Source organism: Bryobacter aggregatus MPL3 (assembly GCF_000702445.1).
GTDB classification, from domain to species: domain Bacteria; phylum Acidobacteriota; class Terriglobia; order Bryobacterales; family Bryobacteraceae; genus Bryobacter; species Bryobacter aggregatus.
In genome coordinates this window covers 4,199,033-4,256,703 of sequence record NZ_JNIF01000003.1, presented here as the reverse complement: position 1 = coordinate 4,256,703, position 57,671 = coordinate 4,199,033, and the positions used below count along the sequence as shown (strand labels likewise).

The window sequence follows — 57,671 nt, the reverse complement described above, 5'->3', positions numbered from 1 at the left end:
GACTCCGGAGTATCTGTTCGCACCGCATGGAGGAGCCCCGGGAATTCACACGGAGTGATATAGAATCTGCATATATCGATGTCCTACAGCTATGACGAGCCATCTCTTGAGCTCCTTAAAGGTACGCTGGATCTCCTAATCTTGCGGACACTGGAACTGCACCCGATGCACGGCTCCGCCATCGCGGAGCGTATTGCTCAGGTTACGCACGGCGCCTTTCAGGTCAAGCTGGATCGTTGTTCCCCGCACTTCATCGCCTCGAACAGGAGGGGTCTATCACGGGCAGGTTGGCAAGAGTCTGCGTTGGGTCGCCGGGGTCCGGACGTATACCCTGACCCCGACGGCATCAAGCAGTTGTCGCAGAACAGAAGACCTGGACACGGATTGTTCAGGCAATGACCGCACTCCTGGAGTCAACCTGACATGCGAATCGCCAGAGGGTTGAACCGGCTATTTGCGACCTGTGTTTCGCAGACAGGATGCCGATAATTCACTTGACGCCGAAATCAGGGACTATGTGGAGGAACAAACAAACGGCTTGTTGATTCTGGCATGCCCGCCGACAAAGCGCGACGTCGGTATGGGTGGAAACAGGAGGGATTGATTCCATCAAGGAAGGTGTCCGGGACGTGTGGATTGGACGAGGAATTAGGACAACGGCTGATGGACGTTCGCTTTGCGTGCCGCTGTCTGATGCGAGCACGCGGGTTTGCGACGATTGTGATCGCGGACCATGGCGCTCGGAATGGGCGCGACCCTGACGATGTTTAGCCTGATGCGCGGGGTAATGTGGCGCCCGTTGCCTTATCCAGAACCCGACGAGTGGCACGATCCAAGTTGATGCAAGGAGCGTTGCCGAAGCGGGTGGGCGCACTTGGCGAAAGTGCTCGACTTGAAGGAAACGTAGCCATTCTCTCGAACAGGTTTCGATGCTTGACACGGGCACGGCGACGCTCACGTACAGAGCGAGTCCGAGCGCGTGACGCCATGCGGTGTTTCCGATAATTCTTCTTCCATGCTGGGCGCACGACCGACCCTCGGAAGGCTTCTTGATTCGCGACTCGACAACCCTAAGTCGGCGCCGTCCGCCATTCTCATCAGCGGCGAACTTTGGCGGCGCCGCTTCTCCTCAGATCCCGCGTCATCGGAGAACCGTACGGTTGGATGATCAGGACGTGCAAATTGCCGGGGTCCTTGCGGCAGATTTCCGCCTCTTCCTGCCACGGCCGCCAGCGCCGCGAGAGAAATCGACGTCTGGTTTCCTTTGCTATGAAGTCGACCCGGCAGTACCGAGGGATCCCCATCCTCGCGCGGCTCAGGACCGGCGCTACTCTCAGTGAAGCGAACGCTGAGTTGCAAGACGATCGCGTCTCAGTTTCAAGCAGGAACATCCGCTGTATTATGCGGCGCTACAGGATGGCAAGCAGCTCAACTCGACGCGAATTGAGTACAGACTCCGGTTACAGCGGTGCCGCTCCAGGGGCAGTCACACGCGATGCCCGGCCAAAGTTGATCTGTTTAGCGAGCGTCGTTGGATTTGTGCTTTTGTTGGCGTGCGCGAATGTCGCTAACCTTTATGTGCCAGAGGCACGGTTCGACAGCGGGAATTTGAGATCCGCTCCGCGCTGGTGTGCGGGTAGCGTCAGGATTTCCCGGCAACTGCTCACCGAAATCTCCTGCTCGCGTTCGTATCTTCATGCGTTGGTCTGATTCTGCGCGCTTGCACTCCAAGTCATCGCAGCGCTAGCGCTTCTCAGGTTTCCCTTGCACTCAAGGATCGCACCGATACAGAGGTGGCAATCTTCGCTGTTGCCTTGGCCGTGGTTACGAGCCTTCTTTTCGGACGCTGCCTGCGTGGCGCTCCTCATCAGTCCACTCGCTCGCGGCAAACCGTGCCACAGACCAGAAGACCAGTTCGCGGAATCTGCAGCGTACCGTTGTCGTGATCGAAGTCGCCCTGTCGATCGTGCCCCTGGCTTGCGGGCCTCATCTACGGTCATTTCTGAACTCCTGGACGCGCCTCTCGGATGTTGACCCTACCCACGTCGTCACCACCAGGTACCCTTCAGCTGCGTCTCTACCCGAAAGCCGAGCAGCAGTGGACGGTCATTGCGCGAAGTGATTGATGGAGTAACGAGCTATTCCTGGTGTTCAAGCAGTGAGCGCTGCTGGACCTTTGCCCCTCTCTCCCAACCAACAGAAGCGCCGGTCGGGCGTGTCGACCGACCGGACGATCCGCCGTCCTGGCAACCCAACAGGGAGCCATGCCTGGATATCTTGGAGTGGTTGGAACGCCTTTGCTTGCAGGTCGTGACTTTACGGATGACGATGTCACTCGTCGCTCCGTAAAGGTCACGACTGCAAGCAAAGGCGTCCAACCACTCCAAGATATCCAGGCATGGCTCCCTGTTGGGTTGCCAGGATCGGCGGATCGTCCGCTCGGTCGACACGCCCGACCGGCGGCTTCTGTTGGTTGGGAGAGAGGGCAAGGTCCAGCAGCGCTCACTGCTTGACACCAGGATAGCTCGTACTCCATCATCACTTCGCGCTGACACGTCCACTGCTGCTTCGGCTTTCGGGTAGAGACGCAGGCTGAAGGGTACCTGGGTGGGTGACGACGTGGGTAGGGTCAAATCCGGAGCGCGTCCAGGAGGTTCAGAAAGACCGTAGGATGAGGCCACCGCAAGCCAGGGGCACGATCGACAGGGCGCTCGATCACGACAGCGTACGTTGCAGATTCCGCGAACTGGTCTTCGTGTCTGTGCACGGTTTGCCGCGAGGGCGAGTGGACTGATGAGGAGCGCCACGCAGGCAGCGTCCGAAAAGAAGGCTCGTAACCACGGCCAAGGCAACAGCGAAGATTGCCACCTCTGTATCGAGTGCGATCCTTGAGTGCAAGGGAACCTGAGAAGCGCTAGCGCTGGCGATGACTTGGAGTGCAAAGCGCGCCAGAATCAGACCAACGCATGAAGATACGAACCGCGAGCAGGAGACTTTCGGTGAGCAGTTGCCGGGAAATCCTGACGCTACCCGCACCCAGCGCGGAGCGGATCTCAAATTCCCGCTGTCGAACCGTGCCTCTGGCCAATAAAAGGTTAGCGACATTCGCGCACGCCAACAAAAGCACAAATCCAACGACGCTCGCTAACAGAATCAACTTTGGCCGGGCATCGCGTGTGACTGCCTCCTGGAGCGCACCGCTGTAAACCGGAGTCTGTTACTCAATTCGCGATCGAGTTGAGCTGCTTGCCATCCTGTAGCGCCGGCATAATACAGCGGATGTTCCTGTTGAAACTGAGACGCGATCGTTTGCAACTCAGCGTTCGCTTCACTGAGAGTAGCGCCGGTCCTGAGCCGCGCGAGGATGGGGATCCCTCGGTACTGCCGGGTCGGACTCATAGCAAAGGGAAACCAGACGTCGATTTCCTCTGCGGCGCTGGCGGCCGGTGGCAGGAAGAGGCGGAAATCTGCCGCAAGGACCCCGGCAATTTGCACGTCCTGATCATCAACCCGTACGGTTCTTCCGATGACGCGGGGATCTGAGGAGAAGCGGCGCCGCCAAAGTTCGCCGCTGATGAGAATGGCGGACGGCGCCGACTTAGGGTTGTCGAGTCGCGAATCAAGAAGCCTTCCGAGGGTCGGTCGTGCGCCCAGCAATGGAAGAAAATTATCGGAAACACCCGCATGCGTCACGCGCTCGGACTCGCCTCTGTACGTGAGCGTCGCCGTGCCCGTGTCAAGCATCGAAACCTGTTCGAGAGAATGGCTACGTTCCTTCAAGTCGAGCACTTCGCCAAGTGCCGCACCCGCGTTGGCAACGCTCCTTGCATCAACTTGAATCGTGACAATTCGGTCGGGTTCTGGATAAGGCAACGGGCGCCACATTACCCCGCGCATCAGGCTAAACATCGTCAGGGTCGCGCCCATTCCGAGCGCCATGGTCGCGATCACAATCGTCGCAAACCCGCGTGCTCGCATCAGACAGCGGCACGCAAAGCGAACGTCATCAGCCGTTGTCCTAATTCCTCGTCCAATCCACACGTCCCGGACACCTTCCTTGATGGAATCAATCCCTCCTGTTTCCACCAATACCAGACGTCGCGCTTTGTCGGCGGGCATGCCAGAATCAACAAGCCGTTTGGTTTGTTCCTCCACATAGTCCCTGATTTCGGCGTCAAGTGAATTATCGGCATCCTGTCTGCGAAACAGGTTCGCAAATAGCCGGTTCAACCCTCTGGCGATTCGCATGTCAGGTTGACTCCAGGAGTGCGGTCATTGCCTGAACAATCCGTGTCCAGGTCTTCTGTTCTGCGGACAACTGCTTGATGCCGTCGGGGGTCAGGGTATACGTCCGGACCCGGCGACCCAACGCAGACTCTTGCCAACTGCCCGTGATAGACCCCTCCTGTTCGAGGCGATGAAGTGCGGGGAACAACGATCCAGCCTTGACCTGAAAGGCGCCGTGCGTAACCTGAGCAATACGCTCCGCGATGGCGGAGCCGTGCATCGGGTGCAGTTCCAGTGTCCGCAAGATTAGGAGATCCAGCGTACCTTTAAGGAGCTCAAGAGATGGCTCTGTCATAGCTGTAGGACATCGATATAGAGATTCTATATCACTCCGTGTGAATTCGCCGGGGCTCTCCATGCGGTTGCGAACAGATACTCCGGAGTCTCTGTAAAGGAGCCATTTCTCCGCAGTTTCCGTGAATCAATCAACCCATGATCAGCGGAGTAGTGTTTATTGATCTTGCCCCCATCGTCGGCGATCGGTCAATCGACGAATCGTGCGTGATCCGGCCGGCATTGCGCTACACTGCGCGACAAGGGGAGAGCCTACTCTCGCGCCACCGCCAGAAGGCCTGAGTGCATCGAATCAACGACCTCGTCGTTCTCAACATTGCTTAGGATGATTACGGTAATGCCTCGTGCCGGGAGGTAGCTCAGGTACGCTGAGAATCCATCTATACTGCCGTCGTGCCAAACCAGAAGCTCGCCTTGAAAGACAGACAAGGCGAAGCCATAAGCGTAGTCGATTCGTCCCGCTCCTGTCATTTGTCGAAGCGACTCATCAGAGACAACCCGGAGTCCGAAGAGGCCTTGCACCCACCGCAACAGGTCGCCGGTCGTAGAATACATCCCGCCCGCGGCCCAAGCCGCCGAGACCGGGCTTAGACTGGGGCGCAGGGCTCCATTCGTCAGCACATGTCCCTTTGCCCGGCGGGTCAAATCAAGTTGGTCGCCTTCATCCAAGCCTGAGTCAATCATGCGCAAGGGGATCAGGAGTTTTTCTCTCAGCAGGTCTCCAAATCGTCTTCCACTTGCCGTTTCCACCACCCCACCCAGAAGGATGTAATTCGAATTGCTGTATTGAAACTTGCTCCCTGACGGAAACTCGAGCGGTCGTTCGCGGAAGAATGCAATGGTCTCAGCGGGCGTCCTTGTGGTGGACGACCACTGCTCAAATCTCGGATCGTCGGTGAAGTCGGCAATTCCCGACGTGTGGTTTAGAGCCTGATGAATCGTAACGCCCGCCCAAGCAACCGGGCTCCCTTGGATGTATTTCGAGACAGGATCGGTAAGCCGCAGTGTTCCTTCCTCGCGAAGAAGCTCGATTAGTACTGCGGTGAATTGCTTGGTGATGGATCCGATCCGGAACTTTGTGCTGGTCGTGTTTGCCTCTCCCGAGACGGAGTCGGCGAGGCCAAATGACGCATCGAGCAGGGTGCTGTTTCCCTCCGCTACGAGGACCGAACCGGAGAAGTGCTTCAACGCAGCCAACGCTCGTGCCTCCGACTCGAGACGCTCGCGCCGCATTCGCGTTCCCCGTGAGGAGTCGCAAGAGAGAATCGCACTTGATAGCAGAATTCCGCAGAGCACAAATCGGACTCGTGCCATCAGGACCCGTGGGCAAAGCTCATGATTCTAGTGTAGTTCGGCCAGATGAAAATCCAAACTCGCGAAAAACGGCGAAGATTTGATTGAGCAGTAAATCCCTTATCGTCCGGCGATCCGGCAATTGACGAATCGAACGTTCGGGATGAATAGCTCAACACCACGCGATTTGAACGAAGGTCGGCATGACACAACCGCCACGATTCACCGAGGGCACTTCTCGCGGGTGAAATTCCATCCATCAGCCCCGCAGCGCAACAACGCGGTGTCCCAACAAACGCTAGCACCTGCAGCGACCGCTCTGCCTTCCCAGATGCAGCCCGCCGCTTTCGGAGGCGGCTTCTCCGCAACCAGCCTGACTAGGCGCTCTTCGAGTTTCTTGACACTCCAATCCGGCCGTGCCCAGACGTCCTCGTACTTGATGACTCGAAGCCCGCTGAATAATGAAAGCAGTTCGTTGTTTCCGAATGTTCCGGTTGGCCAAACTCGTCTGGTGTCTAGATGCCTGTCTTCCACAACGACAATGCCACCAGGCCGCAACGCCTGGGCTACCCTCGGCGCGATGGCTTTGGTCGGTTCGTACGTCAAGACGATCAGGTCCCACTTTTCCGTGCCGAAATCAAAGGCTTCGAAGGTACTGACTTCTGCAGTGAGTCGGACAGCGAGGCGTGCGGCTTCCAATTTGGCTTGCCGAATTCCCTCGTCGGCGGAATCGAACCCGGTAACGTCCCAACCGTTCCGGGCAAGGAAGAGCGCATTGCGCCCTTGTCCCATTCCGACGTCCAATGCGCGTCCCGGTTTGCGGTTCCGAACCGCTTCAACCAGTAAAGCGTTTGGTTCGCGAGTGAATACATCTGAGCCACTTGAATAAAGGATGTTGTAGTCGCCGGGTTGCGCTGATGCGCACATTGACACCAGCAGGAGCGCTCCAAGGCTTCGCATGACTTTCAGTCTACTCACGGGAAACGGCATAGTTTTTACCAATCCCGTCCAGGATCGTCGGCGATCCGTCGATTGACGGAGAAGCATGAATGTTCACTCCAACAATCCCCGCACACTGGGCACCTTCACCGAAGCCGATGGGTCTGGGAACCCATTCAGCACCAGCCATTCCCTGTGGGCCGGCGGCAACTTTGTATAGGGTACAAAGTGGGGATGCTCCCGGAGAAAGGCCTCAAACGAGGACTCGGCGATTCCTCCCTTGAACCGACGAAGGTAGCCACTCTTCAGCAATCGCTGCACTGTCGTGCGGGAGCGGCCGATATCGTGCGCAACTTGCTTCACTGTTAGCGGCTGATGCTCCAGTTCATCCATTCGCTTCTCAACTCGTTGCTTGTGCTTTCGAAACGCTGCCTGGGTGCGGCCATTTGGGTTCTGCCCGCGCTCAATCGCATCGCGCTCGTGCCGGTTCCATCGTGGCTTCGTCTGCCACGGCCACTGGTCGCGCGGGAGTCTACGCCGAAGGAACTCCTTGATTGCCTCCGGAGTCCGCTCCAGTTCATTCGCCAACGCTTCAATGGGTCGTCGCACGTCTTCCGGTTCCTTGGCCCATGCAACAACCAATCGGGATTCTGATGTCGTCCAATTTCGCATGCCTCTCAACCGGCTCCTCAATGGGGGTCTTGATTGGCATCCTAGGGACGCTTCGCTTTTTCAACAATTGGCAAACGTGACGGCTCGGCAGTTCGTCATCGCGCCGCTCAGGGATACGGTGGCGGCGCTAAACCTCTGCAATGACGGGAGTTGAATGCCTAACGCATTTGCCTGCTGACGCCGGGAACAGCCTTCGCGGCCATGGTCAAAAAATGTCGATCCCTTGTAGTGTCCGTGGGTAATATCGGAATCGATTTTCTCCGAGGGATTGCCGCTTTTTCCCAAAGCCATGCATACTCGATGGGAGTGGGCAAGAACGAATCAGCGCGGTCCAACCGAGGCAGTGATTCCCAGACCGAACTTTCCGAACGAATGCTTCAGCAGTCGCTGAGAGTCTCATGGAGGGGCTTGGCGGCAGAGGTTAATCGCGTTCTGGAATTCCGGGCGTTTTCACTTTGGACACGAGCAATCATTGAGATCGAAGGCTCAATTCCTGACTCAGTGCTTGCCTCCATCGAGGGACGCTGCCCTGGATCTGGGATGCGCAAAAGGGGCAATCACGATCTGGGTTCGCTGTGGACAGACCTTCTTGCGTGGTCCGAGCAGTTCGTGTTCACAGAGTCTAAAGCTGGCGGATGGATCGAGGCGGCCCACTATTACTCCGGCCTGGACCCTCGTTCGGAGCAAATCTGGCTGCATATGGAGCGATCCGTGAGTGAGTGGTCTGAGAAGCGGCCAACCCACTACCCCGAGTTCACCGAATGGTGGAAGACCGCTCCGGCACCGAGCTTTGAGATTCCCCCGGCCACTCTGGACGAAGCCATTGAGGCAATCGCTTTCTCCTATTGGGCAGTTCTGCTTTTGGCAGTCGGTGACCAAGAAAGCTCCCTGCAAGACAAAATCGAATCTCGCTGCCCGAGCTTCCTTACGAATCATCCGATTCCACCGAGCAACGACGCGGATGCTGTGGCAAGGTTCCGCAGTGCAATGGAAGCTTACCTTCTGGCCGGGCACGAAGATTCGCAGCGCGTGAAGGCTGCCGCGATGAACCATCTCCGCACCATCCGCATCAAGGCGTACTTCGACGCCTGCCTGGACCATGTTCAGATCCCGCCCTTTCAGGTCTGGCTGCAGCAGGCTGACGAGTTCGTCGTTAGCCCTTAGCGCCGGCCGCCATCGCTTGTGGCGAACCCTTTGGGTAGCCATGCACCGATACCAGCCAATACTGGGTTTCCGGCGCCAAAACGCCGAAGGGAATTTCCTCAGAATGCTCCTTGCAGAATGCCGAAAAGGACGCCTCTGTGATGCGACCACGCCGCCGCCGCAACCACCCATTCCGCTGCCAGCGACGGACATCGGCTTCCGATACCTCAAGTACGCCCGCCAAGTCTTTGGCCTTGAAGCCACCAAAGAAGTCAGCCGACTTCCCCAGCCGGCGCAACCGCGCCACGATGGATTCCACGGATCGCCCGAGGCGCCTGGCGATGATCTCCTTGGGCTGATGAACCAGCGACAGTAGCACCAGGTCGGTACCGCCATCCCAATCGCGCCGCCGCACTTCATCCGTGCACCGAAGCCCGAGTGCCCGCGCTCTTTTGGCGATCTCGCGCCGGGTTAAGCCTGGATGCCGCGCTTGAATTGCCGAGATGGCAGCAATAGCGGCCTTTTTCCCCAGTGGGTACTGTGAGCGCAACAGATCATCGTCTTCGGCTGTCCAATTGCCCTTCAGCAGATCTTGACTAGCCGGATCACCGGCTGTGGAGACGTAAACTCCGTTTCCGAGTACTTGGCGCAGCGTCACTGTTCGTTCCGGGTGCGCCTGAAGACGCGCGCGGACATCGAGTGTCGGGAAACCAGAGTGCCCGGGGGAAGAAAGGCGCTGGGGGGGAGGTCCCTTCGACATGACTACCACCTGTTCAGTCTTTACATTGTTCAGTTGCCGTTCCTGCGCTCCGACTGCCTCTCAGTCAGGGCGACATCAGCCGTGTGGTGCTCAACGCCGGCAAACTTTGCCAATAAGCTGCCCACAACACTAGAAGTCCTGACTCAGGCGAAAGGTCCGATTCTCATGCGCAACCGGTGTTGGATGGCCAGTGTTACAGTGACAATTCAGTCCGCGGATGACTAGCAAGTAACTGGAAAAAAGTTTTGGGACTTTTTGGGCTGCCCGGATCTTCTATTGAGTAGAGGGGCAGACTCAGTCGGCATTCCTCTAGTACGTCGGCCAAAGGTCGGCAGGGGTTCTCATGGCAGCAAACCACGATAATCGCCCTGATAGCTTCGACTTGGAAGTGATTCCACCCTTCTGGCTTCGCGACGATGAAGAGGGCAAGCAACTGCTGGATGCAAGGGTCGTAAAGGTTGCTAGCGAGAACTGGCATTGGGCATTTCGATTTGCCAGAAATGAATTGCATGATGGTGCCGGCGCTCTTGAGATCGTCGAGTTCGTGGCAATCGAAGTTTCCAAGCGCCTCCGTGCCGAACCAGCAGTTCTGACGAACTTGGCCGCGTACTACAAGACTGCATATGTAAATCGTGTCCGGGCCTTGGCTGAGCGTAATGGCCGGATCCGCTACGAAGGCAGCCCCAACGACCTCGAACTCAACCACCAGCCGATCGCCGCTGACTGGTTCAAGCTCTTCGAGAACCGGATGATTCTGCAAGCCCTGCTCCCGTTCACTGCTGAGCCGATTCGCCGCATTCTCAACTACCGACTCCTGGATTTCTCGTGGAAAGAAATTGCCGGGCAACTCGGGGTTACAGAGAAGCAGGCGAAATCACGGTTCTATTACGGAGTTCAGCAGGCACGGGATGAGCTATCCGCCGCCCAAAAGAAGCGGGCCCGCAAGGAGGCATCCGCACCATGAAAATGATGGATCCAGATCAAAGCTTCACTCCGCGTGAGGAGCGACAGCTGCTGCAAAGTGTCGCCGCGCTGCTTGAGGCAAACCTCTCGCAACTCGACACAACTCAATGCCCGTCCTGCACAGATTTGAGGAATCTGGCAAGACGCCGAATTCGCTTAGCGGATGCTGATTCCCTCGTAGATCACGTCGGCGTTTGTCCGCGGTGCTTCAAGAGCTACTCGGAGTTTCGGGCCCAGCATAAGCGGCGCGTCCGAATCCTTTACAGCGCTGTAGCCATGGCCGCTGGCGTGTTGATTGCGGTTGTACTCTTACAGCCGATGCGTCCACATGTGGCTCGGCCCAATCCTCCAGTGCCGATCATCGCCAAGCTGCCGGAACGGTCAGCTCCCGTGGTGGCCGCCGTCGTGGACCTCACGAAGTTGGGCGTGGCGCGGAGCGATTCTCCGGCAGCGGGAGATCGACCGCAAGTGGGCTCTTTGCCATGCGCCAGAGTCACCCTTTCCGTCCACCTGCCCGTCGGAAGCGAGGACGGTCGCTACGATGTGGCGCTGCTGCGCAAGTCCGGAGAATCCGTGGTGTCATCAAGCGGGAATGCGACGCTGCAGAACTATGTTGAAGTGCTCGGCGTGGAAATTGATTTGTCCTCTGTGGCTCCAGGCAACTACAGTCTCGCGATTCGAAGGGTTGGATCTTCCTGGAGAGAGTATCCGATTGCTTTGGTCCCCAAGGAGGCCCCATGACGACTGACGCTCCCGAATTCTCACGAGCGGTTCGAGAACAACTGCTCGAAGCGATTGCCACCACGGTTCAGGCAAGGTTTTTCGACCCGAAGTTCAATGGCCGCAATTGGCAAACTCTTGTCCAACTGGCCAGAGAAGGCATCTTGCAAGCCACCAACCCGGTTGATTTCGAATCACGTGTCCAAAACTTGCTCGAACAACTCGCAGTCCAGCCGGTTGGATTTTTTCATCGCAGTCGTGCAAAGTTTCCTGTACACCATGTGCTTCGGGCCACGCTTTATCCACATGACGGCGCCTGGGTCTTTGAAGATGTCCAGGAGGACGGGCCAGCTTTTGCCGCACAGATCAAGCCGGGTGACACGCTACTCGCCGTCAACGACAAGCCCGTAGCGCCACCGGAGCCAGTGCGATTTCCTGCAGGCGCTCCGGCGTCGATTCTGATCCGGCGCCGCAACGGCAACGAGGAACGCATCGTGCCGCAAGCGCTCCCGCCAGACGAGGCGCGCCGCAACTCTGTTCGCACGGCCTTGCTCGAAAATGGCGTCGGCTATCTGAAGATCACTCGATTCCCTGGATTGGTCGGGGTAGACATGGCCAGAGACATCGACGCCGCCGTCCAAACACTCGCTGAATGCCGCTCGCTCGTGGTGGATCTTCGTGGGAATCCTGGGGGCGGTTCCGCGAATTTGCGGCTAATGAGCTACTTGACGCCGGACAAGAGGCCGGTCGGCTACAGCTTGACTCGTCCGCGTGCAGAACGTGGCTATCGCCGGGAGGAACTGGCACAGTTCCGTCGCATTCCGACGAATAAGCTCGCCCTCATCGGGCTTGCGGTTCGCTTCAAGTTTGCGGACAAGTCCATCGTCGTCGTCACCGAGGGCTTGAAGCCTCCCAAGTGTCAATGCCGTGTCGTACTGCTGGCGAACGAGCACACCGTAAGCGGCGCCGAGATCGTCGTAGGTTTCGCAAAGGACCACGGGTTGGCACGGTTAGTGGGCACCCGCACAGCTGGCCGGCTCTACGGATGGAGTTCCTTCCCGATCCAGCAGGACTACCGGCTTACCATCCCGGTAAGCAACTACATTACGTGGGAAGGAAGGTGCTTCGAAGGCACCGGCATCGAGCCTGACTTCGAGGTGCCATTCTCTCCCGAAGCCGCTTGGGACGGCAGGGATTTGCAGTTGGAGGAGGGGGCCAAGATCGCCGCCAGTCTTTGACCTGAACAGAGAGTTTTCTCGGAGGAACTACATTTATGGCCGTTCTGAATCCAAGGCGCATGGCTGCCTCAGCTGTTTGTTGTCTCGGGATCTTGGTTTTCGCTGTGTGGCCGCCGATACTCGTCGCACAATCGGATGATCCGAACGCCCTGCTCGCTGAAGCGGAGCGGCTCTACTGGCTGGACAACTGGGCAAAGTCCCGGCCGTTGTACGAAAAGGCGGAAGCTCTGTTCGAAGCGAAGGGCGATCTTCGGAATGCCGCCCTTGCCCGTATCAGCCGCTTGCGCGCCGACGCAGATCGGATTTCCTACCCCGAGGTCAGTCAGCAACTGGCGAAGGAACTCGAAAACCCCATCGTAGTCAGCGATCCTCAAGTCCGCCTCCGCTGCCTGATCGTCAAGGCAACCATCGACCTGAGTATCGACCCACTTCTTTCCGCCGGCACATGGCGAACTGCTCTGGAGTTGGCCAACACTATCGGAGAGACGCGGTGGGTTACGAGAATTCAGGGCGAACTGGGCATCATCTCTTTTCTGGAAGGCAAGAGCACGGAGGCCCGCGGGATCATGACCAAGGTGATTCAGTCTGCGGCGGCCGTGGGCGACCTTGCGGGTCAGATTCGCGCTCTATCGCTCATCGGAGTGGGTCTGTCGGAACTGGGTGAGTATGATCGATCCCTCCGCTTCTTCGACCAAGCCTTGGACCTCTCGCAAAAGAATCCGGACCTGCGCTTCCCGTTGATGGCACACATGGGGAAGGCTTCCGCCCTGAACGCATTAGGACGAACGCGCGAAGCGCAGGACTTCCTGAAGCGGGCAATCCGCTTCGTCGAAGAAACGGAAATGAACGTATATCGTGCGGACATTCTACTCGCGCTCGCTGGAAGCGCGGCCAGAAGCAAGGACTATCCCACAGCCGTGGAGTTGCTCACGGAGGCCGTCCGATCGGCTGAACGATTCGAGATGCCTCGTCCCCGAGCTGCTGCCTTGCTCAGCCTGGGTGCCATTTATCGCGAAATGGGCGATTCAAAGAAGGCGGACGAGGCTGCTTCGGAAGCAGTCGTCGCGGCGAGGAAGCTCGTGGACATGTACGTCTTGCCACGGCACCTCGCTTCGGCGGCAGCGATCAAGGTGAACAGCGGCAAGATATCCGAGGCGGATTCACTTTACGAAGAAGCGGGCGACCTCATCGAAGCCATGCTGGTGAACGTACCGAGCCCAAGACTTCGCAGCACTCTAGTGGCCGCCATGAGCGAAGTCTATGTTGGGCACTTCGCGCTCGCCGTAGAAGGGCTGAAAGACAACCAGCGTGCGTTCGAGATCCTGGAGCGCGCCCGAGGTCGTGCCGCGGCAGACGCCCTTCGATCTTTGCCAACACAGCAGTCCACTCCTCAGGGAACGAAAGCGCCAGCGGAGCGCCAAATCGCCGCTCTGCAAATTCGCCTCCAGCAAGCAGCAACGCCCCGGATTCGAAAAGAGCTTCTCAACCAACTGGCATTGGCCGAAGAGGCGTTGTCACCACTCCACTTCGATCAGCATCGTTTCAACCAATTTCTTCGGGGCGATCCGGTTTCGCTCGATGCCTTACGCAAGACCATGCGCGAGGACGAGTTGATCGTCGAATACGTGCTGGCAGATCCAGCATCGTTTGCCGTCGTCATTTCAAAGGCTGCCATTCGCATTCAGAAGCTGGCGAGCAAAGCCACGATTGATGGGCTGGCCCAACGATTTCACGGTGAGTTGAAGAATAAGGAGTCGTCTGCAGCGCCTTCCGGCGTGACGCTGGCATCCGAACTGCTCAGGCCCATCCCAGAGATCTTGGGCAGTAAGCGGGTGATCTTAGTCCCTGACGGAATGCTTCACCTCACGCCGTTTGATGCCCTCCCATCCGGGCGCACTGGTTACTTGGGAGATCAAAAGGTCATTTCAGTAGCGCCCTCCGCGACCGTCCTCCATCTGATTCGTACTAATCGCCCCATCACGACTCAAACCGCACGCCTGCTTGCAGTTGGTAACGTGGCGTACCCCGCCAGTGGACCTTCTCCAAACACCACGCGGGAAACGCGCGGGATGTTCGATGCCACCGGCAGCGGTATCACGGCCCTACCGTCGACCGCAGATGAGATCGCAGCAATCGCTGCTCTCGCCGGCCCTAAGTCGGTGGTCTTGGATGGACGGGCCGCGACTGAGAAGGCCCTCAAATCCCAGCCGCTCCGGTCATTTTCGATTTTGCATCTGGCCGTTCACGGAGTCGCCGACTCCAAGTTCCCAGATCGTTCCGCCCTCGTGTTCGGTTCTGACGCCGCGGCTCATGAAGACGGATTACTCCAGGTCCGGGAGATTGAATCGCTCCCGCTCAACGCTGACCTTGTGACGTTGTCCGCCTGCGACACCGGTGCCGGTCGCATCCAAGGCCAGGAGGGCGTTGCCAATATCGTTCGCGCCTTCCTGTACGCCGGCTCACGGTCCATCGTCTCGACCCTCTGGGAAGTGGACGACACATTCACTGCGGCTCTGATGAAGCGCTTCTACGCGAACTTGGCCGCCGGACGCGATGTCAGCGACGCCCTGCGCCTAGCCAAGCTCGAAATGCGCCGTCGCCTCGGCCCCAATGCTACGCCATACTTCTGGGGCCCCTTCACTGTCGTCGGTGATGGGCTCACGCGGATCCAGTTTGGACCGCAAGGGCGTGGAGACAAGCCACGAAACTGAACAAAGGCGAACCAATTTGACCGACAAGGCCGGTATAGCCCTTCAATCCTCCGCATTCGTGTCCTTCGAACAAACATCACCTTAGCCACGCTACCGTCCGTTACGACCCCATTCCGGGATTCCTCTTCAAGCATCACGACTGCTCGGCAAGTCGCTTTGTCGTGAAGCATTTTCGGGCTAAAAGAATCCCAGGGCAAGCGGGCCTTCCGCTCCCAACTTTGAGCCTGGATCGACGGAGGTGGACATGTCTGTTTATTTTACGGAAAGAGAAGTGGCCCAGGAATTGAGAGTGAGCCTGGCGTCCTTGCGCCGCTGGCGTGTCGAGAATCGAGGACCCCGATATGTCAAGGTTGGGTCCCTTGTTCGCTACTCGGTACGCGATCTCGAAGAATGGTTGGCTGGGTTACCCAGTGGAGGACTTTCCGGCAAGAAGGAACCGCAAACAGCAAGGCCACGACGCGAGAAGTTCGCGTCCTGAGGTGTAGCGAATGTCCTTGTTCAAACGTGGGAAAGTCTGGTGGTACGAGTTCTGGTTCGCAGGTCGGAGAATTCAGGAATCGACTAAGGCAACCAGCAAGTCCGTGGCGAAACTCGCTGAGGTAAAGCGGCGACGCGAGCTTGAAGAGGGGTTCAACAGCGTCGAGGACGTCCGTCATCTGCAGATCCAAACGCTCCAGCAAGTGGCTGCGGACTACCTGACTAGCTATGGACTCCGGCACAAAAGCGCGACATTCGCGAAATACGCCGTTGGACACGTAGTGCGCCTTCTCGGCGAACGGATGGTAGTGGATATCGACGAACGAGCGGTGACCGAGTACCAAGACACGCGGCTCCTCGAGAAGGCCGCGCCAAAGTCGGTGAACGAGGAAGTCGGCTTTTTGCTCCGACTTCTAGGCGACCGCGGAACGATCATCCGCAACCGTCTCAAGAAAGAAAAGACCCTGAAACTAAAGGTATCCAAGAGCAAAGCAAAGGCATATTCTGCTGAAGAGAAGCGAAAGCTCGTTCAGGCCGCAAATGAGGCTCGGTCCCCGCATATTCGCCTGTGCATTGTGATAGCGCAGAATACCGGTATGCGGGCTGGCGAAATCCGCCACCTTCGTTGGATGGACATCAACTTTGACAACTTGTACCTGACGGTAGGGAGGAGCAAGACGGCGGCAGGCGAGGGACGGACCATCCCAATCAACCCTGATCTCCAAAATGCGCTATTGGAACGCCGAGAATGGTTTGTTGCGCGATTCGGCTCCATTCTTCCGGATTGGTATCTATTTCCCGGGGGCCGCTCGAATAAATTGGACCCGACCCGCCCGGTCACCACCTTGAAAACCGCATGGACGAACCTACGCAAACGCGCCGGCGTTAAGGGGCGACTGCATGACGCGCGCCACACCTTCATCACTGAGCTTGCCGAGAGCGGGGTCGGCGATCAAACGATTATGGACCTTGCAGGCCATGTCAGTCCTCAAATGGTGAAGCACTACAGCCACATCCGCATGCAAACCAAGCGCGATGCTGTGCAACAAATCTGGCTGAAACAGCAGAACGCTAGCACCGAATCCCAAGCCACCGAACAGCCCCAACGGGAGAGCCGAAATAAACCGGAAGCTCGAGCCAAGCAAACGGTCCGGAGACCGCCCGCAAGTCAGGACGACGACAGATGAGTTCCCAATCCGTTCGCCCACATCGGAGCGGGGTGGTGGAACGCATGGCAATTTCAGAGGAAGACGAATGCCGCCACGCAAGTCCGTATCAAACGCAAACGGACCCACCATGTGGATCCGTTGATACTCGTTTTGAAGGAGTGTCCCTACAAAAGTCCCTACAATCGCTGTTTTGGATGGGGAGAAGGGCAGGTAGTTTGGGCTGTAAACCCTTTAGAATCTTTGGCTCCCCGGGTAGGATTCGAACCTACAACCCTTCGGTTAACAGCCGAATGCTCTACCATTGAGCTACCGAGGAACGCGCTGACTTCTTAATTACACCAAAGGATTCCCTTGCCTGTCAACAGTCCCTCTAAAACATTTGGCTCCATTCTTGTTTTATCGATCCTGGATGCCAGCAACCTGATTCCTTGGCATCCGAAAGCACTCATGCCACCTCGTGAGCAGACACGCTCCCGGCCGAAAAGATGCACCCAATCGAAAGAATCCATCTTCCTGGCAGGATTCGACTCCCCATCCGATCCTCCAACAAGTTAAATTAATAGCTAGATTCCCTTTAGCAATGATTACCACCAAGCCAGAGATTCCAGTCGACGCAGCCGGACAAGAAACCTCCGAATGGCTGGAGGCCCTCGACCAGGTCGTTGATGAAGCGGGACAGAAGCGAGCGAGCGAACTGCTCCAACAGCTGATGTCTCGCGCCGCGCAACTTGGCGTGACGGCTCCCATGCGCCAGAACACCCCTTATGTGAACACGATTCCCGTGTCAGAGGAGGTTCCGTATCCAGGCGATCGTGAGATCGAACGCCGGATCAAGTCCTACGTGCGTTGGAATGCGATGGCGATGGTGGTACGCGCCAATAAGTATGACGACGGGATTGGTGGACACATCTCTACCTTTGCCTCACTCGCCTCGATCTCCGAAGTCGGCTTCAACCACTTCTTCCGCGGCTCAATCCAGGCAGCCGACGGCTCGACGCAGCCCGGCGATTTCATTTATTACCAGGGCCACGCCTCTCCCGGTGTCTACTCCCGCGCCTTCCTCGAAGGCCGGCTCAGCGAAGAACACCTCATGAATTTCCGCCACGAGCTGCGTGACAAGCCAGGCCTGTCCAGCTACCCGCATCCATGGCTGATGCCGGACTTCTGGCAGTTCCCCACCGTCTCGATGGGCCTCGGTCCGATCAATTCGATCTACCATGCCCGCTTCCTGCGCTACCTCGAGAATCGCAGTCTGATCCCGGTCACGGATCGCAAAGTCATCATGATCGGTGGAGACGGCGAGACGGACGAGCCGGAAAGCCTCGGCGCGCTCACGCTGGCCTCGCGCGAGAAGCTCGACAATCTCATCTTCATCATCAACTGCAATCTGCAGCGTCTCGATGGCCCGGTGCGCGGCAATGGCTCGATCATCCAGGAACTGGAAGGCGCCTTCCGCGGCGCGGGCTGGAACACGATCAAGTGCCTCTGGGGCTCCAACTGGGATCCGCTCTTTGCCAAAGACAAGACCGGCATCCTCACCAAGCGCATGGCCGAATGCGTCGACGGTGAATATCAGAATTTCAAGGTCCGCGGCCCGGCCTATGCCCGCAGCGAATTCTTTGGAAAGTATCCCGAACTCGCCGAACTCGTAGCCGACCTGAGCGACGACGATATCGCCAATCTCAAGCGTGGCGGCCATGACCCGGTCAAGGTCTACAACGCCCTGCGCCGCGCCTACGCCCACCGCGGCGGCCCGACAGTCATCCTCATGAAGTCGATCAAGGGCTACGGCATGGGAGAAGCGGGCGAAGGCAAGAACGTCGCCCACAACCAGAAGAAGCTCAACGAAACGGAACTGGAGTATGTGCGCAAGCGCTTCAGCATTCCGGTTCCTGCTGAAGCCGCAATGACGGCCAGCTTCTATAAGCCTGACGAAAATTCTCCAGAGGCGCAGTACATCCGAAAGCAGCGCGCCGCGATGGGCGGTCCCGTTCCTTCCCGCAACGAAGGGAACTGGGCGCTCACCGCGCCGAGCATAGACTCCTTTGCCGAATCCCTCGGTGGCTCTGCCGGCCGTCCTGCTTCGACGACGGCAGCCTTTGTCGGTATCCTCAAGAGCATCCTCAAAGAGAAGGCGATCGCAAAGTATATTGTGCCCATCGTCCCCGACGAGGCACGTACCTTCGGCATGGAGTCGCTGTTCCGCCAGGTGGGCATCTACGCCAGCCAAGGCCAGCTCTATAAGCCCGTCGACAGCGATATGTTCCTGTACTACAAGGAATCGCGCGATGGCCAGATTCTGGAAGAAGGCATCACTGAAGCCGGTTCAATGGCCAGCTTCACCGCTGCCGGCACGGCTTACGCGAATCTGAACACGCCGATGATCCCGTTCTACATCTACTATTCGATGTTCGGGTTCCAGCGTGTCGGCGATCAAGTTTGGGCATTTGCCGACGCTCGCGGCAAGGGTTTCATGATCGGCGGCACCGCCGGCCGCTCCACCCTGAACGGCGAAGGCTTGCAGCACCAGGACGGTCACACGCATGTGCTGTTCAGCGTCGTCCCCACCTGCCAGTGCTACGATCCGGCTTACGCCTACGAACTCGCGGTCATCATCCAGGACGGCATCCGGCGGATGTACCAGGATCGCGAAAACATCTTCTACTACATCACGGCCTATAACGAAAACTATCCGCAGCCCGCAATGCCGACGGACATTCCGGACATCGAGAATGGTATCCGTCGCGGCATCTACAAGCTGCGCAAGTCCACCCACGGCGAGGCGAGTGTACAGCTCTGGGGCTCTGGCCCTATGCTGAATGAAGCACTGCGCGCGCAGGAAATTCTTGCCCAGAAGTTCAACATCGCTGCCGATGTCTGGTCGGTAACCAGCTATGTCAACCTGCGCCGCGACGCCATCGAAGTGGAACGCTGGAACCGTCTGCATCCCAACCAAACTCCGCGCCGTCCCCTGGTGCAACAGGTGCTCGACGGATCGCATGGCCCCATCATCGCCTCGAGCGAATACATGAAGGTGCTCGCTGATCAACTCGCGCCTTGGCTCGATGGCCGGCTCACGGCTCTTGGGACCGATGGCTTTGGCCGCTCTGAGAATCGGGCTCACTTGCGCCGCTTCTTTGAAATCGACGCAGAGTCCATTGCCGCCGCAGCCCTCTCTCGCCTCGCGCGAGAAGGTAAGATGGATGCCAATGCGGCTGCCCAAGCGATTCGCGATCTCGGACTCGATCCGGAAGCACCCAACCCGGCTACTCTCTAGTCTTTTTCTTGTCTTTACTGCGTTTGGCGCCGATACCGCGCTCGATCGTTATGTGAAGACTCCCGATCCAAGCTACCAATGGAACGCCGCTGGCACTTCGAGTGTGAGCGGCGTTTCTGTTTCTCTGCTCGAGATGACCAGCCAGACCTGGCGTACGGCACAAGAAGTGGACAAGCCGGTCTGGAAGCACTTTATCCAGATCTACAGGCCCGCCAACGTGAAAAGCAACATTGCCCTGCTCTGGATCGACGGCGGAAACAATCGCGGAAACAAACCCAATCCGAATCCGCTCATGCTGAAGATCGCGCAAGACAACGGCGTGATCGTTGCCGAACTACGCCAGATTCCAAGCGAGCCCCTGAGCTTTCTTGACGAAACAAACCGGCCGCGCAATGAAGACGGCATTATCGCTTACACCTGGGAGAAATACCTGAAGGGAGGAGACGACCAGTGGCCACTCCGCCTGCCGATGACCAAGGCCGGAGTGCGCGCCATGGATACGGTGACGGCCTATTTGAAATCACAGGCAGGCGGCGCGATCGACGTCAATCGCTTCATCGTCGGCGGCGCCTCCAAACGTGGCTGGACCACCTGGACCGTCGCGGCAGTTGATCCGCGCGTCGTAGCCATCGCCCCAATGGTCATCGACCTTCTGAATATAGTGCCCAACTTCATGCACCACTATCGCGTTTACGGGTTCTGGGCGCCCGCGATTCAGGATTATGTCGACAGCCGGATTCCCGATTGGTTTAACACCAAACGCTTCCAGTCGCTCATGAAAATTGAGGAACCCTTCGAGTACCGGGATCGCTTGACGATGCCGAAGTTGCTGATCAATTCTGCGGGCGACGATTTCTTTGTCCCGGATAGCTCGCAGTTCTACTACTCCAAGCTGAAGGGCGAAAACCACATCCGCTATATGCCCAATACTCGTCACAGCCTCGAACCGGCCGGAGTGGCTCAAAGCCTCTCCGCCTTTGTCGATTCCATCGTGAACCAGAAATCGAGACCTCATCTGTCCTGGAAGATCGATCGCAAAAACGGTGCGATCGCAGTCAAAACAGTCGAGCAGCCCAAGGAAGCAAAGCTCTGGAGCATCACCAACCCGAAAGCACGGGACTTCCGCTTAACTACTACCGGTCCGCAATGGAAATCAGAGAAGGTTTCGCTCGTCAAAGGCCGTTACGTCGCCCGTGTCCCCAAGCCAGGCTCCGGGTATACCGCCTTTTTTGTCGAACTGAGCTACGAAAATGGAAGCCCGAATCCTCACACCTTTACTACAGAGGTCAGCATCGTGCCGAATGTCTATCCCTTCCCTACCCCAAAGCCCGGGGACGGTCTGGCGCCTCGAAACTAAGAGAACTCGATCTCCCAACTAGGGTTCTTACGCTATTCCCTATACCTGACGGCATAGTACCCTAAAGGTACTATGCTCATTCCTGTTTTCCTAGGAGTAGTGTCTCTCCATGCACAGTTTGGAGGGACGGGAGCGCTTCCGGATGAAAGTCGCTCTCCCATGGCCATTCGATCTCCCCAGAAAATGCTGTGCAAACTGGACGTTAGCGGCGATATTTGGGTTGGCAAAAGATCGATTCGAGGGGGGAGTATCCGGGTTCGCGACCTGAGTGGGACCGGAATTCTTTCTGCTTCAGGCGTAATTCGCTTTTTCTTCGCAAATGGCCGTTTCCACGACCAACTTTGGCGCGCAGATTCTTATGGCACATCCTTTTCATCCTCCAAGGTTCGACCGGTAGATGAAGTGTTTTCAAGCGGCCTCGAGTTTCCAACCCGAGCTGAAGGCCAGGTTCTCGGAGTATTATTCGCTGACGGTGATACCTGCGGCGAAACGGGAGAAAATCTCAAAGTCCGTCACACGCGATTTCTCGATAGCTTGCGGCAGGATGCGGACGAGGCCGTTGCACTCGCAGAGAGGCTGAGCCCGGCTCAGTTCGAGAAATCGGTTCGCGACGGCTTACTCCCTGTCGGTCCTTACTCCCGGGAGACCACCGCAAATTCAAATGCCACCATCCGAGGGCAATTGATTGCGACGAATGGTGGCTTAGTACTTGAGTATAAACAGTGGCTGAAACAGTGGCGTGATTCGATCAAGCCTGCCAGATCAGCTCACCAGAAACTATCGTCCCGACGGCCCGCCCTCTAAAAACCTTCCCATCGAATGGGGAATTTCGCGACTTCGAGGCGGACTTATTGACGTCATAAGTCCACTTTGATTCCAGATCCAACAGCGTGACATCCGCAGGCAAGCCCGGCGTGAGCGCGCCTCGGTTCAGTTTAAGAATCCCTGCGGGACCCGTCGTGAAGAGTTCAATCATCCGCTCGATTGTGATGTGTCCGGGGTGGACCAGGCATTCCAAAGAAAGACCGATCGCAGTTTCCAGCCCGAGAATCCCGAAGGGGCAACGCTCAAACTCCTGCATCTTGTCCGTAACGCTGTGCGGGGCGTGATCGGTCGCAATGGCGTCAATGTAGCCGGCCTTAATGCCCTCAATCATGGCCGCAACGTCGTGCGAGCAACGGATGGGCGGCTTCATTTTGTAGTTGGAGTCATAGGGCGTGATCTCCAGATCATGAATCGCAAAATGATGAGGCGTCACTTCGCAGGTGACGCGCAGTCCACGGCGCTTTGCTTCCGCCACCATGGCAATTGCGTTGGTCGTGGACAGATGGGCAACGTGAAAGCGAGCCCCGGTAACTTCTGCGAGCAGAATGTCGCGGGCAACCATGACATCCTCGGAACAGGCGGGAATGCCGCGCAAACCATAGCGCAGTGAGGCCAGGCCTTCGTGCATGTCGCCACCGGCCGACAGATTCAGATCCTCACAATGATCGATCACCGGAATGTCGAAGCTGGCTGCAATTTCCATGGCGCGGCGCATCACGCGCGAGTTCATCACGGGGCGGCCGTCATCAGAGATGGCAACAGTACCGGCGGCCTGCATCGCGCCAATCGAAGCTAGTTCTTCGCCTGCGCTGCCTTTTGTAATCGCGCCAATGGGAAAGACATTGACCTTCGCCACTTGCTTGGCTCGCTCAATGATATAGCGCGTCAGATGAGCGGTATCGTTCACCGGACTGGTATTCGGCATGCAGCAGACGCTGGTAAAGCCGCCAGCAGCCGCAGCCTTGGAGCCGGATTCAATCGTCTCGGAACTTTCAAAACCCGGTTCGCGAAGATGCACGTGCATGTCGATAAAACCAGGAGCCACGATCAGGCCCGTTGCATCGAACTCTTCGGCTCCGCGCGACGGGAGATTCTCCCCTACCCCGCGGACGATGCCATTGGCCAGAAGAACGTCGGCAACGCGATCGATACGATTCGCAGGGTCGATCACCCTTCCATTGCGAATGAGAAGCTTTGCCATTTACTGCAATACCCTTTCGAGGACTGCCATGCGGACGGCAATGCCGTTCTCCACCTGGCTCAGGATCACGGAACGCGAGGAGTCAGCGACTTCCGTAGAAATTTCTCGCCCGCGGTTCATCGGGCCCGGATGCATCACGATCGCATCCGGCTTGGCGAGCGCCAGATTCTCGGCACGCAACCCGTAGAATCGCGAATACTCGCCGGCAGGAAAATTCGTTTCGTTCTGCCGCTCGAGCTGCACCCGCAGCATCATGATGATGTCTGTATCACGAAGCGCCTGCTTGATGTCGTGCGTAATCGAGACACCAGGAGCAATGTGCTTCAGATCCTGCGGCACCAGCGGCGCAGGCCCGCAAAGGACAATGTCAACGCCGAACTTCGACAAGAGGTGGATATTTGATCGTGCCACCCGGCTGTGCAGGATGTCTCCAATGATCGCCACACGCAGCCCTTCGAGAGACGCACGGTTGTCAAGAATCGTACGCGCGTCGAGCAATGCCTGTGTTGGATGTTCATGCTGGCCGTCGCCGGCATTGATGATCGGGATCGTGGGCAGGTGGCGGGCGAGGAAGTGAGGCGCTCCTGAGGCCGCGTGGCGCATCACAATCGCATCCGGCTTCATCGCGCTCAAAGTACTCACCGTATCGAGAAGAGTTTCGCCCTTCGACACACTGGAACCCTGCGCGCTAATGGAGATCGCATCTGCACCCAGACGCTTGGCTGCAATCTCAAAACTGATGCGGGTCCGGGTAGACGCTTCAAAGAAGAGATTGACGACAAGGCGGCCGTCGAGCAAATCCAGACGTTTGTCCCGTTGGGTTTGGAGCGGTTGGAAGTCTACGGCACGAGTGAGAAGAGACTCAATCTCCGCGCGGTCCAGGGCCTCGATGTCGAGGAGGCCTTTTGTCATGGTTATACCTTTTCGACGAGCAAAATTTTTTCCATCCCGTCGATCTCATTCAGTTTCACTTCGATGATCTCATTCGAGGTTGTCGGCACATTGCGCCCAACATATCGCGCATCGATCGGCAATTCACGGTGACCGCGGTCAATCAGACACAGCAACTGCACCCGGGCCGGGCGGCCATGATCGAACAGAGCGTCGAGCGCTGAACGCACCGTTCGGCCGGTGTACAGCACGTCGTCGGTCAGAACAATATCGAGACCGTTGATGTCAAAATTGATTTCGGTGGCGTTAATCACCGGTTTTGCCCCGACGGTGGTGAGATCGTCACGATAGAGATTGATATCAAGAATGCCAACCGGCACATCGGTCTTTTCCAGCTCAGAAATCTTCCTGGCCAGACGTTGCGCAATCGGCACGCCGCGGCGGCGGATACCAACAAAGGCGAGTTTGGTGAGATCGTCGGACTTCTCGAGAATTTCGTGTGCGAGGCGGACCAAAGTACGATCCATCTCGGAGGCCGACATGAGTTGGGCTTTTTCGCGAGTCGCGCTCATGATTTTCTCCAAGCTAACATAGGCGGAATGATACGACTGCTTTTCTTTTTCCTGCCTGTGCTAGTGCTGTCGTCGGAACCGGATTCTCCCCGCATTCAGACGCTGGTGGAGCAGGCCCGGGTGGCCTGGAAAGTTCCGGGCGTAGGAATCGCAATCGTGAAGGGAGACCAAACCCTCTATCTCGCCGGACATGGGCTTCGCGAACTGGGAAAGCCAGAACCGCTGACAGAACATTCTCTCTTCCAGATCGCCTCGACCACAAAAGCCTTCACCACAACGGCGATTGCGATGCTGGTCGATGACGGAAAGATGGCCTGGGACGATCCCGTACGGCAGCATCTCGACTTCTTTCGTCTGGCCGATCCACACGCCGACCAACTGGTCACCATTCGCGACCTCTTGACACATCGCACAGGACTGCCCCGCCACGACACGCTTTGGATTCGGACCGGGTTCACCCGTGAAGACCTGATCCGCCGGATGGCCTTTGCCAAGCCGAGTGCGCCCTTTCGCAGTCTGTATCAATACCAGAATCTGATGTTCACAAGCGCCGGCGAAGCACTTGGGAGAGCCAGCGGCCGCAGTTGGGACGCGTTTTTAAAGGAACGGATCTTCACGCCCCTCAAAATGACCGATTCGCTCACCGCCTATGACGAGATCATCCGGAGCAAGGATCGCGCCATGCCGCATTCCAAGGAAAGGACCGGCACCTGGGGCAATTACGACAACATCGGTGGCGCGGGGTGCATCGCATCCAGTGCCAGTGACCTCTCCCATTGGCTGCGCATGCAGCTGGCCGGAGGGGTCTACGAGGGCCAGCGGATCGTCAGCGAGAAGAACCTGAGCGAAACGCATCTGCCCAGCATGGCCAATCGTCTCTCTCCGGCCACCAGGGAACTGCAGCCCGAGTACACCCAGACCAGCTACGGCATGGGTTGGGTGATCAATCACTATCGCGGCGAGATGCTCGTGATGCATGCCGGGAGCCTGAGTGGCTTTCGCGCACTGGTGACGATGGTGCCCCGGCTCAAACTCGGCTTCGTCATTCTGGCGAACGAGAATGACACCAATCTGAATGAAGCCCTCACCAATACGCTGCTCGATGAGTATCTCGACTTGCCGAAAACCCGCGATTGGAATGCACACATGCTCGCCGTCGTAAAACGGAATGAACAGAAAGAGGCGCGTGAAAAGCAAGAGCAATTGGAAGCGCGCAAGAAGGACACAAGGCCAAGTCTCCCCTTAAGCGCCTACGTCGGCCTCTACCGGGAGCCTGCCTATGGCGACGCGAAAGTCGTCTTTCAGGCCGGGAAGCTCGGCCTCGAATGGGCCGGATTCCGAGGCGAAATGGAGCACTGGCACTACGACACCTGGCGCATTAGAAACGGGGACACGCTGACGGATCAGAGGATCACCTTCTCCCTCAATGCGAAGGGCGTTCCCGAAAACCTCAGTCTTCTTGGGCAGGAGTTTTCACGGAAATAAAGAGCTGGTAGAGCACCGGCAGCAGGTAGAGCGTCAGGAGGGTGGCACTGAAAAGCCCCCCCACCACAACAGAGGCCAACGGACGCTGGACCTCTGAGCCGGGCATCGTTGAAAACGCCATCGGCAGGAAGCCAAACGCCGCCACCAGCGCGGTCATCAGCACGGGCCGCAGTCGCTGTACCGCACCCTCTTCGACGTCGCGAAGCTGATTGATCGTCGTCACCATCACGATGCCATTGAGCACTGCAACCCCGAACAGGGCAATGAAGCCGACCGCCGCGGAAAGGTTTAGATTCATCCCCCGCAGCCACAGCATTCCGATCCCACCGATTGCAGAGAAAGGCACCGCACAAAAAATCAGCAGCGACTGCGAAAGGGAACGGAAAGTCGCATATAGCAGGCTCAAGATGAGCAGCACAGACAGCGGCAGCACCAGCGCCAGACGGCGTGTGGCGCGCGCCTGATTCTCAAACTGTCCGCCCCACTCCACCGTGTAGCCGGCTGGGAACTGCACAGCTTGCTTCAACTTTGCTTGTGCATCGGCAACCACACTCCCCAGGTCGCGGCCGCGCACATTGAACTGGGTCACGATGCGCTTCATACCGTTTTCGCGCTGGATGATCTCCGCCCCGCGGCCCTCCTCAATCTTGGCGACATCCCGCAGCCACACCTGTTCCCCTGCGGGGGCTTTCACAAAAATATCTCCGATCTTTCCGATGTCTGCCCGGTAATTTGCCGGATAGCGCAACATGATCGGAAAGCGGCGCTGGCCTTCGACAAACTCCGACACCGGAATGCCGCCGCTGGTGGCATCGACAGCAGACTGCAAGTCTTCAATCGTCAGCCCATAGCGAGCCAGTGCATTGCGATCCGGAGTCACACGCATCTCAGCAACTCCCGTAATCACTTCAGTCTGCAGGTCCGCAATGCCGTTTAAACCTGTCAGCGCCTTCTCGGCCTGCGCCGCCAGCCGCTCCAGGGTCGAGGTATCTTCCCCAAAGATCTTGAGCGCGACATCGGCCTTGACGCCCGAAACGGTTTCCTCCAAACGCATCGCCATGGGCATGGTGAAGTTAAACTCCATCCCTGGCATCTCCTGGAGTGCCTTGTCCATGGCTTCGATCAGTTGCTCACGCTCGTGTGGCTTCAGCCAGCGTTTCTCCGCCTTGAGGTTCACATAGACATCGGCTTCATAGACACCCATTGCCTCAGTCGCAACATCCGGACGCCCCAGCTTCGTCGTCACACTCGCCACCTCAGGAAAACTCAGCAGAATGCGCTCCACCTGCCGGCTGGCGTCCACGGAGAGCGGAACGCTAATGCCCGGCAGTTTCTTGGTCTGGACAACGATCATGCCCTCATCAAGGCGGGGCATGAACTCGCTTCCCAGAAAGGCGATGCTTGTGAACGCACCCGAGAGGACCAGCAGTGCCAGGGCCACAGTGCCCCACCGGAAGCGAATCGCGCCACGCAGAGAACTCCGGTACATCCGTTGGATTGCCAGAAACCACGCTGGCTCTTTTTCTTCCACCTTCTTCCCCAACAGCAGGCTCGCCAACACCGGCACGGCAAAGAGCGCAAGCAGCAAAGAGCCAAAGAGCGCAGACACCACCGAGATCGCCATCGGCCGGAACATGCGGCCTTCCAGATCCTGGAGAAAGAGAATCGGAAGATACACCGCCATGATGATCAGCACGCCAAACAGGATGGGCTTCGCGACTTCCTGTGCGGATTCGCGGATCACCTCGGCCCGGGGTCTGGCGCCATGGTCGAGATGCAGGCGGCGGATGATGTTCTCCATCATCACTACGGCGCCATCGACGATCATTCCAAAGTCGATCGCCCCCAGGCTCATCAGGTTTGCGCTCACCCCCCAGAAAGCCATTCCCATAAAGCCGAACAGCATCGCAAAGGGAATCACCGAGGCGACAATCAACGCCGAGCGCAGATCTCCCAGGAAGAGAAAGAGTATGACGGAGACCAACAGCCCGGCCTCGAGCAAATTGCGTTTGACGGTCTCGATCGTAATCGCGATCACATCGCTCTGGTCGTAGAACGGCACCAGCTTGACACCTGCCGGCAGCGGCAGTGCGGTCAGACGCTTCTTCACTCTTTCGATGACGTCCTGTGAATTCTCGCCGCGCAGCATGATCGCCATGCCACAAACCGTCTCCTGCGTATTGCGCAGCACCGCACCCTGCCGCAAAGCACCTTCGACGCGGATCACAGCCACATCGGAGACCTTCACCGGCGTACCGCCGCGTTCGATCAGGACCACCTTCTCAATGTCCGACGGCGATTGAAAACGTCCCATGCCCAGCACGTTGTACTGCTCCGCCTGATGCTCAATGAAGCCACCGCCAAAATTCGCATTGCTCAAAGAGAGCCGCGACAGAACATCGCGCACGGTTAAGCCATAGCGGGCGAGCGCCTGCGGGTCCACCTCCACCGTGTATTGCTTTGAATAGCCGCCCCAGGAATTCACTTCGTTAATACCAGGCACCGTCCGCAACTGCGGACGAATCACCCAATCCTGAAAGGTCTTGCGATCCAGCAGCGACAGATCGCCGCCCTCAATCGTGTATTGGTAAATTTCACCGAAAGCGGTCGCGACAGGCCCCAGCACCGGCTCGACGCCCTGCGGCAGCCGGGAGCGCACTTCGCGCAAGCGCTCATTCAAGAGCTGCCGCGCAAAGTAACGATCGACGCTGTCATCCATCACAACCGTAATGAGCGACAGACCAAGCTTTGAGATCGAGCGCAGTTCCATCATCTTGGGAACGCCCATCAAGGCGGTCTCAATCGGATAGGTCACCAACTGTTCCACATCGCGCGGCGACATCGGGCCAGCCTCGGTGATGACCGTCACCTGATTATTCGTCAGGTCGGGAAAGGCATCGACTTGCAGGTCCGAGACAACGTAGAGTCCCGCACCCGACACGAGAACCAGCGCGATAAGAACCAGCCAGCGATTGTCGAAACAAGCCCGAATGAGTGCGGAGAGCATCGGCTACTGGATGGCCTCGCGGAGCAGTTGACTCTTCAGGAAGTAGCTGCCGTTTGAGGCAACGCGCTCGCCCTCTTTCAACCCTGTGGCGACAATCGCCTGTCCGTCCTGAATCTGTACTTCGACCACGCGAGGGAGAAACTTGCCCGATGCCGTTTCCACAAAAACGGTCTGCTTCCCCTCCACATTCTGCACGGCGGACTCGGGGATGACGATCGCCGGCACTCCAGCCACCCGCAGCCGGACCATCGTCAACATCTCCGGCTTCAACACGCCCTGGCTCTTGATCTCCGCCCGCACCATCAAGGTACGAGTGTTGGGATCGAGAGTATCGCCCAGCCGCGTGATGCGCGCCGGGAAGTTGCGGCCCGGAAAGGCGCGGACTTCTACCTCGAGATTCATCCCATTCCGCAAACTGCTCAGAGACGATTCCGGAAAATTCGCAATGCACCAGAGCGAGGAGTTGTCGGTAATCGTAAACGTCTCGTCGCCCAGATTCACGACCGCACCGGGGCTGATCTTGCGGCTCACCACCACACCGCTGGCGCTGGCCTTCACCGGAACCAGTTCCTCATCCTCATTGTGTTTGTGATCGTGCTCTTCATCCTCTTTCACGCCCGCCGAGATCTCCAAGGTCTCCTCCAGGTGTTGGATCTCCTTGTCCACGTCCGCATGGGCTTTTAGCAAGGCAGCCTCGGCAAACTTTCGATCGATGGTCGCCTGTTCCAGTTGAGACTGAGAAATGGATTTCAATTCGAGCAGCCGTCGCATGCGATCTTCATTTCGCTTGGCCTGCTCCAGAGCGCTGAAGGCCCTCGCTTTCTCGGCGTTGGCCTGGCGCAAGAGTGCTTTCGTATCGTGGACATCGTGCGTATGCATGCGGGCGAGAACCTGCTGATTTTTCACAGTGTCTCCAACACGGGAATACACATGAACAATCTTGCCCGTCGCAATCGCACCGACAGACACCGTCAAATCCTCGTTCCAGGTGAGTTTGCCCGGAGCCTCAATCACTCGATCCAGTTTGACGAGCCGCGCCGGCACCACTTCTACACTTGCGTTCTTCATCGCTGTAGGAGACAGGTCGACGGAAGAAGAGGGCGCGGCGGCGGCGGGCTTCGGCGCTTCCTTCGAGCAGCCGCAGACAAAGAGCAGAAGCAGGGCGCTAGCGTATTTCACTGTAGAACTCCGGTCACGGATTGTAAGTTCGCCTCGGCCTGACGAAGTGCGATCAAGGCATCGAGATAAAGTTGCTCGGTCTCAAATACCTGCCGTTGTGCATCGAGCAGGCGCAGCAGATCCGCTCCCCCCAACCGGTATGCAGATCGTGCGATCGTTGCCGTCTCGCGAGCCCGCCCCCGCAAGGGCTCCACCATCTGGACCAGCTGCGTCTTGCGCAACTCCAGTTCGCGCAAAGCCCCCTCATACTCTGTTTTAATCAGTGCTTCGGTTGCCACGAGCGCATTGCGCGCCAGCCGGTCTTCTGCCGTCGCACTGGCAATGTTGCCTTCGTTGCGATTGAAAAACGGGAGCGGCACTTGGAACCCCCACAGGATGGTGTCGTAATTCTTCGATCGCTTATAGCCGCCCACGCCATCGAAGTTTGGCTTGGCCAACGCCTGCTCCAGCCCCACTTGCGCGCCGGCCACCTGAATGATCTGTTTGGCGAGCAGAGCTTCTGCACGTTGCTCCAAAGCGGAAAACACAGTCATCTGCTCCACGCCACGGACACCGGTTTCAATCGGCGTATCGAGAGTGATCAAGGAAATCTCACCACGTCCCATTTCCCGCTGCAAACGAATCAGTTGCCGCTGCGTGTCGATCGTCGCTCCGTTTGCCAGAAGAAGAAGCTTCTGCTCTTCCAGTTGCACCCGCAGCAAGTCAGCCTCGGCCATCGCGCCTTCGCGCACCTGGTTCCGGTGGAATTCGGTAATCTCATCAAAGCCCGCAATCGCCGCCTGGTACATCAACTCGCGTTGCCGCGCCCCCACAGCATCCCAGTACGCCGCCCGCACCTTCGTCGCAATCACTTGCTTCTGGAGAGTGAGTTCTGTTTCCGCACGGTGTTGATTGGCAAGCGCAAGATCTTGCCTGCGAGCCCGCTTCGAGGCGGTCTCGAAGGTCTGTTGCAGATAGAAGAAATGATCGGCATCCTGCCAGAAGCGATGCCCTGGCGTGCCCCAGGTGCGAAAGTCTTCGCTCTGGTAGATCAACAGTGGGTTGGGCCGTACTCCGGCCTGCTGCAACTTCCCCATCGCCGACTCAATGCGATTCGATCCCACAGCAAGTAAGGGGTGACTGGCCAGCGCTTCACGAAGCGCTTCCTCAAGCGTGATTGATTTTGCACATGGCGAAAATGCTACTAGAGTAAATACAAAACCAGCGAGAACTTGCTTCAACTACTCCAGCGTATACCATGGACTTGGACTTGAGCAAACAATTCGGACAGCGCCTCCTCGATAGCCGTTGGCTTCTCCTGATTGGCTTCGGAGCCCTGTTATTGTGGCCTCTAATCGCATTCTTGAGTGCGCGATCCCAGTTGACAGCAGCAAACAATCAGAGCCGCACCGTACGGGCCCGTTACCTCCGGCGCAATCAGTTGTTAAATGAGTTGCGCGGCGATGTGGTCAATGGCGGAAGCGACCTGCGAAATTATCTTTTGGAGCCAGATGATAATGCAGCGCTGTTGCATCGCACGAAGGCTCTCGCCACGCGAACCCACGCACTCTCGCTCCTCGCCGCAACAGAGTTGAAAGAGAACGCGACCCTCTATCGGAAATTTGTGGAGGGCTACGAGTCCTATTGGCACACGATGGAGCCGGTTCTGCACTGGAATGCTGCCCACAGAAAAATGGATGGCTTCCGCTTTATTCGCGATGAAGGCTCTGCCAAACGCGGTGAGATCCTCGCCCTCGCCGCCCAGATTGGCGCATGGAATGAAGAGCAACTCGCCAGCAGCGCCGACGAGATCCAACATCTGTTTGAGGGAGTTCGCAGTGACCTGGAGCTCCGCATTGGCTTGTTCCTAATCGCCGGAATTGCCCTTGCCTGCCTCGTCTATTGGCGGATCGTCAGCCTGGAGCGCCAGGCTTCAGAACGCTTCGGTCAGGTGGAGCAAGCCCGGGCTGAATCCCGCGAACTCTCCGGACGTCTGCTGAATGTCCAGGAAGAGGAGCGGCGCCGGATCGCCCGGGAGCTGCATGATGAGGTGGCACAGAATCTTTCCGCCGTCCGCGTTGGCCTGGAACGGACCCTCCGGGTGCTGCCGCCAGGAAGCCGCGAACTCGCTTCTGAAGAAGTGCGCGAACTGGAGCGGCTGACGGAGCGCACCCTCAAGTTCACACGCGAGATGAGCCAGTCCCTGCGGCCCAGCATGCTCGATGATCTGGGACTCGCCCCAGCCCTCCGCTGGCTCGCCAAAGAGTGGCAACGCCGGAGCACCGCCCGGGTGGAAGTAGAAACAGAAGAGGATCTCGAAGACCTGGGTGAGGAAACCCGCATCTGCGTCTTCCGCGTCGTACAGGAAGCTCTCAATAATGCACTCAATCATGGCGCAGCAAGCGAGGTACGCATTCGGGCAAATCGCGATGCCGGCAAATTGCTGGTCAGTATTCAAGACAATGGAAAGAGCTTTGATGTCGATCGTGAGAAGGGGATGGGGATTCTCGGGATGAGTGAGCGGGTAGAAAATCTGGGCGGAAGATTCAGCATCGTCAGCAGCGAAGGCGTTGGCACCGTCGTCATGGCGGAACTACCCTGATGCCGATCCGGATTCTTCTCGCGGACGATCACGCGATTCTGCGCCGCGGCCTGCGCGCATTGCTCGAGCGCGAATCGGACATGGAGGTGCTCGGCGAAGCAGCGGACGGACGGGAAACGGTCGAAGCCGTCGACAGGCTGGCGCCCGATGTCGTCGTACTTGATATTGCGATGCCAAACTTAAATGGCATTGAGGCGACACGGCAAATCGCCGCCAAAACAGCCGTCATCGTTCTCAGCATGCATAGCGACGAAAGCTATGTTTTGCGTGCCTTGCGCGCGGGCGCCAAGGGCTACCTCATCAAGGATACCGTCGAGACCGAACTGATCCGCGCCATCGAAGCAGTGGCGACGGGCAAGGCGTACTTCAGTCCAGAGGTGAGCCGGCTGCTGGTGGAAGACTACGTCAACGGAATGCGCGAGCGCGGCATCGACGACAGCCTCGAATTGCTCACCGCACGGGAGCGCGAAGTGTTGCAGATGCTGGCCGAAGGCAAAACAGTGAAAGACATCGCGCGCAGTCTTGAGCTGAGCGTTTACACGGTCGACACGCACAAGAGCAACCTCATGCAGAAGCTGGGCCTCCACAGCATGGCGGAGCTCATCCTCTATGCCGTGCGCAAGGGCATCATCCGTTGATCGCCCGGCGGGCCCGCAAGTAGAGGATCGCCTCGGACAAGCGCCGGATCACGTCGGGCGCCTCCGCATCCACCACCGGCACATGCCTGGGAAGCGAGGGGCGAAGCGCGGCATCTGGACTGAGAACGGCAATGAAATCCGGGTTCTCCGGCAATTGCGAAACGATGCGAATCTGCAGAGCAAGCGACGCAGCCAGAAGCGCTTCCTGCGCCTGTGGCGCATAGACTACGATCTCGTCCCTGTTCTGCCGAGACCAGAACGGCATCGCTACAAGGTCCCTTCTCCGATCTGATAACGCAGAGCCGACCGCAGAATCTGATACTCATACCGCGCACTGGCGCTGGCGACTTCTGCCGCCGTCTCGCTCAATTGCGCCTGGCTCAATTCCACAATCGAACCCAATCCCAACTCATAGCGCGACTGCGCCAACTCCAGGCTGAGCTTCGCCTGCGCCACCAGTTCGTTGTTCAGCCGCAGACGCTCAAAAGCATTCCGGGCGTTCAGATAGTAAGTCCGCACATCGCGTGCAATGCGATTCGCTTGATCCTCGCGCTGCTTCTCGAGCGCCCTCACGCGCAACACGGCCTCCCGCTGGCGGGCCTCGAACAAGTGCCCATTGAAGATCGGAACCGACACATTGATCCCCGCGGCACCATAGTGGATCGGATAGGCGCCTTGTGACCAAGGCAAAACACCCACCGTACCCAGCAAGGAAACAGTCGGACGATTAAGTACCTTTTCTGAAGCCAGAACCTGACTTGCCGCCTGCACCTCAAGCTTGAACTGCAATAGTTCCGGCCGCTCTTCAATCGCCTTCGCAACCAACACTTCGGCGTCGGGCGGCAACTGCTCATTCAAGGGCCGGTCGTCGATCGTAATCGTCTGCCGCTCCCGAGTTCCCAGCGCAGCCGTCAGGTCCGCAGTCGATGAATCAATCTCATTCTGCGCCCGAGACAACAGAATTTGCGCATCGGACAAATTGACCTTGGCAAAGCTGACATCGAGCTGCGAGCGCAACTGGCTCTGGGCCAGGGCCGACACCTGATCGACAATCAACTGCCGGGCTTTTACCGTCTGCTCCGCAACCTGCGTCAAGGCCCGTGCCCGCAGTAAGGAATAATAGCCCCGATCAACCGCGGCTAGAATCTGGAGCCGTGCCGACTTCACTCCTTCGCGCTGGGCCGTCGCTCGCGTCAAAGCCGCATCGGCTTGCAAGCGGGTGCGCCCAAAGTCACTCAGCAGTTGCGAGAGCTGCACGCCAGCTCCGACACGCGAAATCAGCAACGACGACACCAGACCGCCAATTCCGAGCCGGCTGTTATCGTCCGCGGCAGAAGCAGTCAAGCCCCCCGAAAGCTGCGGCGACAATGCAGAGCGAATCTGCTTGCTGGTCTCTGTCGCCGCTTGTGCCGAAGCATCGAGGGCGGCCAGGGCCGGATGATTCCTCAGCGCCATCTCGCGCGCCTCTTCGAGCGTCAACTGAAGCTCTTGGCCCATACAGAGCTGGACAAGAAACAGGACTGTCAGCCATCTCATGACGCACTCTCCGGCGCAGGATGCGCGAGCAGATAAGCCACCGGCACGACAAAGATTGTAAACACGACAGACACGGCCAGGCCGCCCAGCAAGGCTCGCGCGAGCGGGGCGTAGGCTTCGCTTCCCTGCCCGATCTTCAACGCCATCGGCAACAGTCCGATGATGGTCGCGAGCGAGGTCATCAACACCGGCCGCAAGCGTACTTTCGCTGCTGTCAGAACAGCCTGCCGGACTGGCAACCCTTCGTGAATCAAGTGCCGCGTGAATTCAACAATCAGAATGCTGTTGGACACCGCAATGCCAACCAGCATCACGATTCCCATCAGCGACATGACATTCAGCGTCGTGTTGGTCGCCCATAAAGTCAGCAACACTCCGGAGATTCCAGGTGGTACCGCCAGCAGAATCAGAAGCGGATCGAGGAAGCTCGCGAACTGCGCCACCAGAATGAGATAGAGCAACACAGTCGCCAGAATCAAGCCCAAGGCAAAGCTGCGAAAGCTCTGCCGCATGCCCAGCACCATGCCGCGCAGATCGACGCTCACACCGTCCGGAACTTTCATTTCCGCGACGACTGCATCAATGCGATTCGCCAGTTCTCCCAAGGCCTCCGTCTCCGGCCTGACATAAACATCAATGGCCCGCCGCAACTGGTAGTGACCAACCTCTGTCGGGGTCTGGACGTTGGTGATTTTGCTCACCGCATCGAGGCGCGCCGGGTTGATGCTGTGTGGCCCCCGCAGGGTAATCGCTTTCATATCCTGTAGATTTGCGATCTGCTTCTCCGGATACTGTACGGTGAGTAAGTAGTCCTGTCCGGTTCGCGGATCCACCCAGAAACTTGGTGCAATCATCTGGTTGGAGCTCAACGCGGTGATGACGTTCTGCACCACTTCCTGCTGGGACAGGCCCAGTTCGCTCGCGCGAGTCCGATCGACCTCCATCCGTAACGCCGGATAGTCCAAGTCCTGTGGCAGAAACACATCCGCGACGTTCGGTAAGCGGCGAATCCGATCCGCGAGCGCGAGGGCAACCTCATAGTCGCGGCGCAGATTGGAACCCGACACCTGCACATTGATCGGAGCAGCCATCCCCATATTGAGGACCGCATCCACCAGACCACCCGACTGGAAAAACACACTCAACTCCGGCATCTCCGCATCGAGACGCTTCTTCATCCGGGCCATGTATTCATAACTCCCCACCCGGTGCTCCTGCTTGAGCGCAACTTGAATGAAGCCCGTATGCGGCGCGGCGTTCGGAGAATAGATTGAAGAGATGTCGCCATTAACGCCGATGTTGGCGACGATCAACTCCAGTTCCTCCGGCGGCACCACCTGCCGCACGATCTTATCCACGCGGTCGAACAGCATGTTCGTCAATTCAATACGCGTTCCGGTGGGCGCCTTGATATTCATCACAAACTGTCCGGCGTCCGTACGCGGAAAGAAGCTCACGCCCAACAACGGATAGAGGCCGAGACTCAACACAAACAGAACACCCGCAATTGCCAGCGCCATCCGGGGCGAATCTGCGGCGCGCGAGGCCGCCCGGTCATAGCTTTGCAGCAGCCGGTCAAAGTTCCTGTTGAAGCTGCGGTTGAATCTGGCAAAGAAGCCCTTGGCCCCTTCGTCATGGCCGGCGGACTTGATGAAGCGCGCACAGAACAGCGGAACCACCGTCATCGCGACAAAGTAAGACGCCGCCAGCGACAATACCACCGCCAGTGCCAAGGCCGAGAAAAGGAACTGGCTCACCCCATACAGAAAGGTGACCGGGAAAAACACAACCGCCGTTGTCAAAGTTGCCGATAACACAGGCAAGGCAACTTCCTTTCCGCCAATCTCAGCGGCCTGCACCGGGTCCGTACCCATCTCCAGATGGCGGTAAATGTTTTCGAGCACCACCACCGAGTTGTCGATCAAGCGGGAGAAGGCGAGAGCAAAGCCGCCCAACACCATTGAGTTGATGCTGGCGCCAAAGCCCTTCAACAACAGAAACGCGGCCAGCACCGAAATCGGAATCGAGAAACAGACAGCCACCGTCGCCCGGAAGCTCCCGAGGAAAATCAGAATCATTGCCGAGGTCAGAAACAACCCGATCGCACCTTCATGGATCAGCGTCTCAATCGCCGTTTTCACAAACTCGGACTGATCGAACACCACCTTGTTCTTCAACTGATGAGGTACATCCACAATGTGCTTGATGCCCTGCTTGATCCCGTCCACAACCGCAATCGTGTTGGTATCTCCGCCCTGTTTGAGGATCGGCAGATAGACCGACTTCTGCCCGTTAATCCGAACGACGTTCGTCTGGATCGTGTGCGAATCCTCCGTTGTCGCCACATCGCTCACACGAACGATCGACCCATTCACGGCCTTCACCGGCACGGCATCAATCTCCGTAGTGGTTTCGAGAAGGGAATTCGAAAGGACGTTGTAATCGCGTGGCCCGATCTTCACAGACCCCGCAGGCAGAATCAGATTCGAGGAATTGATTCCACGCACCAGATCCATCAGCGACATCTGATAGCCCTCAAGGCGATTCGGATCGGCGTAGACCATAATCTGGCGGAAGGGCCCGCCAAAAGGCTGCGGAATACTCGCCCCGGGAACGCTGGCAATCTGCGCTCGTACGACATTGTTCGCCAGATCGCGCAGCCGGGTATCGTCCAACCCCTCGCCCTCGAAGGTCACCAGGCACACCGGCAAACTGGAGGCATCGAACTTCAATACAATCGGCGGCAAAGTTCCAACCGGCAGGCGCCGGATATTCGCCATCGCCAGGTTCGAGATCGCGCCCACCGCGGCATCGGCATTCGAGCCGGCTTGGAAGTAGATCTTGATCAGGCTCACTCCGGTGAGCGAGCGGGACTCGATGTGATCGATGTTCGGCGCCAGTGTAAAGAAGCGCTCATAGCGAGCGGTGATCGAAGTCTCAATCTGGTCCGGCGACATGCCGGTGTAGAACGTGGCCACGACCACGACGGGAATGTTCATCGCGGGAAAGAGATCCACCGGCATCCGCACCACCGCGGAGGCACCCAGTACGCAGATCGCCAAACAGATGACAACGATGAAGTAAGGAGTTCGGATCGCAAATCGTGACATTTACTTCACTGCTCCCGTAACTCGAGGCTTCACAACTGTACCCGGCTTCAACTGGGCACGGCCGCTCAAAACAAACAGGTCGCCTTCCTGCACTCCACCGAGGATCTCTGCCACCTCCGAGGTTTCAGGACCGATACGCAACGTCTCGCTCTTCAGTAGGCCCTCTGGCGAGATCCGCATTGCCTGCCGTGTTTCTCCCGTACCATCCAAGGCCAACAGTGGGACTACGATGGCATTGGGCTTCGATTCCAGACGAATCGTCACCTCAGCGAACATCCCCGGCTTGATCAGAAAACTTGGATTCTCCACATCCACCTGCGCCGTCATCGTGCGCGTCGAAAGCTGCAGCTCACTGCTATAGCGCGCAATCTTTGCGTTGATCTCGCGATCCAAAGTCGGCACGGAAATTTGCACCGGAAACCCAACCCGCACCAGCGGCACCACAGACTCTGGAATCGGCAGGTACAACCGCAACACACTGTCCTGCGAGAGACGAACCACCGGCAGAACATTCGTCTGCGATGCCGTCCCGGCCTGCACCATCGAACCGACTTCAGCAAAGCGGCGCGTCACCACACCTGCGAAGGGAGCCGTCACGCGCGTGTAATTCAACAGAGTGGTCACGCGTTGCTCTTCGGCCCGCATCACCTGAACCCCTTGCTCGGCTGCGATCAGCGCAGAACTCGCTCCAGACCATTGCGCAGCCGCCTCCAGCGCACGCGACCTCGCCGCGTCAATCTCCTGCTGCGCCAACAGGCCAGGACGCAACTTTGCCACGTTCGATAATCGATCCGCCTGCAACTGGGCCAGTTCGCGAGCCGTCTCGGCGCGCTTCACTTCTTGGCGGGCGCGCGCCACCTCCGCATCGGAACGTCGAATGGAGGCATTGGCGCGATTGAGATCGTCCGCCATTTCCGGAATCTCCAGCGTCGCAAGCACCTGTCCAACCTGGACCCGGTCCCCCATGTCGACATTGATCTGCTTGACGTAACCTGAGACCTTCGCCATCAGGTCGATTTCACGATAAGGCCGGAACTCTGCGACAAGCTGGAGCGTACGATCAATAGACTGGCGTGTGGCTTGCACCGCAGCCACCACTGGCAGATCGTCCTTCTGCTGTTTGGCCTCTTCGCGGTGGGCGCAGGCAGCGAGCCACACAATCAGAACAAACAGAATCCATTTGCTGGGCATGCATGTTGAGTATGCGCCGCAATAAGAAAAAGCAACATCCCGGAATTCCGGTAGGCCGAAGCGGAAAGTCTGGTAGTTCTAGACGTTCCCCTTCTTCATCTCGGCAGCAAGATGGTCGGTGGCGCGCCAGGCGAGCGCGAGAATCGTCAGCGTTGGATTCTTCTCACTGGCCGTCGTAAAGCTCGACCCGTCCACCACAAACAGATTCTTCACATCGTGCGACTGGTTGTAGGCATTGAGCGCACTGCGCTTTTTGTCCGCGCCCATCCGGCAGGTACCATGCTCATGAATGGCGCTGCCCAGACGATCGATCCAACCGCGCTCATACGGCAGAACCTCCGCCTTGGCGGCGCTTAGGATTTCAAGTGTCGTATCGTACATATCCTGGATCATCGCCCGCTCGTTTTCCTTGATCTTGTAATCGATCACCGGCACAGGAATGCCCCACTTATCCTTGCGCGTGGCGTCCAGCGTAATCCGGTTGTCCGCATAAGGCAGCACCTCGCCATAAGGGTGCATTGCCACCAGCGCCGGGTAATGGCGCTTTACATTTTCCTTAAAGCCTTTGCCGAAGCCCGGCAACGACTTCGCATAGGATACGCCTGTTTGCGCGCCGGTATTCCAGAACTGGCTCCCATAACCACGCAGATACTTACGCGACTTCGATTGTCCGGCCCAGCGCGGCATATAGATATGTTCGCCACCGATGCCATCGTCATTCTGCGCCTTCTTCCCCATCAGTTCGGGCACAAAGCCGTAGATATGAAAACGCACCTGTTCGCAGAGGTAGCGGCCAATCACGTCGCTCGAGTTCCCGATGCCGTTGGGATGGCGATTGGACTTCGAGTTCAATAGAATCCGCGTCGAATCAACACAACTGGCGGCCATCACCACAATGCGCGCCTTCACCTCTTCAGCCTGGCCCGTATTGCGATCAAAGAAATGCACGCCGTCGGCCAGTCCGCGGTCATTCACCGTCACATGGGAGACCACCGCGTTGTCGCGAATCTGCAGCTTGCCGGTCATCGCCGCGGGTTCCAGCAGATAGTCCGTCGAATTGAAGAACGCAGAAACATCGCAACCCTTGCCGCAAGCGCCGCAGTAATGGCAAGGCGCCTTGCCGTGATGTTCCTTGGTCAGGACGGCGCGGCGCGTGCTGCCGATCTCAATTCCGATTCCCTTCGCAGCCTTGCGTAACAACTGTTCGCCACAACGGGGCGCGGGCGCAGGCAACAAGAACTTCGACCCCGGCAGAAATTCCGAATCGTTCCCCTCCCCGCAAACTCCAATCAGATCCTCCACCTTGTCGTAGTAGGGCGCGATGTCAGAGTAATGGATGGGCCAAGGGATCTCGTGTCCATCGCGCGCCGGTTCCTGGAAATTCGCCTCCGAGTAGCGCAGGCTCACCCGCCCCCAAATATTTGTCTTGCCGCCACGGCCCCAGACCCGCCAAAGGTCGAAGTCCTGCTCGTTCGGCGTGAGATAGGGCTGTTCCTCTTTGCTCAACAAAAACTGCGGAGGACGCTGGCCTTTCCGCGACCGCTGACGCGCCTCCCAAGGCCGGACATGCGACCAAAAGCCGCCACGATTGAATTTCTGACCGGCATCGAGCACCAGAACGCTGACGCCCTGCCGGGTGAGATTCCAGGCGGCCATCCCTCCGGCGGCGCCGCTTCCGACAATGACGACGTCATAACGTTTTGCTGGAGTCTGAATCTGCGTCGATTTCGTGGTTTGCATGGCTTGTGAGAGGCTGGAAACTGAAGATGCTTCCAATGCATCGCACTATATCAAAGGTGGTCACTGCTATCAGAACAACTCTCGCAATTCTCGTCATTTGCACGTCGCTTGCCAGCGCGCAGGACTTCACGGCCAACTTCGAGGCCATGATCACCGAAGTCAACCGGAGCCGCTACGACAAGGCCGCATTGCAATTGTTCCCCATCCAAACGGCAATCCGCCTGGAGCTGAACAATCGATTCCCCAAGCTCGACGCTGGGCTGCAGAGCCGGATCAAGGAGATGGCCAGCGGCACCGCGATTCTCAGCACCATTGCACTGCTCCAGACGCAAATGGCGACCAAAAATTATGAAGACGCCAACGCGCAGGCGCTGCTGCTGGGCATCGGCCTCAGTGGTTTATGGGCCGACGTCCCTAGCTACCGCAAGCTCGTTTTCGCACAGCAAGACTACAAGGAGTCTCCTGATGTCAATACTTTACGCGTCCTCGGCTACGCCGCCATCGACAATCAGGAATGGACGCTGGCGCAAAAAGTAGCAACGGACCTGCTCGCCAATCCTCTGAGTTCCCGCCAATCGGCGCTCACCATTCGAGGTCTTGCAGAACTCGGCCAGGGAAACATCGCGGCGGCAGAGAAAACGCTGATTGAATCCTCAAAAGCGCCCATCGGAGGAAACGGACCCAATCTGCGGCTGGCCCGCGCACTGCTCGATCTGGACAAATTGCAGACCGTCGATCAATTCCTCGCCGGTATCGAGCAAAGCACAGCGCCGCAAAGCTCCAAAGCGACCGATTGGCGCAAGGACCTTGCCGCGGGACGCAGACCCGACTTTGGGCTGCTGAATCTGAACAACTAGAGCTGATGTTCGGGATGCGTGCATCCCTCGAATTTCGCCAGAGGCTTTGCACCATCCCACCCAAGTTCAACCATTAAGCCTTCCCGGGTGGAATAGTAATTCTCTACGGTCGCATCCTTCAGCGTGGTGAAGAACTTCGATTTCGCTTCGAGTTCCATCATCACCGCCACGCGATTGGAGTCATCGAGATCGAGATAGGACTTCTTGGAGAGACGCTTCGAGATCGCATCCACCTCCGCCAGTCCCGCGATCCACACAGGTTGTTCCGCCTTGCGTAGCGCCAGATTCTCGTCGATCAGTTCATGCACCTTTGCATCGAGAGCGCCGGGACTATCGGTGCGCGGCAGGATGGTCTCACAGAGCGCCCCGACCGTCGCCAGTTGCGAAGAGCTAAAGACCTTCGGAGCGTAGGCCGCAGCCGGCTCGCTCGGCGCCTGATCCGGATGGACATGGGAATGATCGTCTGAGGCGGCCAGCGCCCCAGCGCCAGCGATTCCAATCAATAAAGTCCGGCGGGAATTCTGCATTTGCTCGCGATTGTATCAACTCGCTAAACAGCGTTGCTGACGCGCTTGAGATCTTCCAATTTTGCCTTGGCCGCTCCGCTGGCAATCACGCCAAACGCTTTGGCGACACCAGCCTTGAAATCCGGAACCACGCCCGCAGCATAGAGCGCCACAGCAGCATTCACCATTACGATATCCAGCTTCGCGCTCGGCACGACATCGAGAATGTCGCGAATCGTCCGCGCCGAATCCTCACCCGTCTCCGCACGCAACTCATCCATCGTTGCCATCGGCACGCCGAAATCGTCCGGTTTGATCGCACGCCGGGTGATGGAATTACCCACGATGTCGTACATCATTGAGCGGCCCGTCGTCGTCACCTCGTCGAGACCATCCTCACCATGAACCACAATCGACTTGAAGGTGCCAAGTTGCGCCAGCGCCTGCGCCATGATCCGGGCCGCCTCAAAATTCGGCGCGCCAATCAACTGGTGCTGTGCCCCAGCCGGGTTCGACAGGGGGCCCAACAAGTTGAAGACCGTACGCATCTTCAGTTCGCGACGTGCTTCGGCAGCATGCTTCATCGCTGGATGGACATTCGGCGCGTAGAGAAACGCAATTCCCGCTTGCGCCAGACAATGCGACATCTGAGACGGGGTCAAATCAATCTTCACACCCAGCATCTCCAACACGTCGGCACTTCCGGTATGAGAAGAGAAGGCCCGGTTGCCGTGCTTGGCCACCTTCACGCCGCAGGCCGCCACCACAATCGCAACGGCAGTCGAGATATTGAAGGTCGACAAGCCGTCGCCGCCGGTGCCACAAGTATCGAGGACAGACTCGCCAGGCGGCGTGGCCACTTTGGTGACATGGGCCCGCATCGCCTCGGCAAAACCGGTCACCTCGTCGACGCCATCCCCCAGCACTTTGACCGCAGCCAGAAAGGCCGCAATCTGAGCCGTTGAAACGGACCCATTCAGAATACTTTCCATCGCGTCGCGAGCTTCCTCGCGGTTGAGCCCTTTGCGGGCACAGACTTTATGAAGGTGATCTAAAAACGGCATGATAAACTTGAAAATTCCAGCAGTCCCCAGCATAGGACAGATCCAATGAAAATCCATGAGCATCAGGCCAAGGAAATCCTGGCCAAGTACGGAGTCCCTGTGCCTAAAGGCATCGTGGCCTACTCCGTTGACGAAGCTGTAGCAGCAGCAGAACAACTGGGTGGAGGCGTTGTCGTCAAGGCACAAATCCATGCAGGCGGTCGAGGAAAAGGCGGTGGCGTCAAACTCGCCGCGAATCCTCAAGAGACCAGGGAGAAGGCCGAGAAAATTCTCGGGATGACCCTCGTCACGCACCAGACGGGGCCGGAAGGCCGCCTTGTCCAGCGTCTCCTCATCGAAGAGCAGATGCCCATCGACAGAGAGTTCTATGCCGGCATCGTGCTTGATCGCGCGATCGGCAAACTCGTCTTCATGGCCTCCAGCGAAGGAGGAATGGACATTGAAGAGGTAGCGGCGCACACACCCGAAAAGATTCTGAAAGAAGTGATCGAACCCGGCATGGGTCTGCAAGCCTACCAGGCGCGCAACCTCGCCTTCGGCATCGGCATCCCCACCGGCAGCATCAATGCCGCCGTCCAGGCGATGCAGGCACTGGCCAAGGCTTATGAAGCCATCGACGCTTCGCTCGCCGAGATCAATCCCCTTCTGCTCACCAAGGACGGCCGCATCATCGCTCTCGACGCGAAGATCGCCATCGACGACAATGCGATGTTCCGCCACAAGGATCTCGCCGGTCTGCGCGATCTGAGCGAAGAAGATCCGCTTGAAGTGGAAGCCTCCAAGTTCGGCCTCAACTACATCAAGCTCGACGGCACGGTCGCCTGCATGGTGAACGGCGCCGGCCTCGCGATGGCAACGATGGATATCGTTCAGTACGCGGGCGGCTCGCCGGCAAACTTCCTCGACGTCGGCGGCGGCGCCAATGAAGAGCAGATCCGCAATGCTTTCCGCATCCTGCTCAGCGACGCGAATGTCCGCGCCATCTTCATCAACATCTTCGGCGGCATCCTCCGCTGTGACACGCTGGCCAATGGCGTCGTCAAGGCAGCCCGCGAACTCGACGTCAAAATTCCGATCGTCGTCCGCATGGAAGGCACCAACGTAGAACTGGGCAAGCAGATCTTGCGTGAATCCGGATTGAATTTTGGGCTCGCCGACGGTATGAAGGACGGGGCCGAGAAAGTTGTGGCACTCGCAAAATGAGCGTTCTCGTAGATAAAAACACACGCCTGATTGTCCAGGGCTTCACCGGCAAAGAAGGCACTTTCCACGCGCAACAGGCGCTGGCCTATGGCACCAACGTGGTGGGCGGCGTCACCCCCGGTAAGGGCGGAGCGCTGCACCTCGAAAGGCCGGTCTTCAACACCGTTGCCGACGCCGTAAAAGAAACCGGCGCCAATGCGACCGTGATCTTCGTCCCGCCGCCCTTTGCCGCCGACGCGATCCTCGAAGCAGCCTCGGCCAACATCGCGCTGATCGTCTGCATTACCGAAGGCATCCCGGCCCTCGACATGGCCAAGGTCTGGGCGCAGATCAAGAATGGCAATTCGCGCCTGATTGGCCCCAATTGCCCCGGCGTCATCTCCCCTGGCAAGTGCAAGATCGGCATCATGCCTGGCCACATTCATAAGGAAGGCCGAGTCGGCGTCATCAGCCGCTCGGGAACCCTCACCTATGAAGCCGTCGGACAGCTCACCGGTCTTGGCATCGGCCAAAGCACCTGCATCGGCATCGGTGGCGATCCGATCATCGGCACCAACCACACCGACGCGCTGAAGCTGCTCCTCGCCGACCCCGACACCGACGCCATCATCATGATTGGCGAAATCGGTGGCGATGCCGAAGAGAGCGCCGCCGCCTACTACGCCAGTACCAAGAGCACCAAGCCCGTCATCGGCTTCATTGCCGGCCAGACCGCTCCCGAAGGCCGCCGCATGGGCCATGCCGGTGCGATCATCTCCGGCAGCAGCGGCAAGGCCAGCGACAAGATGGATGCCATGACGGCAGCCGGCATCACCGTCTGCAAGACCCCCGCCGACCTCGGCACCACCACCCAACTCCGGATGCAAGAAGCCGGACTGCTCAAGTAAGGATTTATGGAAAAGACATTCGCAATTATCAAGCCGGACGCCGTTGCCGACAACCACATCGGTGGCATCCTCGCCATGGCGGAAGCCGCTGGCTTCAAGATCCGCGCCGCACAGATGAAGCACCTCACCCGCAAGGAAGCCGAAGGCTTCTATGCGGTCCACGCCGAACGCCCCTTCTTTGGTGAACTCGTCGAGTTCATGAGCGAAGGCCCCTGCGTTCTTCTCGCTCTCGAGCGCGAAGACGCCGTTGCCAAGTGGCGCGACGTGATGGGAGCCACCAATCCGGCCAATGCAGCCGAAGGCACCGTTCGCAAGACCTACGCCAAGAGCGTCGGCCGCAACTGCGCCCACGGAAGCGACAGCAAAGAGAACGCGGCGATCGAACTCGCCTACTTCTTCCCCGGCACCGCTCTGCTCTAAATTTTTCCAAATTATTTTGGACCAAACGAAGGCCACACCGCCGCTACTTAGATAACGGTCTGGTGTGGCTTTCGCTTTTATCGGGACGCTGACGCGAATGCGGCCTCGAAGCTCTTCAAATTGGCTTCGATTTCGCTTCGGAGGATGTTCGCGGGCGTAGAGGTGTTCGTAGCCAACCGGCTGAGCGCCTTTTTGGAGGACTCGATAGCTTGCCGCACCTGACCGTTTCGAAAATACACAACCGCCTGCGCATCTTCAGTCGCCGCTTCCCCATAGGCTACGACGTCCTTCATTGCGGGTTGTGGATGCCCAGTTACCTTCATCGCCTGCTCGAATCGCTCCAGCGCTAAATCCCGCTGGCCATTGCGCGAAGCAAACACGGCCTGCTTGCGCAGTGCCGCCCCCAGTAAGCTACCCTCTTGCTCTCCGAGTACCTCGACCAATTCATTCACAATCAAACCCGTCTGGGGATCCATCGGATCTGCATCACGCAACACATCCCGGTACTGCGCCAGAGCCGCAGCAGCCTGTCCCTCCCGCTTCAGGGCATTGCCCAAACGCAACTTCGTCAGCAACCGGAGACGCGGAACGTCCCGGGTGTTCTTCACATTCTCCAGAATCCGGACCGCTTCTTCGCAATCCGGAATCGCTGCCTGATGGTTTCCCGCCACGGTATTGGCCGTGCAAAGATTACTGCGCGCCAGCGCACCCAATCGAAGCGCGTCGTCTGTTTTTCCGAGCGACATCGCAGTCGCCAGGGACTGGCGGTAGCTCTGTGTCGCCGGCGTCACCTGCCCTGCGTTTAACTGCGCATTCCCAAGACGCCGTTGCACCTCCGACAAACGCAAGCTTTCGTCCGCACTCCGCCGCAACACCGTCTGGCGCAAACGAACCGCTTTCAAATAAGCCGGAATCGCCATCGATGCGCCGTCTTTCGAATCCGCAAAGAGGCTCTCCATGATGTCCCCCACCTGCTCATAGGCCCCAGCCAGATCGGCCGTCAGCGACGGATCGTCCTTCGATTTCTCTGACAGACTCTCCAGGTGCTTGAGCGCAGCGAGCACCGCCTGTTTGCGCGCCGGGCCCGCTCCGGGAACATCGCGCAGCGTTTCATTGACATCAAACAACACCGCCGTCGCCAGACTGCGGACATTCTGGTAGCGCGAGTCCGACTTCGCTCGTTCCCCAAGTGCTTCTGCCGTCCGGCGCTCGGCCAAACGCCGCTGTGCATCGGCCTGTTGCTGCGCCGCGATGGCAAGACGCCGTTGCGCCTCCGCCGTCTTCCGCTGTTCCTCGGCAACCTGACGCGCGGCAATCGCTTCGGCTCGCTGCTCCTGGGCAATCCGGCCCTGCCAGAGGGTGGTGAGCCCACCTGCCACCATCGTCAACGCAATCACAGCAGCGGCACTCACCGCCAGACGGTTGCGCCGGACAAACTTCATGGCGCGATAGGTCCAATCGTCGGCCTGGGCATGGATCGGCCGGCCGCTCAGATGCCGTTCGATGTCTTCGCGCAACTGATCGACACTGGCATAGCGCCGTGATGGCTCCTTCGCCATTGCTTTCAACGTGATCCGGTCTAGATCCCCACGCAGCTTCTTCGCCAGATGCGCCGGGGCAACCGAGCTTGGCTTTGGCGCCTCACTGTCGAGCACGGCCTGGAGAAGATCGGGCACCGCTTGTGAAGTTGCCCGGTAAGGCCGCGCTCCTCCCGTCAGCACATGGAATAGGAGAACACCGAGCGAATAGACATCCGACGCAGTCGAAATCGGCTCCCCGCGAATCTGCTCCGGACTGGCAAACTCAGGCGTCAGCCGCACGGCCACCGTCGCCGTTTCGTCGCGATTCGGTGATAGGACTTTTGCGATCCCGAAGTCGAGCAGCTTCACGTCGCCATCGGCCTTTACCATGATGTTCGACGGCTTCAAATCCCGGTGCACCACCAGATTCCGATGCGCAAACGCAACGGCGCGGCACACGGCAAGGAAAAGCTTCAAAATCTCTTCGACGCCCAGCTTCCGCTGCTCGACATAGGTATCGAGCGGCTGCCCGTCGACAAACTCCATGATCAGATACAGCAGCGAATCGTCGGTTGCGCCGCCATCGAGCAGACGCGCAATATGCGGATGTTCCAACTGGGCCAGAATCTGCCGTTCGCGCCGGAAGGAATCGAGCGCGCTCTCAGAAAGGATCGCGCCCCCGGAGATGATCTTGATCGCCACCGTCTTATGGAAAGCGTCATCCGCCCGGCTGGCTCGATACACAGCCCCCATCCCACCGCGCCCAATCTCTTCTTCGATCTTGTAAGCCCCAAAGCGCCGGCCGATCAACACGGTTGGCGTCAACTGCGCCCACATGCCTCCGTCCTGTTCAAAGAATGCGGAAGGCCCCTCATGGGCGATCAGCAAAGATCGCAGTTGCTGATAGACCAATGGCGATTTGAACTGCACCTCACGTAAGAATTGAGCACGCTCGATCGGAGGCAAGTCAATTGCCTGCTCAAAGAGGGCTCGCAAATCTACTTTCGGATTCACCATCTTCTATCCTATAGAGGGATGAGCACAGAAGACCGGCCCCACCCTGGGGAAGTGACACAACTCTTGAGCGACTGGCGCGGGGGACGCGAGGAAGCAGGCAGCGAAATCATCTCGCTGCTCTACCGCGAACTCGAGCGCATGGCAGGCTCCTACTTGCGCAACGAGCGCAGCGGTCACACTCTCGAACCTGCTGGCCTCGTCAGCGAGCTGTATCTGCGCATGATGAAGGGTTCCAGCGTTCCTTATCAGGATCGGGCACACTTCTTTGCCGTCGCTGCCCGCCAGCTGCGCCGCATTCTTGTCGACTACGCCCGCAAACGGAAAGGCCGTGGGGAAGAACGCTTCTTCGTCACGCTCAGCGGACTCGAAGGCTCTCCCGCCGGCATGCGCGCCGATGATCTCGAAGCGCTGGAAGAAGCAATGAACGAACTCGAAAAGCTCGACGAACGGGCGCACAAGGTTGTCGAACTTCGCTTCTTCGCCGGACTCAAAGAAGATGAGGTGGCCGAATTGCTTGGCCTCTCCCGCACCACGATGAAGCGCGACTGGGCCTTCGCCCGCGCCTTTCTAATTTCCAAGATGGGACCAGCCACCACCGCATGAAACGCTTTAGCATTCTCCTTTGCCTTGCTCTCACTCTTCTCTCGCAAGAACCCGCGCGGGAAAAGATGCCGCCCTACCGTGCGCGCGGAATCCAGGGGGAGGGCCTCAGCAACCAGGATCTGGCTGGCAAGCCCGCCCTGATCCAGCTCTGGGCCACTTGGTGCGGCTATTGCCGCCGCGATCAGCCAATTCTCGAAAAGCTCTCCGAGGAGTTCAAGGCAAAAGGGCTCGCGGTGGTCGCAATCAATGTCGGGGAGAGCCGCAAGAAGGTCGAGGACTATCTCAAGGAGAATCCGCGTCCCGGCGTCAAAATTGTCCTCAATGAAGACAGCAACCTCCCTGCCCTCATTGCCCCCCAAGGCTTCCCCTTCTATGTGCTTCTCGACAAAGAAGGCCGCGTGGCCGGAGTCCAGGCAGGCTCAGGCGGCGAAGAGAGTCTGCGCGCCCTCCTCGCCCGGGTAGAGCTCAAGAAGAACTAACGCCGCAACTGCGGTTCAAACCCCGGTGGCTTCTTCGAGAGCCACTCCACAAACTTAGAAATCGCCGGATGCTCCCGCAGTGCCCCAATACTGTGGTAGCTCTGTTCTAATTCCTTTTCGGTCAAAATCTGATGGACAAACCCATGGCAACCTTTGCAAAGCATCGCAATCTCAGTCATCCCCTCCTGCTTCGTGTGCAAACGCTGGAATCGCGGCTTCTTCTGCCGGGATCGAGGAAACAGATGATGACGAGTGAGGGCCAATTGCTTCCGGCCGCAGAGTTCACACAACAGCATTGGAAAATCTCAGAATGACACGGCCTCCGCAAAAGATTGTCATCGTCGGTGGCGGCATCATTGGTCTTGCGGCCGGTCTCCGCGCCACCGAGCGCTGGCCCGGTTCCTCGATCACGATTCTCGAGAAGGAAGTTGCGGTAGGCCAGCACCAAAGCGGCCACAATAGCGGCGTCCTCCACGCTGGCCTCTACTATCAACCCGGCTCCCTGAAGGCCCGGCTCGCGGTCCACGGCATCCGCCGCATGATCGCCTTCTGCCAGGAGCATGAGGTCAAGCACGAGATCTGCGGCAAGCTGGTGGTTGCAGTAACGGAGGACGAAGTTCCACGCCTCAAGGAGCTCTACGAACGAGGCACGGCCAATGGTTTGTCCGGCCTGCGCTGGTGCGGTCCGGAACAGATTCGCGAGCGGGAACCACACGTTCGCGGAGTCGCGGCTGTGGAGGTGCCCGAAGAGGGCATCGTCGATTACCCTGCCGTCTGCCGTGCAATGCAGGCCAAGATCAAAGCCAATGGCGGCGAGGTGAGAACGGCCAGCGGTCTCCAGGCACTCCGGCGGGACGGCGATCTCTGGCATTGCCAGACCGTCAAGGAAGATCTCGAAGCCGACTATCTCATCAACTGCGCCGGGCTCCAATGCGATCGCGTGATGGCGCTCACCGGCGAGACGCCCGCCACCCGCATCATCCCCTTCCGCGGCGAGTACTTCAAGCTCCGTCCAGAAGCGCAGAAGCTGGTGCGGCATCTGATCTATCCGGTCCCCGACCCGAAGTTTCCCTTCCTCGGCGTGCACTACACTCGCATGATCCACGGTGGCATCGAATGCGGGCCCAACGCCGTCCTGGCGCTTGAACGCGAAGGCTATTCCTGGAGCGATTTCTCCCTTCGCGACACCTTCGACTCCTTACGCTTCCCGGGCCTTTGGAAGTTTCTGGCCAAGTATCCCGGCATGAGTTGGTATGAGGTGAAACGTAGCCTCTCCCGAGCAGAATTCACCCGCAGCCTCCAGCGCCTGGTGCCCGAAGTCCAGGAGCAGGATCTGCTCCCTGGCGGCTCTGGCGTCCGCGCCCAGGCGATGGCCCCGGACGGCACGCTGCTCCAGGACTTCGCGATCGAACTCCGTCCCGGCGCGCTCCACTTACTCAACGCTCCGAGCCCGGGCGCCACAGCCAGTTTGGCGATTGCCGATCACTTACTCGACCAGATTAAAGCCGATGGAAGATGAACTTCTCCACTGCGATTCTTGGCGCAATAAAGGATCGTTGTGGGGCGCCGTGAAAGCGCAGAATCATCTCATCAAACCCGTCGATCATCGAGCGCATCGGCACCCGGTATTGCATCTCCTGGTCTACCAAGCTGACACGGCCTAAGCTGATCGGCTGCACCGGACTCCGGCTATCCACCAGCAGTAATTCCACCATCACAGTATTCGGAAATTGATCTTCATCCTTCATGCGGATGCCGATGCTGGTCAGCCGCGCCAGCGGCATCCGCTGTGGCATCCCTTGACGAGCCTCCAGCCGCAGCGTGGCTCGATCGTTCGAACGGAAATGGAAGTCGATGGGAGTTCCGTGCTCCACCGGCGAATTCTCCGGCGGGCGCGGCCAAGGCGGCTGAAACAGCCAATAGACACCGCTGAAATTCAGTTCCAGCGGCAACTCTGCTTGCGCGGTCAGGCCAGCGCGAAGGTAGGCAGAAGGTGGCGGAATCATCACGGCCTTCTGTTTCAGCTTCGGCCACAGAATGATCCCCTTATGCGCATCATCCGCATCGACATGGGCCGCATCTCCGCCCTCTTTCCCAATCTGGGATTGCCCCTTGGCCGCGGCCACTCCCTGCTCTCCATCTCCCACCGGCGGCACCTTCGGCAACAGCAACAATACCGTCACCAGGCAAGCGAGCAGACCAGAAACAACACCTCTCCACGGACGGCGGCCAGCGCTGGCGAATCCACGAGCCAACCGGACTAAGTAGATCAAACTGACGATGGCGCAACCCATCACGAGCACCGACGCCGTCGTCAACCGCGCAGTCCACAACACCACCACGGCCTGCAACGCAACCGCCACCAGCACAGACCGCCACAAGCGCAGATCCTCCAGTATCTCCACGCTCGAGAGCAGACCCGCTGCACTCACAAACAGAAAGAGCCCCGTCACCAGCGCCATCAACGAGTGCTCTCTGAGCAGCACCAGAGTCGGACCAATCCACAAGGCAGGCAAGATTACGCGCCGCGCGCTGATCCAGGCCGACTTCGGCGTCCCTTCTTCAGGAACCAACGCACCGATAAAAGCAGTGAGCACGGCAAGCAAAACCAGCCCACTGAGAAACACAAAGGAATTGAGAACACTCTGCAGATTGCCCGGCGAACTCCGTTGCAGCAGTCCGGCGCCAAGAAAAGCAACGACGAGCCCGACCCAAGCCGAAAGTGACCCGCCACCTTGCATGACGAAGTTGGACACTCCCAATGCTGAAAAGTTCCCGTTGTGATCGTTTTTCAATTGCGATATTATTATCGATAATGATTTCCCGATTGCTGTTGCTGCTTGCAACTTCTCTCGCCATCCTCCAGGCGCAATCCACCTCCAGCGGCACTGTACAGGGCACCGTCAAAGATCCTTCCGGAGCACCAGTCCCCGGGGCGTTGATCACGATAGTCAACCTGCTGACGAACTTCAAAGTAACTTCAAAAACAGGCGCCGCCGGAGAGTACAAACTCAACAACCTTCCTCCCAATACTTATCACCTCGAACTGACCCAGCAGGGTTTCGCGCCGCTCAGCCGCGACTTGATCGTCCGCAATCAGGTGCCGCAGACGATCGACTTCAAGCTCCAGTTAGCGGGCCAACAGACCGAAGTGGAAGTCCATGGCTTTGGCGACGACGTCCTGGAAAACGTACCCTATGCCCATACGGATGCCGATAGTGCGACACTCCGCCACTTACCGATTCACTCCCCCGGTTCCGGACTCAGCGATGCAATCACTTACTCGACGCCCGGCGTCGTAGCAGACTCCGACGGCTTCTTCCACCCGCTGGGAGATCATGCTCAGGTCGGTTTCAGCATCGATGGTCAGCCTGTTACCGATCAGCAGTCGAAGCGTTTCTCAACGCAATTGCCGGTTAACGCCATCCGTTCGATGGAGCTCATCACTGGCGCACCGAACGCGGAGTACGGAGACAAGTCCAGTCTGGTGGTCAATACGGTCACCAAGTCCGGTCTGGGAGTCGACCGGCCGACGGGGCAAATCTGGCTCGGCTACGGTAGTTTTGGCACGCCCAGTATCGAAAGCTCCGTCGCGATCGGCGGCAAGAAATGGGGCAACTTTCTGGTTGCGAATGCGGAACGCAGCGGCCGCTTCCTCGACACACCGGAATTCCGTCCCGCGCACGCCATCGGCAACACCCAGACCTTCTTTGATCGCTTCGATCTCCAGCCTCGGGAGTCGGACAGTCTGCACCTCAACCTGATGTACTCCCGCAACTGGTTCCAGATCCCCAACCCATTTGAGACTCCAAACGCGGATCAGCGCCAGCTCACCCGCACCTTTAATATCGCGCCCAGCTACCAACGCATCATCAGCCCGACGACTCTCTTGAGCGTCAATGCCTTCTTCCGCCGCGACGCCATCGACTACTTCCCATCCCGGAACGTCTTCGCCGATGACCCTGTTTCTGCCTCGCAATCCCGCACCCTCAGCAATAGCGGGTTCCGCACAGACCTCTCCCACGTCAAAGGCCGCTTTGATTTCAAAACCGGGATTCAATATACCCACACCGCGCTCAGAGAAGATTTCTCGTTCGGCATCACGAATCCCGACAGTTTCGAGGGCGGCGTCCCGGATTCGCTCTTACCTTATGTGCTCGGCACGCCTGGAGGAACCCCCTTCCGCTTCCATGCCCAGTCTGGAATCAATCAGTTCGCGTGGTATGCGCAAAACTCGCTCACCCTCGGCAATTTGATTGTCAACACGAGCTTGCGCATCGACTATTACGCAGGTCTCGTCACCAAGACCGGTGTCCAGCCGCGAGCCGGCTTCTCCTACAAGATCAAGCGGACTGCCACCGTCATTCGCGGTTCTTACTCGCGCACGATGGAGACGCCTTATAACGAGAATCTCCTGCTCTCGAGTTCCACCGGCAGCGGCGGATTGGCGGCAAATGTGTTCTTCGGCTTTGGCTCGAAACCACTCAACCCGGGAGGCCGCAACCAGTACAATGCCGGCATCCAACAGGCTCTCGGCAAGTACTTCATCCTCGATGCCGATTACTTTTGGAAGTACACCCGCAACGCCTTCGACTTCGGCGTCCTCTACAACACGCCCATCACCTTCCCGATCAGTTGGCGCAAGAGCAACATTGTTGGCATCAGCGGGCGCGTCTCCAGCCGCGAATGGCACGGACTGCAGGGTTCCACCACAGTAGGCTCCACGCGCGCCCGCTTCTTCCCACCTTCTGCTGGAGGACTCCTCTTCCAGAACCCCATTGAGGACGACGGTGTCTTCCGCATCGATCACGACCAGAAGTTCCAACAGACGACGAATCTGCGCTACCAGCACAAGTCCGGCCCCTGGCTGGCCTTCACCTGGCGTTTCGATTCTGGGCTGGTCAATGGCATTAGCAGTTGTGAGGACGCTGAAGCCCTCAGCGATCACACGAAGAAGACCATCGGCTTTTACGGGAACGACAACGGCTGTGGCGCCGCGCTCATCACCATCCCTGCCCCTGGCACCGAAAACGCCGACCACAACCCTGGCCGGATGAAGAGCCGCAATCTCTACAACATCGGCATCGGCCATGACAACCTTCTGCATGCAGACCGGCACAAGATCGGAATTCGCTTCAACGTGATCAATCTAACCAATAAAGTGGCTCTGTATAACTTCCAGTCCACCTTTGGCGGCACTCACTACGTCACGCCGCGCGCCTTCAGCGCATCGCTCGGCTATTCGTTCTGAGGTTCATCCGGAATCAATCGAGGCGTTCTAGGCTCCAACCCGAGCTGCCGGAGCGCCTCCTCCCCTCCTGGCAGATTCATTTCCCAATACTTCACCCTCTCACTCGCGTATAACTCTCCCACTTCTCCCGCGGTGGTCTGCCAGCGCACCATCCGGTATGGCGCATCCTTCTCGATCATGAAACGGAATCCCTTCCCGCTCGGCAAATCAGCGCTATAGAGTTCGACAACAAACTCCCCCGCAGACGTCTCCACCTTCTCCGCCTCCGCACCGCGCGTCAATTGGACTCGGGACCAGGCCATCGGCTGTCTCGCATCCTTGGCACTGCGCAATCCGGTCAAAAACGGGAGTGTGACGGTCTCACCCGGCTTCAGAAATGGCCCAGCCATGCCCCGCGCCCAGAAGATCAGCCCATCCTCACTCATCCAATTTTCCTGGTTCTCGAGAGTCTGCAGGGCTGCATCCCCATCCATCACCCTGATGCCGGAAGGATCAAAAACCGCCTGGGCAAAGAGATGGCCATCCCAATTTTGCCGGGAGAAACTCGTTTTCGCCATCCTACCGTTCACCAGGCTCAGGAAGCTGGTGTTCATCTCGCTGAAATCGGAGATGCCGGTCTGAAAGTTGCGCAGCCAATTCAACTTGATCACCGGAATCTTGCCTAACTTCTCACTGGAAAAAATTAAAATCGATTCGCCATCCCGGAGTTCGCCATCCCGGGGAGTCTCAAAGCCATAGACGGAAACTTCAGCAAACCCATCGCCCCAGGTATCCCAAAATACGCTGTCATAACGCCGATCGACCGCCGTCTTTTCCGCTTCCCGCCGCACCGCCATGCCCCCGCCGCACGAACTGAAACTTGCCGCGGCAAACAACAGACCCACAATGATTCGCATCAATACCCCATCTATTGACTACAATAAGGGTTTCCGATGAAAAACGCACTGCTCTGCGCCTCGATTGGGGTGCTTTTGCTTGGGTCAAGTTGCAACCGCAAACCCTCGCCCGACGTGGCCGCAACCGTGAACGACAAGCCGATCACCTACGCAGATCTGGACAAGCAGTTTGCTTTTCAGTTCGGAGGCGCAACGGACCGTACTAGCGACGACCAACTCACCATCCAGAAACTCGAATTTCTCCGGGTATTGATCGACAACGAAATCATGCTCCAGAAGGCAGAGAAACTCGGTCTTCTGGCCACCGATTCCGATGTCGACGCCAAACTTAATGAGATGAAGGCTCCTTACACCCAAGAGGAGTTCCAGAAGCATCTGACCGCACGTAAGATGTCGGTCGACGATCTCAAGGGCCAGATCCGGCGCGAACTTTCGATTGAAAAACTCTTCAACAAAGAGATTCGCAGCCTGATCAATATCACCGACCAGGACATCAAAGACTACTACAACGCCAACAAGGCAAACTTCAATCTGCCAGAGCCGCAGGTGCACCTCGCCCAGATCCTCGTCACGCCGATCGACGATCCTACGGTCCGCAACCTGAAAAATGACAAGGCCAAGACCGAAGCGCAAGCGCAGGCCAAGATCATCATGATCGAGCAACGCCTGAAAGGTGGGGAGGACTTTGGCACTCTGGCGACAAACTTCTCGGAAGATCCGCAAACTGCCGCCAATGGTGGGGATCTCGGCTTCATGGGCGAAAGCACCCTGGACAAGGCCAATCCGGAACTCCGCAAGCTGATCATGAGCCTGCAGGCCGGCGCCGTCTCCTCGATCATCAAGACCCAGGAAGGTTTCCGCATCCTGAAGGTGATCGCCAAGGAGCCTGCCGGACAGCGCGACCTGAATGATCCTCGCGTGCAACAAGGCATTCGTGAAGGCCTGGTGACCCGCAAGGACCAACTCGCCAAAGCAGCCTTCTACGAGACCGCCCGGAACGATGCGAAGGTCGGAAATTACTTCTCGCAGAAGATCATGGCGAACCTGGCTGCAAAGAAATAAGCTCGAAACGGTGGCGGGCATGAGTTCCTCTCGTCCCGCCACAAAAAACTCTCCCTCCTGCTGATCGCTTCTCTCCTCTTTCTGCGCATTGCTCCATAGAAGACAATGCAATCCCTCCTTCAGACTGCCGCGATCGCCATCTCCCTTTGCACCAGTGCAAACGCCACTGCGAATTCCCTCAGCAATCTCGCGCTCGAGAGCGTGGCAAGTGCGAAAACAGACCTGGTCCTGGGCGTTGGCGTTCTGCTGCTCGTCACGGCCACCCGCCAGCGGAACAGAAGAAGTGGATCATGAACCACCTGGCTCAAGATCTCGCCGCGCTGCCCCCGCCTCTCCGCAAACTGCTCGACGCCGAACTCGCCGCCGGAAACGAAATTCTCGAAGTGGGCCACAGCTTCCCGGCCGCCCCATGCGGCGCCTACGTTCTGCTCCGGGATCCAGTCCAAACGGAGCACGGGGATCTGCGCTACCGGGTCAGAAACAGTCCACTCTACTCAGGCGAATTCACCGACGAGCAAGGCTACTTCTTCCTCCTGGAGGCACCGAGACCAGAACTGCCCCCGCAGCCCGCAGTGAGTGCGCCCCCGACTCTTCTCGACAAGTTCCAGGCCAGCATGGTCCTCAACTATGACAAGTGGCACGACGGGGAA

General features: G+C 58.2%; 48 protein-coding genes and 1 tRNA gene (1 of these 49 cut by a window edge). 23 read left to right on the top strand and 26 right to left on the bottom strand.

Annotation, left to right across the window (positions count from 1 at the left end):
• Positions 1–1,867: 1,867 nt before the first annotated feature.
• From M017_RS30450 to M017_RS0119585, 7 genes are all read right to left on the bottom strand, one after another.
• On the bottom strand, positions 1,868–1,990 hold the full coding sequence (locus tag M017_RS30450) for a hypothetical protein (RefSeq protein ID WP_272945397.1): 123 nt from the start codon (positions 1,988–1,990) through the stop codon (positions 1,868–1,870).
• A gap of 924 nt (positions 1,991–2,914) precedes the next feature.
• Positions 2,915–3,127, bottom strand: a complete 213-nt coding sequence (locus tag M017_RS30795; RefSeq protein WP_420313856.1) for a hypothetical protein — start codon at positions 3,125–3,127, stop codon at positions 2,915–2,917.
• Positions 3,128–3,153: 26 nt separating this feature from the next.
• A complete protein-coding gene (locus M017_RS0119605; protein WP_031499856.1) occupies positions 3,154–4,248 on the bottom strand; it encodes an ABC transporter permease in 1,095 nt (364 codons plus the stop codon).
• 1 nt (position 4,249) lies between these two features.
• Positions 4,250–4,582: a PadR family transcriptional regulator gene (locus M017_RS0119600; RefSeq protein ID WP_031499855.1), complete on the bottom strand. Its 333-nt coding sequence runs from the start codon at positions 4,580–4,582 to the stop codon at positions 4,250–4,252.
• 251 nt (positions 4,583–4,833) lie between these two features.
• The gene (locus tag M017_RS0119595; protein WP_051670529.1) at positions 4,834–5,814 is read right to left on the bottom strand and encodes a serine hydrolase domain-containing protein; all 981 of its coding nucleotides are present in this window, start codon (positions 5,812–5,814) and stop codon (positions 4,834–4,836) included.
• 282 nt (positions 5,815–6,096) lie between these two features.
• Positions 6,097–6,921 carry a class I SAM-dependent methyltransferase gene (locus M017_RS27990; RefSeq protein WP_080507957.1) on the bottom strand — a complete coding sequence of 275 codons (825 nt, stop codon included), beginning with the start codon at positions 6,919–6,921 and terminating at the stop codon, positions 6,097–6,099.
• A 6-nt stretch (positions 6,922–6,927) separates the two neighbouring features.
• A complete protein-coding gene (locus tag M017_RS0119585) occupies positions 6,928–7,422 on the bottom strand; it encodes a helix-turn-helix domain-containing protein (RefSeq protein WP_155121506.1) in 495 nt (164 codons plus the stop codon).
• A gap of 369 nt (positions 7,423–7,791) precedes the next feature.
• On the opposite strand from M017_RS0119585, the gene M017_RS0119580 reads away from it, so the two are divergent.
• On the top strand, positions 7,792–8,649 hold the full coding sequence (locus tag M017_RS0119580) for a hypothetical protein (RefSeq protein ID WP_155121505.1): 858 nt from the start codon (positions 7,792–7,794) through the stop codon (positions 8,647–8,649).
• On the opposite strand, the gene M017_RS0119575 is transcribed toward M017_RS0119580, so the two are convergent.
• Positions 8,639–9,286: a hypothetical protein gene (locus tag M017_RS0119575; RefSeq protein ID WP_031499850.1), complete on the bottom strand. Its 648-nt coding sequence runs from the start codon at positions 9,284–9,286 to the stop codon at positions 8,639–8,641. The genes M017_RS0119580 and M017_RS0119575 overlap by 11 nt on opposite strands.
• A gap of 445 nt (positions 9,287–9,731) precedes the next feature.
• Here M017_RS0119575 and M017_RS0119570 point away from each other — a divergent pair, with 445 nt between their 5' ends.
• From M017_RS0119570 to M017_RS0119545, 6 genes are all read left to right on the top strand, one after another.
• Positions 9,732–10,352 carry a sigma-70 RNA polymerase sigma factor region 4 domain-containing protein gene (locus tag M017_RS0119570; protein WP_031499849.1) on the top strand — a complete coding sequence of 207 codons (621 nt, stop codon included), beginning with the start codon at positions 9,732–9,734 and terminating at the stop codon, positions 10,350–10,352.
• Between the two features lie 275 nt (positions 10,353–10,627).
• Entirely contained in the window at positions 10,628–11,092 is a 465-nt protein-coding gene (locus M017_RS29465; RefSeq protein ID WP_155121504.1) for a hypothetical protein, read from the top strand.
• Positions 11,089–12,309: a S41 family peptidase gene (locus tag M017_RS0119560; protein ID WP_031499847.1), complete on the top strand. Its 1,221-nt coding sequence runs from the start codon at positions 11,089–11,091 to the stop codon at positions 12,307–12,309. The genes M017_RS29465 and M017_RS0119560 overlap by 4 nt, the downstream gene beginning before the upstream one ends.
• A 104-nt stretch (positions 12,310–12,413) precedes the next feature.
• Positions 12,414–15,020 carry a CHAT domain-containing tetratricopeptide repeat protein gene (locus M017_RS0119555; protein ID WP_162179983.1) on the top strand — a complete coding sequence of 869 codons (2,607 nt, stop codon included), beginning with the start codon at positions 12,414–12,416 and terminating at the stop codon, positions 15,018–15,020.
• Positions 15,021–15,264: 244 nt separating this feature from the next.
• Entirely contained in the window at positions 15,265–15,498 is a 234-nt protein-coding gene (locus M017_RS30790; RefSeq protein WP_080507955.1) for a helix-turn-helix transcriptional regulator, read from the top strand.
• Between the two features lie 10 nt (positions 15,499–15,508).
• Positions 15,509–16,684, top strand: coding sequence for a tyrosine-type recombinase/integrase (locus M017_RS0119545; protein ID WP_031499844.1), 1,176 nt, complete (start codon positions 15,509–15,511; stop codon positions 16,682–16,684).
• Between the two features lie 223 nt (positions 16,685–16,907).
• On the opposite strand, the gene M017_RS0119540 is transcribed toward M017_RS0119545, so the two are convergent.
• Positions 16,908–16,982, bottom strand: a tRNA-Asn gene (locus M017_RS0119540).
• Between the two features lie 264 nt (positions 16,983–17,246).
• Here M017_RS0119540 and aceE point away from each other — a divergent pair.
• Both aceE and M017_RS0119530 read left to right on the top strand, forming a co-directional pair.
• On the top strand, positions 17,247–19,943 hold the full coding sequence (gene aceE, locus M017_RS0119535; protein WP_051670527.1) for a pyruvate dehydrogenase (acetyl-transferring), homodimeric type: 2,697 nt from the start codon (positions 17,247–17,249) through the stop codon (positions 19,941–19,943).
• A complete protein-coding gene (locus M017_RS0119530; protein WP_051670525.1) occupies positions 19,876–21,300 on the top strand; it encodes a PhoPQ-activated pathogenicity-related family protein in 1,425 nt (474 codons plus the stop codon). Before aceE ends, M017_RS0119530 begins: the two co-directional genes overlap by 68 nt.
• A gap of 748 nt (positions 21,301–22,048) precedes the next feature.
• Here the strand turns inward: M017_RS0119530 and M017_RS0119525 are convergent.
• The 3 genes from M017_RS0119525 to pyrR are packed head-to-tail and all read right to left on the bottom strand — an operon-like array spanning position 22,049 to position 24,789.
• Positions 22,049–23,326, bottom strand: coding sequence for a dihydroorotase (locus M017_RS0119525; protein WP_031499841.1), 1,278 nt, complete (start codon positions 23,324–23,326; stop codon positions 22,049–22,051).
• Positions 23,327–24,238 (bottom strand): aspartate carbamoyltransferase catalytic subunit, encoded by a 912-nt coding sequence (locus tag M017_RS0119520; protein ID WP_031499840.1) that lies wholly within the window; start codon positions 24,236–24,238, stop codon positions 23,327–23,329.
• A gap of 2 nt (positions 24,239–24,240) precedes the next feature.
• On the bottom strand, positions 24,241–24,789 hold the full coding sequence (gene pyrR / locus M017_RS0119515) for a bifunctional pyr operon transcriptional regulator/uracil phosphoribosyltransferase PyrR (RefSeq protein WP_031499839.1): 549 nt from the start codon (positions 24,787–24,789) through the stop codon (positions 24,241–24,243).
• Between the two features lie 27 nt (positions 24,790–24,816).
• On the opposite strand from pyrR, the gene M017_RS0119510 reads away from it, so the two are divergent.
• Positions 24,817–26,274 carry a serine hydrolase gene (locus M017_RS0119510; protein WP_080507953.1) on the top strand — a complete coding sequence of 486 codons (1,458 nt, stop codon included), beginning with the start codon at positions 24,817–24,819 and terminating at the stop codon, positions 26,272–26,274.
• Here the strand turns inward: M017_RS0119510 and M017_RS0119505 are convergent.
• Genes M017_RS0119505 through M017_RS0119495 form a run of 3 tightly spaced genes read right to left on the bottom strand, consistent with a single transcriptional unit; the run spans position 26,240 to position 31,680 of the window.
• Complete coding sequence (locus tag M017_RS0119505) at positions 26,240–29,281, bottom strand: efflux RND transporter permease subunit (RefSeq protein WP_051670522.1); 3,042 nt, start codon at positions 29,279–29,281, stop codon at positions 26,240–26,242. The two genes, M017_RS0119510 and M017_RS0119505, sit on opposite strands and share 35 nt — an antisense overlap.
• 3 nt (positions 29,282–29,284) lie before the next feature.
• On the bottom strand, positions 29,285–30,460 hold the full coding sequence (locus M017_RS0119500) for an efflux RND transporter periplasmic adaptor subunit (protein ID WP_031499836.1): 1,176 nt from the start codon (positions 30,458–30,460) through the stop codon (positions 29,285–29,287).
• A complete protein-coding gene (locus tag M017_RS0119495; RefSeq protein WP_155121503.1) occupies positions 30,457–31,680 on the bottom strand; it encodes a TolC family protein in 1,224 nt (407 codons plus the stop codon). The genes M017_RS0119500 and M017_RS0119495 overlap by 4 nt, the downstream gene beginning before the upstream one ends.
• A gap of 29 nt (positions 31,681–31,709) precedes the next feature.
• Between M017_RS0119495 and M017_RS0119490 the strand changes: the two genes are divergently transcribed.
• Both M017_RS0119490 and M017_RS0119485 read left to right on the top strand, forming a co-directional pair.
• Complete coding sequence (locus tag M017_RS0119490) at positions 31,710–33,041, top strand: sensor histidine kinase (protein ID WP_162179982.1); 1,332 nt, start codon at positions 31,710–31,712, stop codon at positions 33,039–33,041.
• Complete coding sequence (locus tag M017_RS0119485; protein ID WP_031499833.1) at positions 33,041–33,679, top strand: response regulator; 639 nt, start codon at positions 33,041–33,043, stop codon at positions 33,677–33,679. The genes M017_RS0119490 and M017_RS0119485 overlap by 1 nt, the downstream gene beginning before the upstream one ends.
• Here M017_RS0119485 and M017_RS0119480 read toward each other — a convergent pair.
• The 5 genes from M017_RS0119480 to M017_RS0119460 form a co-directional block, all read right to left on the bottom strand.
• A complete protein-coding gene (locus tag M017_RS0119480; RefSeq protein WP_031499832.1) occupies positions 33,669–33,944 on the bottom strand; it encodes a hypothetical protein in 276 nt (91 codons plus the stop codon). The genes M017_RS0119485 and M017_RS0119480 overlap by 11 nt on opposite strands.
• A gap of 2 nt (positions 33,945–33,946) precedes the next feature.
• Positions 33,947–35,215: a TolC family protein gene (locus M017_RS0119475; RefSeq protein ID WP_080507952.1), complete on the bottom strand. Its 1,269-nt coding sequence runs from the start codon at positions 35,213–35,215 to the stop codon at positions 33,947–33,949.
• A complete protein-coding gene (locus M017_RS0119470) occupies positions 35,212–38,325 on the bottom strand; it encodes an efflux RND transporter permease subunit (protein WP_031499830.1) in 3,114 nt (1,037 codons plus the stop codon). Before M017_RS0119470 ends, M017_RS0119475 begins: the two co-directional genes overlap by 4 nt.
• Positions 38,326–39,516 (bottom strand): efflux RND transporter periplasmic adaptor subunit, encoded by a 1,191-nt coding sequence (locus M017_RS0119465; RefSeq protein WP_031499829.1) that lies wholly within the window; start codon positions 39,514–39,516, stop codon positions 38,326–38,328.
• A gap of 78 nt (positions 39,517–39,594) precedes the next feature.
• On the bottom strand, positions 39,595–41,256 hold the full coding sequence (locus M017_RS0119460; protein WP_031499828.1) for a GMC oxidoreductase: 1,662 nt from the start codon (positions 41,254–41,256) through the stop codon (positions 39,595–39,597).
• A gap of 35 nt (positions 41,257–41,291) precedes the next feature.
• Here M017_RS0119460 and M017_RS0119455 point away from each other — a divergent pair, with 35 nt between their 5' ends.
• Positions 41,292–42,113: a hypothetical protein gene (locus M017_RS0119455; protein WP_155121502.1), complete on the top strand. Its 822-nt coding sequence runs from the start codon at positions 41,292–41,294 to the stop codon at positions 42,111–42,113.
• Here the strand turns inward: M017_RS0119455 and M017_RS0119450 are convergent.
• Complete coding sequence (locus M017_RS0119450) at positions 42,110–42,640, bottom strand: gluconate 2-dehydrogenase subunit 3 family protein (protein ID WP_031499826.1); 531 nt, start codon at positions 42,638–42,640, stop codon at positions 42,110–42,112. The genes M017_RS0119455 and M017_RS0119450 overlap by 4 nt on opposite strands.
• Before the next feature lie 23 nt (positions 42,641–42,663).
• Complete coding sequence (gene trpD / locus M017_RS0119445; RefSeq protein WP_031499825.1) at positions 42,664–43,683, bottom strand: anthranilate phosphoribosyltransferase; 1,020 nt, start codon at positions 43,681–43,683, stop codon at positions 42,664–42,666.
• Positions 43,684–43,728: 45 nt separating this feature from the next.
• Here trpD and sucC point away from each other — a divergent pair, with 45 nt between their 5' ends.
• From sucC to ndk, 3 genes are read left to right on the top strand one after another with little or no spacing between them, the layout of a single operon-like run.
• Positions 43,729–44,886, top strand: coding sequence for an ADP-forming succinate--CoA ligase subunit beta (sucC, locus tag M017_RS0119440; RefSeq protein WP_031499824.1), 1,158 nt, complete (start codon positions 43,729–43,731; stop codon positions 44,884–44,886).
• The gene (gene sucD / locus M017_RS0119435) at positions 44,883–45,773 is read left to right on the top strand and encodes a succinate--CoA ligase subunit alpha (protein WP_031499823.1); all 891 of its coding nucleotides are present in this window, start codon (positions 44,883–44,885) and stop codon (positions 45,771–45,773) included. The genes sucC and sucD overlap by 4 nt, the downstream gene beginning before the upstream one ends.
• A 6-nt stretch (positions 45,774–45,779) precedes the next feature.
• Positions 45,780–46,193 carry a nucleoside-diphosphate kinase gene (gene ndk, locus M017_RS0119430; protein WP_031499822.1) on the top strand — a complete coding sequence of 138 codons (414 nt, stop codon included), beginning with the start codon at positions 45,780–45,782 and terminating at the stop codon, positions 46,191–46,193.
• A 77-nt stretch (positions 46,194–46,270) separates the two neighbouring features.
• On the opposite strand, the gene M017_RS27985 is transcribed toward ndk, so the two are convergent.
• On the bottom strand, positions 46,271–48,730 hold the full coding sequence (locus M017_RS27985) for a serine/threonine protein kinase (protein ID WP_051670516.1): 2,460 nt from the start codon (positions 48,728–48,730) through the stop codon (positions 46,271–46,273).
• An 18-nt stretch (positions 48,731–48,748) separates the two neighbouring features.
• Here M017_RS27985 and M017_RS0119420 point away from each other — a divergent pair, with 18 nt between their 5' ends.
• Both M017_RS0119420 and M017_RS0119415 read left to right on the top strand, forming a co-directional pair.
• The gene (locus M017_RS0119420) at positions 48,749–49,333 is read left to right on the top strand and encodes an ECF-type sigma factor (protein WP_035957886.1); all 585 of its coding nucleotides are present in this window, start codon (positions 48,749–48,751) and stop codon (positions 49,331–49,333) included.
• Positions 49,330–49,812 carry a TlpA family protein disulfide reductase gene (locus M017_RS0119415; protein ID WP_031499820.1) on the top strand — a complete coding sequence of 161 codons (483 nt, stop codon included), beginning with the start codon at positions 49,330–49,332 and terminating at the stop codon, positions 49,810–49,812. The genes M017_RS0119420 and M017_RS0119415 overlap by 4 nt, the downstream gene beginning before the upstream one ends.
• Here the strand turns inward: M017_RS0119415 and M017_RS0119410 are convergent.
• On the bottom strand, positions 49,809–50,108 hold the full coding sequence (locus tag M017_RS0119410; protein WP_031499819.1) for a hypothetical protein: 300 nt from the start codon (positions 50,106–50,108) through the stop codon (positions 49,809–49,811). The two genes, M017_RS0119415 and M017_RS0119410, sit on opposite strands and share 4 nt — an antisense overlap.
• A gap of 14 nt (positions 50,109–50,122) precedes the next feature.
• On the opposite strand from M017_RS0119410, the gene lhgO reads away from it, so the two are divergent.
• Complete coding sequence (gene lhgO, locus M017_RS0119405; RefSeq protein ID WP_031499818.1) at positions 50,123–51,331, top strand: L-2-hydroxyglutarate oxidase; 1,209 nt, start codon at positions 50,123–50,125, stop codon at positions 51,329–51,331.
• Here lhgO and M017_RS0119400 read toward each other — a convergent pair.
• A complete protein-coding gene (locus M017_RS0119400) occupies positions 51,312–52,607 on the bottom strand; it encodes a hypothetical protein (RefSeq protein WP_155121501.1) in 1,296 nt (431 codons plus the stop codon). The genes lhgO and M017_RS0119400 overlap by 20 nt on opposite strands.
• 20 nt (positions 52,608–52,627) lie before the next feature.
• On the opposite strand from M017_RS0119400, the gene M017_RS0119395 reads away from it, so the two are divergent.
• On the top strand, positions 52,628–55,063 hold the full coding sequence (locus M017_RS0119395; protein WP_080507951.1) for a TonB-dependent receptor: 2,436 nt from the start codon (positions 52,628–52,630) through the stop codon (positions 55,061–55,063).
• On the opposite strand, the gene M017_RS0119390 is transcribed toward M017_RS0119395, so the two are convergent.
• Positions 55,051–55,962: a hypothetical protein gene (locus M017_RS0119390; protein WP_155121500.1), complete on the bottom strand. Its 912-nt coding sequence runs from the start codon at positions 55,960–55,962 to the stop codon at positions 55,051–55,053. The genes M017_RS0119395 and M017_RS0119390 overlap by 13 nt on opposite strands.
• Positions 55,963–55,995: 33 nt before the next feature.
• Between M017_RS0119390 and M017_RS0119385 the strand changes: the two genes are divergently transcribed.
• The 3 genes from M017_RS0119385 to M017_RS0119375 all read left to right on the top strand — a co-directional run.
• Positions 55,996–57,021 carry a peptidylprolyl isomerase gene (locus M017_RS0119385; protein WP_031499814.1) on the top strand — a complete coding sequence of 342 codons (1,026 nt, stop codon included), beginning with the start codon at positions 55,996–55,998 and terminating at the stop codon, positions 57,019–57,021.
• 105 nt (positions 57,022–57,126) lie between these two features.
• Positions 57,127–57,315: a hypothetical protein gene (locus tag M017_RS0119380; protein ID WP_031499813.1), complete on the top strand. Its 189-nt coding sequence runs from the start codon at positions 57,127–57,129 to the stop codon at positions 57,313–57,315.
• Positions 57,312–57,671 carry the beginning of a hypothetical protein gene (locus M017_RS0119375; protein WP_031499812.1) on the top strand. It continues 537 nt past the right edge of the window, so 360 of the gene's 897 nt are visible here — the first part of the coding sequence; it begins with the start codon at positions 57,312–57,314; its stop codon lies off the right edge, out of view. Before M017_RS0119380 ends, M017_RS0119375 begins: the two co-directional genes overlap by 4 nt.

Excerpts from the sequence above, each read along its gene's own strand:
- M017_RS0119460 (WP_031499828.1), bottom strand. The coding sequence starts at position 41,256 with ATGCAAACCACGAAATCGACGCAGATTCAGACTCCAGCAAAACGTTAT.
- M017_RS27990 (WP_080507957.1), bottom strand. The coding sequence starts at position 6,921 with ATGCTTCTCCGTCAATCGACGGATCGCCGACGATCCTGGACGGGATTG.
- M017_RS0119560 (WP_031499847.1), top strand. The coding sequence starts at position 11,089 with ATGACGACTGACGCTCCCGAATTCTCACGAGCGGTTCGAGAACAACTG.
- M017_RS0119510 (WP_080507953.1), top strand. The coding sequence starts at position 24,817 with ATGATACGACTGCTTTTCTTTTTCCTGCCTGTGCTAGTGCTGTCGTCG.
- M017_RS0119570 (WP_031499849.1), top strand. The coding sequence starts at position 9,732 with ATGGCAGCAAACCACGATAATCGCCCTGATAGCTTCGACTTGGAAGTG.
- lhgO (WP_031499818.1), top strand. The coding sequence starts at position 50,123 with ATGACACGGCCTCCGCAAAAGATTGTCATCGTCGGTGGCGGCATCATT.
- M017_RS0119545 (WP_031499844.1), top strand. The coding sequence starts at position 15,509 with ATGTCCTTGTTCAAACGTGGGAAAGTCTGGTGGTACGAGTTCTGGTTC.
- M017_RS0119465 (WP_031499829.1), bottom strand. The coding sequence starts at position 39,516 with ATGCCCAGCAAATGGATTCTGTTTGTTCTGATTGTGTGGCTCGCTGCC.
- M017_RS0119530 (WP_051670525.1), top strand. The coding sequence starts at position 19,876 with ATGCGGCTGCCCAAGCGATTCGCGATCTCGGACTCGATCCGGAAGCAC.
- aceE (WP_051670527.1), top strand. The coding sequence starts at position 17,247 with ATGATTACCACCAAGCCAGAGATTCCAGTCGACGCAGCCGGACAAGAA.
- M017_RS0119415 (WP_031499820.1), top strand. The coding sequence starts at position 49,330 with ATGAAACGCTTTAGCATTCTCCTTTGCCTTGCTCTCACTCTTCTCTCG.
- M017_RS27985 (WP_051670516.1), bottom strand. The coding sequence starts at position 48,730 with ATGGTGAATCCGAAAGTAGATTTGCGAGCCCTCTTTGAGCAGGCAATT.
- M017_RS0119520 (WP_031499840.1), bottom strand. The coding sequence starts at position 24,238 with ATGACAAAAGGCCTCCTCGACATCGAGGCCCTGGACCGCGCGGAGATT.
- M017_RS0119525 (WP_031499841.1), bottom strand. The coding sequence starts at position 23,326 with ATGGCAAAGCTTCTCATTCGCAATGGAAGGGTGATCGACCCTGCGAAT.
- M017_RS0119480 (WP_031499832.1), bottom strand. The coding sequence starts at position 33,944 with ATGCCGTTCTGGTCTCGGCAGAACAGGGACGAGATCGTAGTCTATGCG.
- M017_RS0119420 (WP_035957886.1), top strand. The coding sequence starts at position 48,749 with ATGAGCACAGAAGACCGGCCCCACCCTGGGGAAGTGACACAACTCTTG.
- M017_RS0119410 (WP_031499819.1), bottom strand. The coding sequence starts at position 50,108 with ATGCTGTTGTGTGAACTCTGCGGCCGGAAGCAATTGGCCCTCACTCGT.
- M017_RS0119600 (WP_031499855.1), bottom strand. The coding sequence starts at position 4,582 with ATGACAGAGCCATCTCTTGAGCTCCTTAAAGGTACGCTGGATCTCCTA.
- M017_RS0119505 (WP_051670522.1), bottom strand. The coding sequence starts at position 29,281 with ATGCTCTCCGCACTCATTCGGGCTTGTTTCGACAATCGCTGGCTGGTT.
- pyrR (WP_031499839.1), bottom strand. The coding sequence starts at position 24,789 with ATGAGCGCGACTCGCGAAAAAGCCCAACTCATGTCGGCCTCCGAGATG.
- M017_RS0119475 (WP_080507952.1), bottom strand. The coding sequence starts at position 35,215 with ATGAGATGGCTGACAGTCCTGTTTCTTGTCCAGCTCTGTATGGGCCAA.
- M017_RS0119385 (WP_031499814.1), top strand. The coding sequence starts at position 55,996 with ATGAAAAACGCACTGCTCTGCGCCTCGATTGGGGTGCTTTTGCTTGGG.
- M017_RS0119395 (WP_080507951.1), top strand. The coding sequence starts at position 52,628 with ATGATTTCCCGATTGCTGTTGCTGCTTGCAACTTCTCTCGCCATCCTC.
- sucC (WP_031499824.1), top strand. The coding sequence starts at position 43,729 with ATGAAAATCCATGAGCATCAGGCCAAGGAAATCCTGGCCAAGTACGGA.
- sucD (WP_031499823.1), top strand. The coding sequence starts at position 44,883 with ATGAGCGTTCTCGTAGATAAAAACACACGCCTGATTGTCCAGGGCTTC.
- M017_RS0119455 (WP_155121502.1), top strand. The coding sequence starts at position 41,292 with ATGCATCGCACTATATCAAAGGTGGTCACTGCTATCAGAACAACTCTC.
- trpD (WP_031499825.1), bottom strand. The coding sequence starts at position 43,683 with ATGCCGTTTTTAGATCACCTTCATAAAGTCTGTGCCCGCAAAGGGCTC.
- M017_RS0119450 (WP_031499826.1), bottom strand. The coding sequence starts at position 42,640 with ATGCAGAATTCCCGCCGGACTTTATTGATTGGAATCGCTGGCGCTGGG.
- M017_RS30790 (WP_080507955.1), top strand. The coding sequence starts at position 15,265 with ATGTCTGTTTATTTTACGGAAAGAGAAGTGGCCCAGGAATTGAGAGTG.
- ndk (WP_031499822.1), top strand. The coding sequence starts at position 45,780 with ATGGAAAAGACATTCGCAATTATCAAGCCGGACGCCGTTGCCGACAAC.
- M017_RS0119485 (WP_031499833.1), top strand. The coding sequence starts at position 33,041 with ATGCCGATCCGGATTCTTCTCGCGGACGATCACGCGATTCTGCGCCGC.
- M017_RS0119605 (WP_031499856.1), bottom strand. The coding sequence starts at position 4,248 with ATGCGAATCGCCAGAGGGTTGAACCGGCTATTTGCGAACCTGTTTCGC.
- M017_RS0119595 (WP_051670529.1), bottom strand. The coding sequence starts at position 5,814 with ATGCGGCGCGAGCGTCTCGAGTCGGAGGCACGAGCGTTGGCTGCGTTG.
- M017_RS29465 (WP_155121504.1), top strand. The coding sequence starts at position 10,628 with ATGGCCGCTGGCGTGTTGATTGCGGTTGTACTCTTACAGCCGATGCGT.
- M017_RS30450 (WP_272945397.1), bottom strand. The coding sequence starts at position 1,990 with ATGAGGCCCGCAAGCCAGGGGCACGATCGACAGGGCGACTTCGATCAC.
- M017_RS0119380 (WP_031499813.1), top strand. The coding sequence starts at position 57,127 with ATGCAATCCCTCCTTCAGACTGCCGCGATCGCCATCTCCCTTTGCACC.
- M017_RS0119470 (WP_031499830.1), bottom strand. The coding sequence starts at position 38,325 with ATGTCACGATTTGCGATCCGAACTCCTTACTTCATCGTTGTCATCTGT.